This is a genomic window from Hyphomicrobiales bacterium (genome assembly GCA_016125495.1).
Taxonomy (GTDB): domain Bacteria; phylum Pseudomonadota; class Alphaproteobacteria; order Rhizobiales; family RI-29; genus RI-29.
In genome coordinates, this window is the sequence record WGLQ01000008.1 from 115,343 (window position 1) to 173,013 (window position 57,671).

51 protein-coding genes, 1 tRNA gene and 1 pseudogene (2 of these 53 running past the window's edge) are annotated in these 57,671 nt (G+C 67.6%); 24 read left to right on the forward strand and 29 right to left on the reverse strand.

Going from position 1 to position 57,671, the window contains the following annotated elements:
• Positions 1-1,509, reverse strand: partial view of an acyl-CoA dehydrogenase gene (locus tag GC150_08180; protein ID MBI1384871.1) — the 5' portion only. Its footprint begins 996 nt before the window's first position; the window shows 1,509 of its 2,505 coding nt (coding positions 1-1,509); its start codon is at positions 1,507-1,509; its stop codon lies off the left edge, out of view.
• Between the two features lie 390 nt (positions 1,510-1,899).
• Here GC150_08180 and GC150_08185 point away from each other — a divergent pair, with 390 nt between their 5' ends.
• From GC150_08185 to GC150_08215, 7 genes are all read left to right on the forward strand, one after another.
• Complete coding sequence (locus GC150_08185; GenBank protein ID MBI1384872.1) at positions 1,900-2,484, forward strand: thiosulfate oxidation carrier protein SoxY; 585 nt, start codon at positions 1,900-1,902, stop codon at positions 2,482-2,484.
• A 71-nt stretch (positions 2,485-2,555) separates the two neighbouring features.
• Complete coding sequence (gene soxZ, locus GC150_08190; protein MBI1384873.1) at positions 2,556-2,879, forward strand: thiosulfate oxidation carrier complex protein SoxZ; 324 nt, start codon at positions 2,556-2,558, stop codon at positions 2,877-2,879.
• Between the two features lie 85 nt (positions 2,880-2,964).
• A complete protein-coding gene (locus GC150_08195; protein MBI1384874.1) occupies positions 2,965-3,207 on the forward strand; it encodes a CDGSH iron-sulfur domain-containing protein in 243 nt (80 codons plus the stop codon).
• Between the two features lie 196 nt (positions 3,208-3,403).
• Positions 3,404-4,327: a branched-chain amino acid ABC transporter permease LivH gene (locus tag GC150_08200; GenBank protein ID MBI1384875.1), complete on the forward strand. Its 924-nt coding sequence runs from the start codon at positions 3,404-3,406 to the stop codon at positions 4,325-4,327.
• Positions 4,328-4,383: 56 nt separating this feature from the next.
• On the forward strand, positions 4,384-5,730 hold the full coding sequence (livM, locus tag GC150_08205) for a high-affinity branched-chain amino acid ABC transporter permease LivM (protein MBI1384876.1): 1,347 nt from the start codon (positions 4,384-4,386) through the stop codon (positions 5,728-5,730).
• 38 nt (positions 5,731-5,768) lie between these two features.
• Positions 5,769-6,566, forward strand: coding sequence for an ATP-binding cassette domain-containing protein (locus GC150_08210; GenBank protein MBI1384877.1), 798 nt, complete (start codon positions 5,769-5,771; stop codon positions 6,564-6,566).
• The gene (locus tag GC150_08215) at positions 6,560-7,294 is read left to right on the forward strand and encodes an ATP-binding cassette domain-containing protein (protein ID MBI1384878.1); all 735 of its coding nucleotides are present in this window, start codon (positions 6,560-6,562) and stop codon (positions 7,292-7,294) included. Before GC150_08210 ends, GC150_08215 begins: the two co-directional genes overlap by 7 nt.
• A 37-nt stretch (positions 7,295-7,331) precedes the next feature.
• Here GC150_08215 and GC150_08220 read toward each other — a convergent pair whose 3' ends face one another.
• Together GC150_08220 and GC150_08225 are read right to left on the reverse strand one after the other, a co-directional pair.
• Positions 7,332-7,742 carry a cupin domain-containing protein gene (locus tag GC150_08220; protein MBI1384879.1) on the reverse strand — a complete coding sequence of 137 codons (411 nt, stop codon included), beginning with the start codon at positions 7,740-7,742 and terminating at the stop codon, positions 7,332-7,334.
• Between the two features lie 49 nt (positions 7,743-7,791).
• Positions 7,792-9,363: a trimethylamine methyltransferase gene (locus GC150_08225; protein ID MBI1384880.1), complete on the reverse strand. Its 1,572-nt coding sequence runs from the start codon at positions 9,361-9,363 to the stop codon at positions 7,792-7,794.
• Positions 9,364-9,577: 214 nt separating this feature from the next.
• On the opposite strand from GC150_08225, the gene GC150_08230 reads away from it, so the two are divergent.
• Positions 9,578-9,928 carry a hypothetical protein gene (locus tag GC150_08230; protein MBI1384881.1) on the forward strand — a complete coding sequence of 117 codons (351 nt, stop codon included), beginning with the start codon at positions 9,578-9,580 and terminating at the stop codon, positions 9,926-9,928.
• 97 nt (positions 9,929-10,025) lie between these two features.
• Here GC150_08230 and purQ read toward each other — a convergent pair whose 3' ends face one another.
• The 3 genes from purQ to GC150_08245 all read right to left on the reverse strand — a co-directional run bounded on the left by purQ (position 10,026) and on the right by GC150_08245 (position 11,965).
• Positions 10,026-10,727: a phosphoribosylformylglycinamidine synthase subunit PurQ gene (gene purQ, locus GC150_08235; GenBank protein ID MBI1384882.1), complete on the reverse strand. Its 702-nt coding sequence runs from the start codon at positions 10,725-10,727 to the stop codon at positions 10,026-10,028.
• A gap of 184 nt (positions 10,728-10,911) precedes the next feature.
• Positions 10,912-11,154 carry a phosphoribosylformylglycinamidine synthase subunit PurS gene (gene purS, locus GC150_08240; GenBank protein MBI1384883.1) on the reverse strand — a complete coding sequence of 81 codons (243 nt, stop codon included), beginning with the start codon at positions 11,152-11,154 and terminating at the stop codon, positions 10,912-10,914.
• A gap of 31 nt (positions 11,155-11,185) precedes the next feature.
• Positions 11,186-11,965, reverse strand: a complete 780-nt coding sequence (locus GC150_08245; protein MBI1384884.1) for a phosphoribosylaminoimidazolesuccinocarboxamide synthase — start codon at positions 11,963-11,965, stop codon at positions 11,186-11,188.
• A gap of 489 nt (positions 11,966-12,454) precedes the next feature.
• Between GC150_08245 and GC150_08250 the strand changes: the two genes are divergently transcribed.
• From GC150_08250 to GC150_08275, 6 genes are all read left to right on the forward strand, one after another.
• Complete coding sequence (locus tag GC150_08250; GenBank protein MBI1384885.1) at positions 12,455-12,772, forward strand: DUF1476 family protein; 318 nt, start codon at positions 12,455-12,457, stop codon at positions 12,770-12,772.
• A gap of 66 nt (positions 12,773-12,838) precedes the next feature.
• Entirely contained in the window at positions 12,839-13,582 is a 744-nt protein-coding gene (locus GC150_08255; protein ID MBI1384886.1) for a 2,4-dihydroxyhept-2-ene-1,7-dioic acid aldolase, read from the forward strand.
• Positions 13,583-13,918: 336 nt separating this feature from the next.
• Positions 13,919-14,677: a 23S rRNA (guanosine(2251)-2'-O)-methyltransferase RlmB gene (gene rlmB / locus GC150_08260; GenBank protein MBI1384887.1), complete on the forward strand. Its 759-nt coding sequence runs from the start codon at positions 13,919-13,921 to the stop codon at positions 14,675-14,677.
• Between the two features lie 180 nt (positions 14,678-14,857).
• Positions 14,858-14,933 (forward strand) — tRNA-Thr (locus tag GC150_08265).
• A gap of 515 nt (positions 14,934-15,448) precedes the next feature.
• The gene (locus GC150_08270) at positions 15,449-16,666 is read left to right on the forward strand and encodes a hypothetical protein (protein ID MBI1384888.1); all 1,218 of its coding nucleotides are present in this window, start codon (positions 15,449-15,451) and stop codon (positions 16,664-16,666) included.
• A 297-nt stretch (positions 16,667-16,963) separates the two neighbouring features.
• Positions 16,964-17,407, forward strand: coding sequence for a LysR family transcriptional regulator (locus GC150_08275; GenBank protein MBI1384889.1), 444 nt, complete (start codon positions 16,964-16,966; stop codon positions 17,405-17,407).
• A gap of 119 nt (positions 17,408-17,526) precedes the next feature.
• Here GC150_08275 and GC150_08280 read toward each other — a convergent pair whose 3' ends face one another.
• Complete coding sequence (locus GC150_08280) at positions 17,527-18,450, reverse strand: autotransporter domain-containing protein (GenBank protein ID MBI1384890.1); 924 nt, start codon at positions 18,448-18,450, stop codon at positions 17,527-17,529.
• A gap of 1,150 nt (positions 18,451-19,600) precedes the next feature.
• Between GC150_08280 and GC150_08285 the strand changes: the two are divergent.
• From GC150_08285 to lexA, 8 genes and pseudogenes are all read left to right on the forward strand, one after another.
• Positions 19,601-19,849 (forward strand): annotated as a pseudogene (locus tag GC150_08285) (hypothetical protein).
• 1,273 nt (positions 19,850-21,122) lie between these two features.
• The gene (locus tag GC150_08290) at positions 21,123-21,659 is read left to right on the forward strand and encodes a histidine phosphatase family protein (GenBank protein ID MBI1384891.1); all 537 of its coding nucleotides are present in this window, start codon (positions 21,123-21,125) and stop codon (positions 21,657-21,659) included.
• 94 nt (positions 21,660-21,753) lie between these two features.
• Positions 21,754-22,383 (forward strand): aminodeoxychorismate/anthranilate synthase component II, encoded by a 630-nt coding sequence (locus tag GC150_08295; GenBank protein MBI1384892.1) that lies wholly within the window; start codon positions 21,754-21,756, stop codon positions 22,381-22,383.
• A 16-nt stretch (positions 22,384-22,399) separates the two neighbouring features.
• On the forward strand, positions 22,400-23,413 hold the full coding sequence (gene trpD, locus GC150_08300; protein ID MBI1384893.1) for an anthranilate phosphoribosyltransferase: 1,014 nt from the start codon (positions 22,400-22,402) through the stop codon (positions 23,411-23,413).
• Between the two features lie 42 nt (positions 23,414-23,455).
• A complete protein-coding gene (gene trpC / locus GC150_08305) occupies positions 23,456-24,283 on the forward strand; it encodes an indole-3-glycerol phosphate synthase TrpC (protein MBI1384894.1) in 828 nt (275 codons plus the stop codon).
• Positions 24,280-24,780: a cyclic pyranopterin monophosphate synthase MoaC gene (moaC, locus tag GC150_08310; protein MBI1384895.1), complete on the forward strand. Its 501-nt coding sequence runs from the start codon at positions 24,280-24,282 to the stop codon at positions 24,778-24,780. The genes trpC and moaC overlap by 4 nt, the downstream gene beginning before the upstream one ends.
• Positions 24,777-26,003 (forward strand): molybdopterin molybdenumtransferase MoeA, encoded by a 1,227-nt coding sequence (locus GC150_08315; GenBank protein MBI1384896.1) that lies wholly within the window; start codon positions 24,777-24,779, stop codon positions 26,001-26,003. Before moaC ends, GC150_08315 begins: the two co-directional genes overlap by 4 nt.
• Before the next feature lie 217 nt (positions 26,004-26,220).
• Complete coding sequence (lexA, locus tag GC150_08320) at positions 26,221-26,922, forward strand: transcriptional repressor LexA (GenBank protein MBI1384897.1); 702 nt, start codon at positions 26,221-26,223, stop codon at positions 26,920-26,922.
• A gap of 138 nt (positions 26,923-27,060) precedes the next feature.
• On the opposite strand, the gene GC150_08325 is transcribed toward lexA, so the two are convergent.
• On the reverse strand, positions 27,061-29,706 hold the full coding sequence (locus GC150_08325; protein ID MBI1384898.1) for a DUF4131 domain-containing protein: 2,646 nt from the start codon (positions 29,704-29,706) through the stop codon (positions 27,061-27,063).
• Positions 29,707-29,753: 47 nt separating this feature from the next.
• On the opposite strand from GC150_08325, the gene GC150_08330 reads away from it, so the two are divergent.
• Together GC150_08330 and gltA are read left to right on the forward strand one after the other, a co-directional pair.
• Entirely contained in the window at positions 29,754-31,196 is a 1,443-nt protein-coding gene (locus tag GC150_08330; GenBank protein MBI1384899.1) for a glutamate--tRNA ligase, read from the forward strand.
• Positions 31,197-31,331: 135 nt separating this feature from the next.
• Positions 31,332-32,645, forward strand: coding sequence for a citrate (Si)-synthase (gltA, locus tag GC150_08335; GenBank protein MBI1384900.1), 1,314 nt, complete (start codon positions 31,332-31,334; stop codon positions 32,643-32,645).
• A 27-nt stretch (positions 32,646-32,672) separates the two neighbouring features.
• On the opposite strand, the gene lpxB is transcribed toward gltA, so the two are convergent.
• The 21 genes from lpxB to GC150_08440 all read right to left on the reverse strand — a co-directional run.
• Complete coding sequence (gene lpxB / locus GC150_08340) at positions 32,673-33,872, reverse strand: lipid-A-disaccharide synthase (GenBank protein MBI1384901.1); 1,200 nt, start codon at positions 33,870-33,872, stop codon at positions 32,673-32,675.
• Positions 33,869-34,846, reverse strand: coding sequence for a DUF1009 domain-containing protein (locus tag GC150_08345; protein MBI1384902.1), 978 nt, complete (start codon positions 34,844-34,846; stop codon positions 33,869-33,871). Before GC150_08345 ends, lpxB begins: the two co-directional genes overlap by 4 nt.
• Positions 34,836-35,627, reverse strand: a complete 792-nt coding sequence (gene lpxA / locus GC150_08350; GenBank protein ID MBI1384903.1) for an acyl-ACP--UDP-N-acetylglucosamine O-acyltransferase — start codon at positions 35,625-35,627, stop codon at positions 34,836-34,838. The genes GC150_08345 and lpxA overlap by 11 nt, the downstream gene beginning before the upstream one ends.
• Positions 35,628-35,672: 45 nt before the next feature.
• Positions 35,673-36,188, reverse strand: coding sequence for a 3-hydroxyacyl-ACP dehydratase FabZ (gene fabZ, locus GC150_08355; protein ID MBI1384904.1), 516 nt, complete (start codon positions 36,186-36,188; stop codon positions 35,673-35,675).
• 109 nt (positions 36,189-36,297) lie between these two features.
• On the reverse strand, positions 36,298-37,341 hold the full coding sequence (gene lpxD, locus GC150_08360; protein ID MBI1384905.1) for a UDP-3-O-(3-hydroxymyristoyl)glucosamine N-acyltransferase: 1,044 nt from the start codon (positions 37,339-37,341) through the stop codon (positions 36,298-36,300).
• 293 nt (positions 37,342-37,634) lie between these two features.
• Entirely contained in the window at positions 37,635-39,938 is a 2,304-nt protein-coding gene (bamA, locus tag GC150_08365) for an outer membrane protein assembly factor BamA (GenBank protein ID MBI1384906.1), read from the reverse strand.
• Between the two features lie 179 nt (positions 39,939-40,117).
• On the reverse strand, positions 40,118-41,278 hold the full coding sequence (gene rseP, locus GC150_08370; protein ID MBI1384907.1) for an RIP metalloprotease RseP: 1,161 nt from the start codon (positions 41,276-41,278) through the stop codon (positions 40,118-40,120).
• A 66-nt stretch (positions 41,279-41,344) separates the two neighbouring features.
• A complete protein-coding gene (locus tag GC150_08375; protein ID MBI1384908.1) occupies positions 41,345-42,607 on the reverse strand; it encodes a 1-deoxy-D-xylulose-5-phosphate reductoisomerase in 1,263 nt (420 codons plus the stop codon).
• 23 nt (positions 42,608-42,630) lie between these two features.
• A complete protein-coding gene (locus GC150_08380; GenBank protein ID MBI1384909.1) occupies positions 42,631-43,533 on the reverse strand; it encodes a CDP-archaeol synthase in 903 nt (300 codons plus the stop codon).
• Positions 43,533-44,270 (reverse strand): isoprenyl transferase, encoded by a 738-nt coding sequence (locus GC150_08385; GenBank protein ID MBI1384910.1) that lies wholly within the window; start codon positions 44,268-44,270, stop codon positions 43,533-43,535. Before GC150_08385 ends, GC150_08380 begins: the two co-directional genes overlap by 1 nt.
• A gap of 250 nt (positions 44,271-44,520) precedes the next feature.
• Positions 44,521-45,084, reverse strand: a complete 564-nt coding sequence (locus GC150_08390; protein ID MBI1384911.1) for a ribosome recycling factor — start codon at positions 45,082-45,084, stop codon at positions 44,521-44,523.
• Between the two features lie 65 nt (positions 45,085-45,149).
• Positions 45,150-45,875: a UMP kinase gene (locus tag GC150_08395; protein MBI1384912.1), complete on the reverse strand. Its 726-nt coding sequence runs from the start codon at positions 45,873-45,875 to the stop codon at positions 45,150-45,152.
• A 210-nt stretch (positions 45,876-46,085) separates the two neighbouring features.
• The gene (locus tag GC150_08400; GenBank protein MBI1384913.1) at positions 46,086-47,015 is read right to left on the reverse strand and encodes an elongation factor Ts; all 930 of its coding nucleotides are present in this window, start codon (positions 47,013-47,015) and stop codon (positions 46,086-46,088) included.
• 201 nt (positions 47,016-47,216) lie between these two features.
• Positions 47,217-48,053, reverse strand: a complete 837-nt coding sequence (gene rpsB, locus GC150_08405) for a 30S ribosomal protein S2 (GenBank protein MBI1384914.1) — start codon at positions 48,051-48,053, stop codon at positions 47,217-47,219.
• Between the two features lie 195 nt (positions 48,054-48,248).
• Positions 48,249-49,400 (reverse strand): rod shape-determining protein RodA, encoded by a 1,152-nt coding sequence (gene rodA, locus GC150_08410; GenBank protein ID MBI1384915.1) that lies wholly within the window; start codon positions 49,398-49,400, stop codon positions 48,249-48,251.
• Positions 49,397-51,388, reverse strand: a complete 1,992-nt coding sequence (gene mrdA / locus GC150_08415) for a penicillin-binding protein 2 (GenBank protein MBI1384916.1) — start codon at positions 51,386-51,388, stop codon at positions 49,397-49,399. Before mrdA ends, rodA begins: the two co-directional genes overlap by 4 nt.
• Positions 51,389-51,774: 386 nt before the next feature.
• A complete protein-coding gene (locus GC150_08420) occupies positions 51,775-52,749 on the reverse strand; it encodes a hypothetical protein (GenBank protein ID MBI1384917.1) in 975 nt (324 codons plus the stop codon).
• Positions 52,750-52,821: 72 nt separating this feature from the next.
• Positions 52,822-53,862 (reverse strand): MreB/Mrl family cell shape determining protein, encoded by a 1,041-nt coding sequence (locus GC150_08425; protein ID MBI1384918.1) that lies wholly within the window; start codon positions 53,860-53,862, stop codon positions 52,822-52,824.
• Positions 53,863-54,105: 243 nt separating this feature from the next.
• Complete coding sequence (locus GC150_08430; protein MBI1384919.1) at positions 54,106-55,314, reverse strand: DUF3095 family protein; 1,209 nt, start codon at positions 55,312-55,314, stop codon at positions 54,106-54,108.
• A 129-nt stretch (positions 55,315-55,443) separates the two neighbouring features.
• A complete protein-coding gene (locus tag GC150_08435) occupies positions 55,444-57,024 on the reverse strand; it encodes a 2-isopropylmalate synthase (protein MBI1384920.1) in 1,581 nt (526 codons plus the stop codon).
• Between the two features lie 362 nt (positions 57,025-57,386).
• On the reverse strand, positions 57,387-57,671 hold the 3' end of the coding sequence (locus tag GC150_08440) for a PhzF family phenazine biosynthesis isomerase (protein ID MBI1384921.1). Its footprint extends 630 nt past the window's final position; only the last 285 of its 915 coding nucleotides appear in the window; its start codon lies off the right edge, out of view; its stop codon occupies positions 57,387-57,389.

Genomic DNA, 57,671 nt, shown 5'->3' on the forward strand with positions numbered 1-57,671 from the left:
GACCGGGATCATCTGGTAGGCGCCGAAGAGATAGTTGGTCGGTCCGTCACAGACGGCGCGTCCGGCATGCACGTCCATGGCGTCGGCGACCGCCTGGCGCATGCGCTCTGTCGCCTGATACTTCATGAGCGCGCTGATGACGGCGGGCTTTTCGCCGCGCGAGACCATCGCGGCCGTCGCCGCACGCGCCGCCTCGACGGTGTAGGCGTGCTCGACGAGGCGTGCGATGCGCTCGTCGATGCCTTCCATGCGGCCGATCGCGATGCCGAACTGCTTGCGGATACGGGCATAAGCGGACGTCGTGCGCAGCATCGTCTTGATGCCAGCGGTGGACGAGGAGGGCAGCGAGATCGCGCGCCCGGCCGAGAGACACTCCATCAGCATGCGCCAGCCCTGGCCGGCCATCGCCTTGCCGCCGATGATCCAGTCGATGGGAATGAAAATGCCGCTGCCCGAGATCGGACCGTTCGGCCAGCCGCCCTGGGCCGGCAGGTGGCGGTTGCCGATGACGAGGCCCGGATGACCGGCGGGAACGAGGGCGACCGTGATCCCGATCTCGTCGCGCTCGCCGATGAGGTGCTCGGGATCATGGAGACGGAAGGCGAGACCGACGAGTGTGGCGACCGGCGCGAGCGTGATGTAGCGCTTGTCGATGTCGAGGCGGATGCCGAGCACCTCCCGGCCGTCGTGCATGCCGCGCGTCACGACGCCGATGTCGCGCATGGTCGCGGCATCGGAGCCACTGTTGGGACCGGTGAGACCGAAGCACGGGATCTCGTCGCCCCTGGCGAGGCGCGGGAGATAATATTCCTTCTGGTGATCCGTTCCGTACTTCTCGATGAGCTCGCCGGGGCCGAGCGAGTTGGGCACCATGACGATGGTGGCGACATCCGGCGAACGCGAGGAGACCTTGCCGAGGATCAGGGACTGGGCCTGGGCGGAAAAGCCGAGGCCGCCGTGCGCCTTGGAGATCAGCATACCAAGGAAGCCGTGGCGCTTGACGAAGGACCAGATCTCGTCGGGGATCTCCCTCCGATGGTGACGGATCTGCCAGTCGTCCACCATCTTGCAGAGTTCCTCGGTCGGCCCCTCGAGGAAGGCGCGCTCCTCGTCGGTCAGCACGACGCCCGGCACGGCACGCAACTCGCGCCAGTCGGGCGTGCCGGAAAAGAGCTGGGCGTCCCAGCCGATCGTGCCGGCCTGAAGTGCTTCCTGCTCGGTCTCGGAGACCTTGGGCAGGATGCGCCGCACGGCGGAAAACGCCGGACGCACGATAAGCGCGCGGCGGATGGCGGGAACCGAAAGGAGGGCGAGGACAGCGGCCGGCAACCAGCCGAGCAGCGAGAGGCCCGTCAGGCTCGGCAACGTGAGCGCGCCTGCCGTGACGCCGGATTGCACAAGCAGCGTGACCAAGGCAGCGAACCCCGCCCAGACCACGAGGCGCGCGCGGTGGATGGCGAGAGCGAAGGCCAGTGCGGCGACCAAGAGCACGAAAAGAAAGGCTGCCATCACCATCTCCCTTGGTCGTTCGTTTCGGGCGCGCCGAAGGGCGCCTCGCAGAGCGCCGCATTGCAGCCCAACGCTGCGAAAGTAGCAACGGTTGACGTTTACGTCAAACCTCGCCCGGTGGCGCGCGCCGGTCAGATTGTCGTGATCTTCGTATAGGCCGCCAGCAGGCTCGGCTTTTCACGACCATGGCGACTCGCGTATCCTTCGAGTTGCATCTATCGTGCGCGGCAAACGTGCGCAAAGTGGGTCCAAGGCCACCGAACAGGCCGCCGACGAGCGCCGCCGGTGCCCTTCGAATGACGGGTTCGGACTTGAGCAGAGGCCATCTCTTGGCTAACAGCAGAGCCAAGAGATCGCGAGAAGCGATGCCATGACGGGGACAGGGCACCAATGACAGATGACCGCCGGAGCCGCGATCAACGAGGTGTTCGCCCCGACAGCCATCCGTGTCCCGAACAAGTCGCTCATGGCGATGGTCCACGCTTCGAGGCCCGTTCACCACTTCTCACCACCACGCGACGCACGTTCCTCGTCGCCGCCGGCGCGGCGGTGCTCGCGGCCCGCTGGCTACCGTTCGCCGCCATTCCGGCGCAAGCGGCCGAGCGCGTCACCTGGGAAGACGCCATGAAGGCGCTCATCGGGGAGGTGGTGCCGGCACCCGGGCGTATCGCCCTGCAGATGCCGGAGCAGGATGTCGGCGGTGAAATGGTGCCGTTCACCGTTTCCGTCGACAGTCGCATGCTCGAGTCGGACTACGTGAAATCCGTGCATGTCTTTGCGACGGACAACCCGCGACCCGAAGTCGCCAGTTTCTTCTTTTCACCGCTCGCCGGGCGGGCGGCCGCGAGCAGTCGAATGCGGCTGGTGACGACGCAAGAGGTGGTGGCGGTGGCCGAGATGAGCGACGGCTCGGTATTTCTCGGCCGGCGACGCGTGGTCATCCTGCCGGCGGTCGCGCAGGCAGGCTTCAACTGAGCGTCACGGCCGCGAGATCGCGCCGGCGTCCCGGGCGCGGCCGCGAGCGGGACGGCTGAACATGGAGGTGGATGGTGCGACCGCGGGTGGAGCTGCCGAGCCGGATACGCGTCGGCGACGTCGTCGAGGTCAAGACACTCATTCCGCATGAGATGGAGTCCGGCCTCAGGCGAGACAAGACGAGCGGAAAGCCCATTCCGCGCCTCATCGTGCACAGCATGGTCGCGCAATACAACGGCCGGGAGGTGTTCAGCACCCGTTTGCACGGCGCGATTGCGAGCAACCCCTACATCGCCTTCTACATGAAGATCACGGGGCAAGGCGATCTGGTGGTGACCTGGATCGACGATGCCCAGAAAACCTGGCGCGTGCGGCGCCGTATCGAGGTGGCTTGACGGGCCCAGCCATTGCCAAGGCCGGCCTAAGGCGCGGGATGGCGAGTAGTGGAGCCGGAAGGGCCTTGGCAAGAGGACAAGCGTGATGACCGACGAACCCCAATCGGCACAAATGGGCCCCTACATGGTCGAGCTGGAGGCCGGAAAGCGCTATTTCTTCTGCTCCTGCGGGCGCTCCGCGAGCCAGCCGTTCTGCGACGGCTCACACAAGGGGACCTCGTTGCAGCCCCTCGCGTTCACGCCCGAGCAGAGTGGCATGTTCAATCTCTGCGGCTGCAAGCAGTCCGATACGCCGCCGTTCTGCGACGGCTCGCACAATCTCTATTAGCCCTTCCGGCACCGGCCTGGCGAGCGCTTGCGGAACCGCACCAATGGGCGGCTGCCCTCGCCACCGTGACGTCACAATGATTGCTGGACGCCCGAAGGGTTGCTAAGAGCACATGAGTTGCGGTGGCACCACGGCGCCGCAACCGGGATGGAGGGGGACGCGACGCACGTCCGCCCATGGGGAGGAGCGCGCGGGCATGGAATATTTCACTCAGCAGCTCATCAATGGTGTGACGCTCGGGTCCATCTACGGCCTCATCGCAATCGGCTACACGATGGTCTACGGGATCATCGGAATGATCAATTTCGCGCATGGCGACATCTTCATGGTCGGCGCGTTCACGGCGCTGATCCTGATCATCGCACTCGGGCTCAGTGCCGCGAGCCCGGCGCTGGTGCTGATCCTCGCGCTCGTGCTGGTGATGGCGATCGCCATGGTGCTGACGGCGGCCTGGGGCTGGTCGGTGGAGCGGATCGCCTACCGGCCGCTACGCCAATCGTTCCGGCTCGCGCCGCTCATCACGGCGATCGGCGCTTCGATCGTGCTGCAGAACACGGTGCAGATCGTGCAGGGCGCCAAGGTCAAACCGCTGCAGCCGATCGTCACGGGCGGCTATACGATCATGGAGGGCGGCGGGCTCACGGTTTCGTTGTCCAACATCCAGATCCTCATCATCGTGACGACGGTCGTGCTGATGGCGGGCTTTTCCTACCTCATCGCCAAGACGCCGCTCGGTCGCTCGCAGCGTGCCTGCGAACAGGACCGCACGATGGCGGCCCTTTCGGGCGTCGACGTCGACCGTACCATCTCGCTCACCTTCGTGGTGGGGGCGGCGCTGGCCGCGGTCGCCGGCATGCTTTTCCTCCTCTATTACGGTGTGATCGACTTCTACATCGGCTTCCTCGCCGGGGTCAAAGCGTTCACGGCCGCAGTGCTCGGCGGCATCGGTTCGCTGCCGGGGGCCATGCTCGGGGGCCTCATCATCGGCCTCATCGAGACGTTCTGGTCGGGCTACTTCTCGGTCGAGTACAAGGACGTCGCCGCCTTCTCGATCCTCGCAATCGTGTTGATCTTCCTGCCGGAAGGTCTGCTCGGCAAGCCGGAAGTCGAGAAGGTCTGAGGGCCGGCAGTCGGGTGCTACGGGGCGAGCGCAGGCGTTAGAGGGGCAAGCGGAGCATGGCAGCGGTTGGCGAGCAGCGCTCGGGCGGGGGGCAGACCACGGCAGGCATCGGCGAGGGGGCCGTCGGGGCCCTGCGCAGTGCCTTCACGGCCGCGCTGGTGGCGGCGGTGGTCGGCATGCCGCTCTTTGCGTTCCTCACCATCCAGGAGCCTCAGGGCCTCGTCCTCAAACCGACGTGGACCACGTACCTCGGGCTGATCGGGGCGGTATTCGCGCTGACGCTGATGCGCAGCGGGGTGGTCGATACGGGGGCGCTGCGTGCCTCCGGCGACAACCGCGCATGGCGCGCGGTCACCCGGGCCTTCGCGCGGATCTCCCCCTTCCTTTCCGCCGCGCTCATTGCATTCGCGATCGCCTTTCCCTTCGTCTTTTCCGATGATCGCAGGCTGCTCGACCTCGGCATCCTGGTGCTGACGTACGTGATGCTCGGCTGGGGGCTCAACATCGTGGTCGGGCTCGCCGGGCTTCTCGATCTAGGCTATGTCGCGTTCTACGCTGTCGGCGCCTATTCGTTCGCGCTGCTCGCCAAGTATTTCGCCCTCGACTTCTGGATCTGCCTGCCGCTGGCCGGCATCCTGGCGGGCTTCTGGGGCATCATCCTCGGCTTTCCGGTGCTCCGGCTCAGGGGCGATTATCTCGCGATCGTCACGCTGGCGTTCGGGGAAATCATCCGGGTCGTACTCATCAACTGGTATCAGTTCACGAACGGACCCGACGGGATTTCTGGCATTCCGAAACCGAGCTTTTTCGGACTGGAGTTCACGCGCACCGGCGACAACGCGTTCCACACGTTCTTCGGCCTCGAGTTCGCGACGACCCACCGCTTCATCTACCTCTACTTCATCATCCTCGGCCTCGCGCTCCTAACCAACTTCGTGACCATGCGCCTTCGGCGACTGCCGATCGGGCGGGCGTGGGAGGCGTTGCGCGAGGACGAAATCGCCTGCCGCTCCCTCGGCATCAACGTCACCAACACCAAGCTCACGGCATTCGCCATCGGGGCGATGTTCGGCGGTTTCGCCGGCGCCTTCTTTGCGACGCGCCAGGGTTTCGTCTCGCCGGAAAGCTTCACGTTCCTCGAGAGCGCGACCATTCTCGCCATCGTCGTGCTCGGCGGACTCGGCAGCCAGCTCGGCGTCGCGATCGCTGCGGTCGTGATGATCGGGGGCGGGGAATATTTCTTCCGCGAGTTCGACGAGTACCGGATGCTCATCTTCGGCGCGGCGATGATCATCATCATGGTGCTGCGCCCGCGCGGCCTCGTCTCCTCGCGCACGCCGACGATCGCCCTCGGGACGCGCCGCGCGATTTCGAGCGATCTCGTCAAGGAGGGCCACGGGTGAGCCAGAGCGATCTGATCCTCGAGGTCCAGCACCTCACGATGCGGTTCGGCGGGCTGGTGGCGGTCGACGACGTCAGCTTCAATGCGCGAAAGAGCAAGATCACCGCGCTCATCGGGCCGAACGGGGCTGGCAAGACCACCGTCTTCAACTGCATCACCGGCTTTTACAAGCCAACCGTCGGCATGATCCGGCTCAACCATCCGGACGGCGAGCCGAGGCTGCTCGAGCGGCTTCCCGGACACCAGATCAACGCCGATGCTCGCGTGGCGCGGACGTTCCAGAACATCCGCCTCTTCACGGGAATGACGGCCCTCGAGAACCTGCTGGTCGCCCAGCACCAGCCGCTGATGGCCGCGTCGGGCTTCACGATCGGAGGAATCTTCGGCACCGCCGGCTATCGCCGCGCCGAGCACGAAGCCGTCGACTTCGCACGCTATTGGCTCGAGCGCGTCGGGCTCATCGACCGGGCGGACGATGCGGCGGGCGATCTGCCCTACGGCGGTCAGCGCAAGCTCGAGATCGCGCGGGCCATGTGCACGCGCCCGGTGCTGCTCTGCCTGGACGAGCCGGCGGCCGGACTCAACCCGCGCGAGAGCCAGGAACTCAACGATTTGCTCACATCAATTCGCGACGAGGACGCCCTTTCCATCCTCCTCATCGAGCACGACATGGGCGTGGTGATGGGCATCTCGGACCACATCGTGGTGCTCGATTACGGGGTCAAGATTGCCGATGCCGCGCCCGAGCAGGTGCGCCAGGATCCGCAAGTCATCGCCGCCTATCTCGGCGTCGACGAGCAGGAGGTGGAGCAGGTCGAGCAGGAGATCGCATCGTGACCGGTGTCGTCCTTCAGGTCCAACGGGTCGAGACGTTCTACGGTCGCGTGCAGGCCCTTCGGGGCGTCGACCTCCACGTCAATGCCGGGGAAATCGTAACGCTGATCGGCTCGAACGGCGCCGGCAAGACGACGTTGATGATGACGATCTGCGGCAACCCGCGCGCGCGCAAGGGCCAGATCATCTACGACGGCACCGACATCACCCGCATGCCGACGCATAAGATCATGCACTCGGGCATCGCCCAGTCGCCGGAGGGGCGGCGGATCTTCCCGCGCATGACGGTGCTCGAGAACCTGCAGATGGGATCGATCCTCAACAAGCGCGCCGCCGAGACGTTCGACGAGGACCTCGAGCGTGCCTTCGTGCTCTTTCCGATCCTCAAGAAGCGCCAGAGCCAGAGGGGTGGCACGCTCTCGGGTGGCGAGCAGCAGATGCTCGCCATCGCACGCGCGCTGATGGGCCGGCCCAAGCTGCTCTTGCTGGACGAACCCTCGCTCGGCCTCGCACCGCTCATCGTCAAGCAGATCTTCGAGGTGATCGGGGAACTCAACCGGCGCGAAGGGCTGACCGTCTTCCTCGTCGAGCAGAACGCCTACCACGCACTCCGGCTCGCGCATCGCGGCTACGTCATGGTGAACGGCGCCATCACCATCTCGGGGACGGGCGAAGAACTGCTGCATCGCCCCGAGATCAGGGCCGCTTACCTCGAAGGCGGCGCCCACTGAGGCCGGTTCGAACCCGCTCCGCGCGTGCGTGGCCCTCTCACCCCTTGCCGATCGGGGAAGAGAAATCCCGGTCGTCGACCGGTTCGAGCCAGGTCACGCTCACACCATCGAGCGCCTCCTGAATGGCGATATGGGCCATCTGCGTTTCGATGCCGGCGCCGTGCCAGTGCTTCTCGCCCGGCGGGATCCAGACCACATCTCCCTGGCATAGCTCGCGTACCGGCTCGCCCCAGGTCTGATAGCGCCCGCGCCCGGAGACGATCACCAGGCTCTGGCCGAGGGGATGGGTGTGCCAGTTGGTGCGGGCGCCGGGTGCGAAGGTGACGAGCAGCGCCCGCACGCGGGCCGGCGCCTCGGCTTCGACGAGCGGGTCCTGCCAGACGGTTCCGGTGAAATATTCGGCGTTTGCGCGCGTGCTCGGGCGGCTGCCGGCGGGGTACAGCTTCATTTCCTCTCCCTTTCTCGATCCGATGCCGGCCGGTGCCGCGCGCCCAACATCACGCAAAGCTCGCGGGCAGTTCGCGTTTGCGGCGGGCGATGAAATCGTCGAGCGCCTCGCCTACAGCCACATCCATCTCCGGTCGGCGATAGTCGGCAAGGAGGCGTTCGCGATGTGAGGCGGCGCGCGACACCGCATCGCATTCACCGCGTTCGCGCCATTGCTCGAAGGAGGCAGTGTCGAAGAGTGCGGAGGAATGGAAGGCGTCGCGGTAGCGCGCCAGGGTGTGGCTCGCTGCGAGAAAGTTTCCGCCCGGTCCGACCTCGCGCACTGCCTCGAGGGCAAGGGTCGCCTCGCAGACCTGCGGGCCGGCGGCAAAGCGGGCGGCGACCGCGAGCAATTCGGCATCGAGAACGAGCTTGTCGAGATCGAGACAGAGACCGGCCTCGAGGTTGCCGGTGGCATGAATGAGGAAATGCGCGCCCGACAGGACCGCCGCCTGGAGCGCCATCGCGCTTTCGAGGCCGGCTTGGTAATCGGGAAGCTTGGACGTGGACGTCGTGGCGCCGGTGCGGAAGGGAACACCGAGGCGGCGGGCGAGCTGACCGGCGGCGAGGTAGCACTGCCAGGTCTCCTCATAGCGAACCGGCGCGCCGGAACGCATGTCGAGGCCGGTGGAGAGATATCCGAAGATCACCGGCGCGCCGGGGCGAACCAACTGGGCAATCGCCATGCCAGCAAGCGCCTCGGCCAGGGCCTGGGCCAGCATGCCGGCGGCGGTGACGGGGCCGGCGGCGCCACCGATGACGAAGGGGGTGATTACAGTGCCCTGACCGGCGGCGGCATAGGTGCGCAGAGCCGCCAGCATGGTGCCGTCGAGCACGAGCGGGGAGTTGAGGTTGATCAATCCGAGGAGGCAGCAATTCTCGGCAACGACCTCCTTTCCGAGGACGATCTCCGCCATGTGGATGGAATCAGCCGCGCGTTCCCCCGAGGTGACGCTCCCCATGAAGGGCTTGTCGGAGAGCGTGAGGTGGGCGCGGACCATGTCGAGATGGCGCGTGGTGACGGGCTGGTCGGTCGGCTCACAGACCGTGCCGCCGGAGTGATGCAGGGCGGGCAGGCTGTAGACCAGCTTCACGATCGTCTCGAAGTCGGCAAGCGTCGAATAGCGCCGGACCATGTCCGACGCGCGCACGAACGGCGGGCCGTAAGCCGGCGAAAAGACCAGGCTGTCCTTGCCGAAGCGGACGCTGCGATCGGGGTTGCGCGCTCGCTGCTCGAAGCTCGCCGGGGCCGAACGTTTGACGATCCCGCGTGCGAGACCTTGCGGAAACCGAACCCGCTCGCTGGTAACCTCGGCCCCTGCCGCACGCAGCAGAGCAAGGCTCTCGGGATCTTGGCGCACGTCGACCCCGATCTCGGCGAGGATACGGTCGGCCGTCGTCTCGATGGCGACGAGGGCCTCCTCACCCAGGAGATCATAGGGCGGAATTCGGCGGGTCACATATGGCAGCGCGAGAGGTGCGGGTTGATCCGACTGTTCGTGCCGACGTCCGCGCCGACGGTGCGTTCGGGATGACGACGCCGCGAGGGACGCCGGGGGGACGGCGCTGGCTGGATCCACCATAGGTGCTGCTCCTGGCGCGAACGTGCCGACTTGGCGCTTGCTTGGACGTCAGCATAGACGGACGCACGCTGCGGTCCAGTGTCATGGCGAGCGGGCGACGTCCGATCAGGCAGAGCGAGAGCCGGACCGCTCGGGGCTTGCCAGTCGGGGGAGCGCATGGCATCCGAGGGAAGCATCGATTGCCGGCCGCGAGACCGACGACAAGGGGATGGCGATGGGAATCATCTGGGAGAAGTCGTTCATCATCTTCCTGTTCATCACCCTCATTCTCGGCGGCGGCGCCGCGTGGATGACCGGGCGGGCCCTGGCGCGCGGTTGGGCGCCGTTCTGGCAGGCCGCCCTCTACATGCTCTTGCTCGGCGCCGCGGTCCGCTTCTTCCACTACGGCCTCTTTGCGCCGCCGCGCGAGGGCACGTTGCTGTCGCTGCATTATTATGCGGTCGACACCGCGATCCTGATCGCGCTGGCCTGGCTCGGCTATCAGTCGACGCGGGCGACGCAAATGGCGACGCAGTACGGCTGGCTCTATCGCAAGACCAGTCCGCTCACCTGGACGGCGAAATAGCGCGCATCGCGCCGGGCTCGTGGTCGCAAGACCGGCGAATGGTTGCGTCTGCAGTCGAGCTCAGCTCTCTAAGAGGTCGGCGCGTCGGCGCACCCGCTCAGGCCGCCTCGGCGACGCAAGCAAGGACGCTCTCGAACATGGCTCTGCCATCGGTGCCGCCGAGTTCGACGTCGGCAAGGCGTTCGGGGTGCGGCATCAGGCCGAGGATGCGCCCGTCCGGTGAGCAGAGCCCTGCGATGTTGGCGAGCGATCCGTTGGGGTTCGCCTCAGCCGAGGCTTCGCCCGACGGCGTCACGTAGCGCAAGGCCACCTGACCCTCACCCTCGATGCGCGCGAGCATCTCGGGATCGGTGAAATAGTTGCCGTCGGCATGGGCGATCGGGATGCGCAGCACGGCGCCCGGAGAATAGCGGTTGGTGAAAGGCGTGGTCGTGCGCTCCACGCGGACGTGGACGTCACGGCAGATGAAATGGAGCGAGGCATTGCGCATCAGGACGCCGGGCAAGAGACCTGCCTCGCAAAGAATCTGAAAGCCGTTGCAGATGCCGAGTGTCGGCGTGCCGGCCCGCGCGCGGGCAACGACGTCGCGCATGATCGGGGAGCGCGCCGCGATGGCGCCGCAGCGCAAATAGTCACCGAATGAAAAACCGCCCGGCAGCACGATGAGATCGAGCCCCTCCGGCAATGCGGCATCGGCGTGCCAGACCATCGCCGGCCGGCTGCCGGTGATCTGCTCGATGGCAACGGCGACGTCCCGGTCGCAATTAGAGGCCGGAAAGACGACGACGGCGGATTTCATGGGGTTGCCCTCCAGCCGATAACTCAGCGCATCACATAGAGGACGGCGACGGCGGCGGCGATGAGCGGCACCAGTAGGAAGACCGCCACCTTGCCTGCCAGCGACAAGATGGCGGACCGCTCCGCCCGCCCATGAGCTTGCCCGCGAACCCGATCCGTCATGACCGCCGCCCGCGCAAGCGCCCTCAGGCCACCAGCTCGACACGGTAATTCTCGATCACCGTGTTCGCCAGGAGCCGCTCACACATCTGCCGCAGGCTCGCCTCAGCGGCTGCCGGGTCGGTCTCGGCCAACTCGATCTCGATCAGCTTGCCCTGGCGCACGTCGCCGACGCCGGCAAAGCCGAGCGCACCGAGCGCGCCAGCAATCGCGCGCCCCTGGGGATCGAGCACCCCGTTCTTCAGCGTGACAGTCACGCGTGCCTTCATTCCCGATCCCCCGCCTCGCCGGCCGCGGCCTTCAGTTGACGTTGTTGGACGATACCAAACGCGGCCCCTTTCCGGTGGCCGGCTTGGAGTCGTTGAGGATGCCCAGCCGCCGGGCAACCTCCTGATAGGCCTCCACGAGACCGCCGAGGTCGCGCCGGAAGCGGTCCTTGTCCAACTTCTCGTCGCTCTCGATGTCCCAGAGCCGGCAGGAATCCGGGCTGATCTCGTCGGCGAGCACGATACGCATGTTCTCGTTTTCGTAGAGGCGCCCGAACTCGACCTTGAAGTCGACCAACCGGATGCCGACCCCGAGGAAGAGACCGCTCAGGAAGTCGTTGATGCGCAGGGCGAGGGCCATGACCTCGTCGAGTTCCTGGGGCGTGGCCCAGCCGAAGGCGGTGATGTGTTCCTCGGTGACCATCGGGTCGTCGAGTTCGTCGGCCTTGTAGTAGAACTCGATGATCGAACGCGGCAGCGGCAAGCCTTCCTCGAGGCCGAGGCGCTTCGACAACGAGCCGGCCGCGACGTTGCGGACAACCACCTCCAGCGGGATGATCTCCACTTCGCGGATGAGTTGCTCGCGCATGTTGAGGCGGCGCATGAAGTGCGTCGGCACGCCGATCTCACCGAGCCTCTTGAACAGATACTCGGAGATCCGGTTGTTCAGGACGCCCTTGCCCTCGATCACCTCGTGCTTCTTGGCGTTGAAGGCGGTCGCATCGTCCTTGAAGTGCTGAATGAGCGTACCCGGCTCGGGGCCCTCGTAGAGGACCTTGGCCTTGCCCTCGTAAATCCGCCGACGTCGACTCATGGGTGTGTCCTTGTCACTGGTCGGCTCGTAACTTTCGAGCCTGGATCGGCCTGTCACCTCGAGGCCCGCCGGACCGCCCGGACCGTCGCCGATCCGGCCGCGAGTGGACCGTTCGCGGCGCCACGCCCGGTCGGACGGCGGCGATCACGCCGAGCGGGCCGCGGGCGAACCGCAGCCGAGCCGCGCCACCCTATCCGATCGGCGCGCGTCCCACAATGAAAGCCGCTCCGGCAGTGCGCTTTGTTACCTGGTAATTCGTTCGCCCGGTCCGCGCACCCAGGTTGATAACATGGGGTCGGCACGTTATCTCCAACAGTGGGATCGCGTTGGCAAGTCATCCTTCGACCGACGCGACCGGCGCTTGGCGCGGTGCCGGAAGATCGCAATCAGCACCGCTCGGGGAGCGTCGTGCTCGGTGGCAGCAGCAGGGGCCGACCGGTCCCGGGCGTTTGCCGGCCCGGGCCGCGCGGTGATCAGGAGAACGTCCCGATGAACACTTTCGACGATCGCAAGAAGTCCTATGAGGCCAAATTCGCGCACGATCAGGAAATCAAGTTCAAGGCCAGCGCACGCCGCAACAAGCTGCTGGGGCTGTGGGCCGCGGACCTGATGGGCATCTCCGGCGCCGAGGCGGACGACTATGCCAAGGCCGTCATCAAGGCAGACTTCGAGGAAGCGGGCGACGACGACGTCTTTCGCAAGATCCGTCGCGATTTCGATGCCAAGGGGGTCGCCCAGTCCGACCACCAGATCCGTCGCAAGATGGATGAATTGATGGTCACGGCCTTCGAACAGGTCACGCAGTAGTCGGATCCCGCTGCGGCCGGTCCACCACGACCGCCGGTTTCGGGTGTTTCAGGGAGGCTGCGGGCCATGATCCGGCAGGCGCTTGCGAAACGGGGTAGCCCGCTGCATGCCTCCTGGCACACGCTCGGCGTACCGCTCGGCATCGAACTGGCGGCGGCCGAGGGGTGGGATCTGGCGCTCATCGACCAGCAGCACGGCATGGGCGGCAACGACCAGCTCGTTGCCCAACTGACGGCGGCGCGGGCCGCCGGCGTGCCGGGGCTGGTGCGGGTTGCATGGAACGATGCGGCCCTCGTCTCGCGGGCCCTCGATGCGGGTGCGGCGGGAGTCGTCGTGCCCATGGTCAACAGCGCCGAGGAGGCCGCCGCCTTGGTGCGTGCGGCCAAGTATCCGCCCCTCGGGGCGCGCAGCTGGGGCCCCTACCGGGCCGCGCTCACCAGCTCCGGGGACTACCTCTCGGACGCCAACGAGGCCACGCTGGCGTTCGCCCAGATCGAGACGGCGGCGGCGGTCGAGGCGCTCGATGGGATCGTTGCGACAGCTGGCATCGACGGCCTGCTGGTCGGCCCGAACGACCTCGCCCTCTCGCTCACCGGTGCGCGCGACATTCGCGCGCCCGTCGTGCTCGACGCGATGGCGGCGGTGCTGGCGGCCTGTCGGGACAAGGGTCGGCTCGCCTGGATTTTCGCCAACGATCGCGCCTACGCCGACGATCGACGCATCGAGGGCTGGGATATCATATCGATCGGCAGTGATGCGGGCTGGCTGGCGGCCGGTTCGCGCGCCATGCTGAAGGGCACGGGCGCCTGAGGGCCCATCGGGTCGTGCCGCGGGCGGGCCCGTCCGGGCGGCGAGTATTCTTGGCAGTGACCGATCAAGGGAGACGCGCCGATGAAGCGGGCGGGAGCCAGCGGCCGGGCGGGCCGCGGACCAGGACGCGGCGGGGGGCGTGGACAGGGGCCGGTGCCGGGCGGCAAGACCCGCGCGCCCGACGGCGAACGCACGGTTGCCGATGCTCCTTCGCCCGGAACGGGGGCCGAGCCCGATCGATCGCGAGCCGACGCCCCGGGTCGCGGCCCGTCACGCGCGGCGCATTGGCACGCTCGGCGCCGGCCAACGCCCCCACGCCTCGAGACCACCGACGAGATGACCGTGCTCTACGGCCACCATGCCGTGGCGGCCGCCCTCGACAACCCGGCCCGGCGGCTCCGCTCGCTGCTGGTCAGTGAGGCCGGGGGTATGCACATCGAGGCCAGCATCCGGCGCCGTGGCATCGCGCCGACCGTCGTTGCGCCCGGGGAGCTCGATCGCATGCTCGGCGGCGAAAGCGTCCATCAGGGGGTCGTGATGACGGCCGATCCGCTGGACGGCCCGGATGTCGGCGAACTCGCTGCGCGGCTCGCACGCGCGCGCCAGCGAACCGACCCGAGGGATGGCGAACGCGGTGGCGCGCCCCGTCCGCTCGTCGTGCTGCTCGATCAGGTCACCGATCCGCACAACGTCGGCGCGATCCTGCGTTCGGCGGCCGTCTTCGGGCTCATTGGCCTCGTGATGACGCGGCACAACTCGCCGCCGCTCGGCGGTGCACTGGCCAAGGCGGCATCCGGCGGGCTCGAACTCGTGCCCGTGGCGCTGGTTGCCAATCTGGCACGGGCGCTGGACACGCTCGCCGACGGCGGGGTCACGGTGCTCGGGCTCGATGCGCAGGGCAACGGCCGGATCGAGGACGTGGCGACCGGCTCCGATCCGATCGCGCTCGTTCTCGGGGCGGAGGACAAGGGTTTGCGCCGGCTGACGCGAGAGCGCTGCGACGCCATCGTCTCGATCTCGACGGCGGCATCGATGACCAGTCTCAACGTCTCGAACGCCGCGGCCATCGCGTTCCACGCGCTTTCGCGTCGATGACGCTCCGCGGCGCACCGCTCTTTGGGGCGGATCGCGGGGCGAAGGGAGAAAGGCGAGCCATGGGGCCGTGGGGTCTCGCCCGCGCGACATCGCAGCCCGCTTGCCCGGGTCCGATCCAGGCCGCTCGGCAATCTTGTCGGCGACAACCGGGCACGATATAGCGCAAGGGGTTCAGCGCGCGCCGGCTTAGCTCAGTTGGTAGAGCACCTGATTTGTAATCAGGGGGTCGGGGGTTCGAGTCCCTCAGCCGGCACCAATGAAATCATGTCCATACCGGAGACATGGGTCACAGGTCGTACCGGTCACTTGGGTAACAACCTCGGGCCGAACCGGTGCCCGTTCATGACGAGAGCCCATCTTGGTCGTGGGCCAGGCGGTCCGCCGGCCCGAGATGCCACGGATCGAGTCTGCGTCCTCACCTCGGATCGGCATGGCTGGCGGGCGGCGATCAGCTTCATCCTCTTCCCGCTCCGCGAACGCGGCAACGATCTCCCGCGCATCCTCGATCAGCCGCCGTTTGGAGCCCCACTTGCGAGTACGGTTCGCCGAGCGCGCCGACCGACGCCGCGAACGCCGTCGTCCCGCCGTCGAGACCCGCACGGGCGGCGACGTCACACTTCATCTGGGATCGGATGACAGCCTCATGGAGCCCGTGAGGGTGCGAGGCCCCGGTCGCCCACGGAAGAAAATCTGGGCCGGACTGCACAAGCCGATGGCCAAGGGTGCCCCTGACGCCCCCCGGCAGGCTCCGACAAGACACGTCGAGCCCGCGTGAGCGCGAATCTCCAGCAAGCACTCGACATGGCGCCTGTTGGCGGCTTGGATGGTATTGCGACCCTGCCAGAACGTGGAGCAGGCATCGGTCCTCAACCGGAGAAGCTCATGCGCATCGCGAGTATCGAGACCTACGTGCATACGCCGCTGGACGATGCCGATCCCTGGTTCCCGCGAAAGCCTCTCGCCTTCGTGCGCCTCCTTACCGATCACGGGCTGGTCGGCTGGGGCGAAATTCACCCGGTGACCCACCGCATCGCGGCCCTTTGTTCTCTGGTTCGATCGCTTGGCGAGGGGCTGATCGGCTGGCCCGTGCACAACATCAAGGCGATGCAGGATCGTGCCTTCAACGCCTTTGGCGAGCAGCGCATCGGGATGGAAGGTTATTCAGCGGCCAGCGCCATCGAGATTGCTGCCTGGGATGCCCTCGCCCAGGAGGTCGAAAAACCGGTTCATGCGCTGATGGGCGGCTGCTGCCACGACGCCATCCCGCTTTACGCGAACATTTACAGCCGCTTGCCTCGGTCGCCGACAGCCATGGCGGCGCGGGCGGGCGAACTCGCAGAGCGCGGCTTCGGGGCAATCAAATTCTATCCCTTCGTCGGTGGCGTCTCCCTGGCGGACGGAGTGGAGAAGGTTCGTGCCGTACGCGAAGCCGTGGGCTCAGGTGTCGAACTCGGCGTGGACCTTTGGCGCCATACGTCGCCGGCAAGTGCACGAGCGATTTGCAGGGCACTCGAGCCGTTCGATATCGCCTTCGTCGAGGACCCGCTCGCCCCCATCGATGCGCGAAACTATGCCGACCTCAGGGCGCAGGCGACCCAACCCCTCGTCACCGGCGAAACACTCGTCGGCAAGTACGCGTTCCGTGAACTTCTCGAGCACCGCGCCGTCGACATTCTGAACCCGGATGTTTGCGCCGTCGGCGGCATCCTCGAGATGCGCGAGATCGCAGCCATGGCGGAGGTCTTCCAGGTCAGGATCGCGCCTCACGCGGCGAACAGCATGACGATCGGGCTCGCGGCAACGGCGCACGCGGCGGCCGGCATGCCCAACCTCTATCGATGCGAGTACTTTCCCGAATGGGAGGCCGATCTCGACGCGTTCTGCGACCTGCCGCTTCGTGCCGAGAACGGTGCACTGGCTCTGCCGACACGCGCAGGACTCGGCATACGGCTGAATGCGACCAGCTCGCGGTTGACCCGGATCGACTGACGAGACAGGCACCGACACCTGCGAACGAGAGCCGGGCGAAATCGCTGCAGCGGCCTCCGCCGCCGCGTGCCTCTCACGTCCACTTCGCCTCGAAGGGAGGCTTCGAAAGGTTCTCCGGTCCGGCATCGGTTATCAGGATCTATTCCTCGGGCTTGATTCCCGACCGACCGGGACCGTCGAACAGAGGCCCTTGCATGCGGGCGCGTCCCTCGCTCGTCCTAGGATCGCGCGGGGCCTGCTGAAGCGCGATTTTTCCAATGCCGACCCCGCGAGGAATGAAATGCGAACTGTCGCAACCTGCCGAAACTGGACGAACTCCTGGCCTTCGATGCAGCCGCCCGAGCGAGCAGTTTCACCCGGGCCGCGCGCGAATTGAACGTCCAGCAGCCTGCCGTGAGCCGCCGTATCGCGCAGCTCGAGGTCCGGGTCGGCACCGACGTCAACGTGCGGTACCGGCGGCCGGGTCGGCGCCGGACACAGCATTTCGATGACATGCAGTGCGATAGACTTGGTACTGGACAGTGTCGGACGTGCCTTGGACCAGCGTTTCCTGGCCGCGCGCGAGCTGGTGTCGGGCGAACTGTCATGCCATGCGGGGACACGCTCGCCAGGCCGCATGCCGACGCCCTCGTCGTGCCGTTAGCAAAGACCGATAAGCCCGCCGTGCGACGCTCCATCGACTGGGTGAGGTGGGATGCGGCGGAACGGCTCCACGCCCTCTCGACGAAATCGCAACGGTAGCGATCGGCCCCGCCGCCGACGGTTCGCGCGGCGAGCGAGGCCATAATGGAGGAGGAGAGTGAGGATCACCTCCTCACCGCGCACCCAGTCACCTCATCGGCAGGACCCGTGGCCCAAGCCTAGAACCGCCACCGGAAACCCGCCGAGACGGCCTGATCGGTCGCCTCGTCGGAGAGGTTGGCACCGTAATCGACGAAGCCGGTCAGCGCGTCATCGAAGGCGACGTTGACACCGACGCCGACGGCGAGCGCATCCTCGGCGCGCCGTGCTCCGGCGACCGTGAACGTCCCGCCGCCGCCCGCGAGCGTCAGCGGCACGAGGGGCGCGATATCGCCGCTGGTGTGCACCCAGCCGATGCGGGCCTGCGGCATCACCGTCATGCCCTCCGAGCGGTAGGTCCCCGCGATCCGCAGGCCGACGATGGTGTCGAGGGTGTCGTAGCTCTGGGCGGCGACCGTCAGGTTCGCGGCGCCCGCCCCCTGCTCGGTGAAGCCCTCGACATCGACATCGGCCCAGCGCACCGCGATCATCGGCATCAGCGCGAGGTGCCCCATGTCCATCAGATAGGCCGCCTCGCCATAGAGACTGATCTGGTCGGCATCGTAGCCGGCCGTCGCCGTGCGGGCGATGCCGGGAAAGACGATGTTGCGCGACGTCTCGATGTCGTGGGACGAATATCCGGCCAGCGCCTTGAGATGAATGTTGCCGATCACGATGCCGCCGTAGGCGGCGATGCTGGCCGTCTCGATGTCGTAGTTCGAGAGCCGCGCCTCGGCGTCGCCATCCGTCCGGCCCCAGTGGGCCATGAGGCCGATGCGCGTGCCCGGCGCCACCAAGGTATCGACGCCGCCCATGAGGCCGCCCGAGGTGGATTCCGCTTGCGCCGCGTTGCCGTCCGAATCCAGCCGGCTGACGTCACCATAGCCACGCGCCCATCCGGCAAGGCTCGAGCGCGGCCGCAGCGGTCCTTCGTCGTCCTTGGCTGAGCCGTGTCCGAGGGCCATCTGCCCGTGGAGCGCCTCGGAGGTGAGGCCGAGGCCCATGAAGGTGGACTGTGAGCCCCCGCTGCCGCCCTCGCCTCCCCCCGTCTCGAGTTGCCACAGCCGCTCGCCGGCGATCCCCGTCAGGTGGCGAACCGTGTTGAAGAACGCGTGCAGCGCCGAGGCATGGACTTCGCCCGAGAGCAGATCGAAGGCCGCCCGTGCCTCATCGGGATCGAGCAGGAGGAGGGCATTGAAGAGGGCGAGCGCGTCGCCCGTCTGCAGGAAGTTCTCGAGCGCCGCTGCGACCTGCTGCTGGTTGAAGGTCTGGGCGACCGCCGTGAAGGCCGCCACCTGGTCCAGGGTGAGGAAAATATTGTTGGCGTCGGACGAAAGGAGGAATTGGAGGAAGGCCGAGGCGTCCGTCACGCCGTCGAACTGGCCCGTGACGCCACCGGTCGAGGTGAGGATGGTGAAGACCGTGCCGTCGACGTAGCTGGTCGCGGGATCGAGGGTGATCACCTCCACCGTGCCGCCATTGATCGTCGTCGTGCCGGCAACGGCGAGAAGGTCGGAAGTCCCGTTGGCGGCAACCTCCACCCGGAAGATCGAACCGGGCGAAAAGAGCGCGTTTCCGGCGACGTTGAGCGTGCCGATGGAGTTGCCCGGGGCGACCGCGCCGCCGTTGTTGGCAAAGAGATCATCCACCGTGCCGGTGCCGCCCAGCGCGCCACCGTCGACCACGGCATCGGACAGGTTCGTGCCGTTGACGTTGAGGAGACCGCCGGTGACGGTCGTGTCGCCCGTGTAGGTGTTGTCGCCCGTCAGTGTCGTCGTGCCGTCGCCGGACTTGAGCAGGGCGCCGGAGTTGCCGCCGTTGCCGGTATCGTCGGCGATCACGTCGTTGATGGTCTGCGTCTCACCCGTCTGCGGATCGAAATTGATCGTCGCGTTCTGGAGGAAAATGCCGCCGGCCGCCATGCCGTCGCCGCCGTCGTTGCCGCCCGATCCACCGGTCACCGTGCTGGCGCCCATGGTGCCGGAGCCGCGGATGGTCAGCGTGCCGCCTTCGCGAACGAAGATCGCGCCACCGAATGCCGCGCCACCGCCGCCGCCATTCGTGCCGCCGTCACCGCCGCCGAAGCCCGCGAAACCGGCGCACGCCCCGCCGCCGCCGAAGCCGCCGTCGCCGCCTTCGAGAAAACCGCCACCATCGGCGCCGCCACCGCCGCCGCCGAAGCCGCCATTACCGCCACTGTCGAAGTCGCCGCCGCCGCCGCCGCCGAAGTCACCGCCGTTGCCGCCATCGAACTCTTCCGAGCCGCCGCCACCGCCGAAATAGCCGCCGTTGGCCGCCCGGGTCGAATTCTGGAAGCTGTCCTCGCCGTCGCCGCCGCCGCCACCGCCGAACGCGCCATCACCGCCACCGCCATCCTCACCGCCGCCACCGCCGCCGCCGCCGAAGGCCTGGCCGGGCTGCCCGACGCTGGCGGCACCCCCGACGTCATCGCCACCTCGGCCACCCTCGGCGCCACCGCCCGCCCCGCCGGTGTTGACGACCGCGTCACTGCCGTCGGCCGTCAAGCCGCCGCCGCCGCCGCCCGCATCGGACGAACTGCCATTACCGCCGTTGCCGAAGAAGCCGCCGCCGCCGCCGCCGCCATCGTCGTTCGCGTTGCCGCCGTTGCCGAGCGCGCCACCGCCACCGCCGCCGCCCTCGTCAGCGCCGCCCTGGCCGCCATTGCCGTAGAGGCCGCCACCGCCGGAGGGGTCATTAACGACATTGTTGAAGGCCCCACCGTCGCCGCCGAGGCCGCCGCCGCCGATCCCCTGGGTCCCGGCCAGACCGTTGCCGCCCGTGGCGCTGTTGCCGGAGAAATTGACGAGGTCGAGAATGACCGTCGTGTTCTGGTCGACGAAGAGGCCGCCACCGGCGCCCATGCCGCCGCCGCCGCCGTTGCCGCCGATGCCAGCGCCGTTGACGATGTTGAGGTTGTTGATGGTGACCGTCGGGCCGCCCGCGGTCGTCGGCGAGGTCGAGGAGACGAAGAACGGCCGGAACGAATCCACACCATCGATTGTGAAGCCGTTGCCGTTGACGGTCAGCGTGCGCCCGTCGTCGAGCACGATCGGCGCCACGTCCTGCGACAGCGCGAAGCTGCCCGTGATGTTGATGGTGTGGTCGTCGTTGCGGTCGAGCACCATCGCGCGGAGCGCGTTGGCGAAGGAGAGGTGGTCGTTGACGTTGAAGACGTCCGCCCGTGCCGCGGGGCCGGCGAGCACGAGGCCCGAAAGCGTGGTCGTGGCGAGCAATGCCGCCCGCAAGCCGCGCCCCCGGCGCAGCCGAAGCCCGGCAACCTGGCGGTTGGCCGACCCGATCCCGACAAACGTTCCTTGCAACTCGCGCATGCGCCCCAGCCCCCATGGTGCGATCGACATGACTACGATCAAGCAACCTCGCGGATGCCTGCCGACAGTTCATGACGATACCGATCGTCTCAGAGTCGAACGGAGTTGGCGACCACAGACGAAAGTGAGTTGCGTACAGTCGACGGAGTGTTGCTGCTTTGTGACAAAACGGTAGCGCCGTTCAGTAGGACGATCTTCGCCCTCCGGTGCACCCTCACCCGGTCACTCCCGCCGCTCGCGCCCCGCACGCCGGGCCTGCCGCAGAGCGGGCGTCATTCGCTCTCACACCCCCTCGCCTCGGAGAGCGGCTTGCGCTAGGGTTCGCCATGCTGAAGCTCCACCTCCTGCGCCACGCCAAGTCCGATTGGACCGACCGCACGCTCACCGACCACGACCGCCCGCTCGGGCCGCGTGGCGAACGGGCGGCGCCCGAGATGGCGCGCTTCATGGCGACCGCCGGCCTCGTGCCGGAACTCGTGATCTGCTCGTCGGCCGCGCGCACCCGCCAGACGCTCGCCCTGATGCTTCCGCACCTCGGCGATCCCGAGAGCGGCCACAGCCCGGCCGTCACCTATTCGCCTGCGATCTACGAGGCATCGGCCGCAACACTCCTCAACGTCCTCGCGAATGTCGCCGGCTCACCGAGCCCGCTCCTCCTCGTCGGCCACAACCCGGGCCTCCAGGAGCTGGCGCTGCTGCTGGCGGGTGGCGAGGAATGCCCGCCCGTCTGGGCCGTGCGCGAGAAATTCCCGACGGCCGGGCTCGCCGAGATCAACCTCGCGATCTCGAACTGGTCGGAGATCGCCCCGGGCTGCGGCTCTCTCGTTCGTTTCGAGACGCCCCGCTCGCTCGGCCTCGCCTGACGCTTGCCGATGGGCGGCCGCGCGCCGGCACGTCCTTGCCGACCTGATCGTGGGCGCGCTTGACCGGCCCGAACCTTGCCCGTACACCGCGCCCATGCTCTGGCTCATCGATAACTACGACAGCTTCACCTACAATCTCGTCCATTACCTGGGCGAGCTCGGCGCCCCCGCGCATGTCGTGCGCAACGACGCGGTGACGGTCGCCGAGGTGCGCGCCGCGCGCCCGAGCGCGATCGTCCTTTCGCCGGGTCCCTGCACGCCGAGCGAGGCGGGCATCTGCGTCGAACTGGTGCGCGAACTCGGCGCCACGGTGCCGATTCTCGGGGTCTGCCTCGGCCACCAGACGATCGGCGAGGTCTACGGCGGCCGGGTCGTGCGGGCCAACCGGCTGATGCACGGCAAGCTCTCGCGCGTCTCGCATGGCGGCAAGGGCCTGTTCGCCGGCCTGCCAGAGAGCTTCACGGCGACGCGCTATCACTCCCTCATCGTCGAGCGCGCCAGCCTGCCGGACTGCCTCGAGATCACCGCCACCACCGAAGACGGGACGATAATGGGGCTCGCCCACCGTGAGCATCGCGTGCACGGCGTGCAATTCCACCCCGAGAGCATCGCCACCGAGTGTGGCCACGCGCTGCTCGCCAATTTCCTCGACATCGCCGGCATCGCACACGGCGCCGCGCCCCGCCGGGTTCCCCCCGTGGCGCTGCCCGTCGCCGTCGCCTAGCTCGAAGGTGGCTGCCATGGACGCCTTGAAGCCCTTCATCGCCAAGGTCGCCGACGGCGCCGCGCTCGGCCGGACCGAGGCCGCCACCGCATTCGGCATCATCATGTCGGGCGAGGCTTCGCCGGCCCAGATCGCGGCCTTCCTCATCGCCCTTCGCATGCGCGGCGAAACGACGGACGAGATCACGGGCGCCGCCGAGGTGATGCGGGCAAAGGCGCTCCCGGTCACCGCGCCGCCCGGCGCCATCGACACCTGCGGAACCGGCGGGGATGCCTCCGGCACCTTCAACATCTCGACCTGCACCGCCTTCGTACTGGCGGGTGGGGGCATTCCGGTCGCCAAGCACGGCAACCGCTCGATCTCCTCGCGCTCCGGCTCGGCCGACGTCCTGGTCGCCCTCGGTGTCAAGCTGGATGTCGGGCCGGACGTCATCGCCCGCTCGATGCGCGAGGCGGGCGTCGGCTTCATGTTCGCGCCCGCCCACCATTCCGCCATGCGCCATGTCGGTCCGGTCCGTCAGGAACTCGGCCTGCGCACGATTTTCAATCTCCTCGGCCCGCTCTCCAACCCTGCCGGGGCCCGCCGCCAGGTCATCGGCGTCTTTTCCCGGCGCTGGCTCGTCGCGATGGCCGAGACGTTGCGCAACCTCGGCTCCGAACGCGTCTGGGTGGTGCATGGCTCGGACGGGCTCGACGAATTGACGACGACCGGGCCGACCCATGTCGCCGAGTTGCGGGACGGCCGGGTGACGGAGTTCGAGGTCAACCCGTCCGATGCCGGGCTGGCGATCACCGAACCCGCGGCGCTCAAGGGGGGAGATGCGGTGGCGAATGCCGCCGCGATCCGCGAGGTTCTCTCGGGCCGGCCCGGCGCCTTCCGCGACATCGTGCTGCTGAATGCCGCGGCCGGCTTCATCGTCGCCGACCGCGCGGGCTCCCTCGCCGAGGGGACCCGCCTTGCAGCACAATCGATCGACAGCGGCGCGGCGGGGCGGGCGCTCGAGCGGCTCGTTGCCGTCACCAACGGCTGACCGAACCAGCCCCAGCGAACCCGACCCGCAGAAAGCCGACCGATGGCCACCGTTCTCGACCGCATCATCGCCTACAAGCGCGAGGAAGTCGCCGCCGCAAAGGCGTTCATCGCCCCGCCAGCGCTCGCCCGTCTCGCCGCCGGCGCGCCGCCGCCGCGCGGCTTTCTCGCTGCCCTTGCCACACGCGCCGCCAGTGGCCGGCCGGCACTCATCGCCGAAGTCAAGAAGGCGAGCCCGTCGAAGGGCCTCATCCGCGCGGATTTCGATCCCGTCGCGATCGCGCGCGCCTACGAGGAGGGGGGCGCCGACTGCCTCTCGGTGCTGACCGATGCCCCCTCCTTCCAGGGGGCGCCGGAATTCCTCACCCGCGCGCGCGCCGCGACCAGCCTGCCCGCCCTGCGCAAGGACTTCATGGTCGACACATACCAGGTGCTCGAGGCGCGGGCCTGGGGCGCCGATTGCATCCTCGTCATCATGGCCTCGACCGAGGATGGCCTGGCACGCGACCTCATCGCCGAGGCCACGGCCCTCGGCATGGACAGCCTCGTGGAGGTCCACGACCGCGCGGAACTCGAGCGAGCGCTCGCCCTCGAGGCACGCCTCATCGGCATCAACAACCGCAACCTCAAGACCTTCGAAACGCGGCTCGAGACGACCGCCGAACTCGCCGCACACATTCCCGCCGATCGCCTCGTGGTGGCCGAGAGCGGCATCGCGGCGCCCGCCGACATCCGCACCCTCTGGGCCTCCGGCGCGCGTGCCTTCCTGGTCGGCGAGAGCCTCATGCGCCAGGCCGACGTTCGGGCAGCGACGGCGGCGTTGCTGGCGACGGGCCCGCTGCCGATCGAGACCAGGGAGAACAACGCATGAGCGAGCAGCCGCTCAGCCATCTGAACGCCAAGGGCGAGGCCCACATGGTCGATGTCGCCGGCAAGGCGGTGTCGACGCGCCGTGCGGTCGCCGAGGGCGTGGTGACCATGGCCGCCGCCACGGCTGCCCGCATCACCACCGGCACCGTCGCCAAGGGCGACGTGCTGGCCACCGCCCGGATCGCCGGGATCATGGCCGCCAAGCGCACCCACGAATTGATCCCGCTCTGTCATCCGCTCGCTCTGACACGGGTCACTGTCGACCTCGCGGTCGACCCGGCGCTGCCCGGCGTCGTCGTGCGTGCCGAGGTTGGATGCGAGGGCAAGACGGGCGTGGAGATGGAGGCACTGACCGCCGTATCCGTCGCCTGCCTCACCATCTACGACATGCTGAAGGCGGTCGATCGCGCCATGGTCCTCGGCCCGATTTCCCTCCTCGAGAAGGAAGGCGGGCGCAGCGGCCACTGGCAGGCCGGCGCCGGGGAGCGGAACACATGACCCTGCTCGCTGTCGAGGAGGCGAAGGCGCGGGTGCTCGAGGGCGTCCATCCGCTCGATGCGGTCAACCTCGAGATCGAGGCGGCGGCCGGCATGACTCTCGCCGACGGCGTCGAATCCCGCCTCGACCAGCCGCCCGCCGATGTCTCGTCGATGGACGGTTATGCCGTGCGCGCCGCCGATTGCAGCGAGGCCCCGCGCGAGGTCGTCGTCGTCGGCGAGGCGGCCGCCGGCCATCCGCTCGCGGCAAGCCTCGCATCCGGGCAGGCCGCCCGCATTTTCACCGGCGGCGTCCTGCCCGTCGGTGCCGATGCCGTGATCGCACAAGAAGATTGCACGCCCCTGCCAACCGCGGCGGGCGCCCCAATGCGTGTCCGGCTCGACGCCGTGGCGAAACCCGGCCAGTTCGTTCGGCGACGCGGTATGGATTTCAGCCGGACCGAGCGCCTCCTCGAGAGTGGCACCCGCCTCGATGCACGGGCCCTCTCCCTCGCCGCCGCGATGGGGCATGGCAAGCTCGCCGTCCGACGTCCACCGCGCGTCGCGATCCTGGCGACGGGCGATGAACTGGTCGCGCCCGGAGTACCGCCGCAGCAAGGGCAGATTCCCTCCTCGATCCCGGTCGGATTGGTCGCCATGGTCGCCGCCGCCGGTGGTGAGCCCATGCTTCTCGGGATCGCCCGCGACACCCGCGAGAGCCTGGCCGACGCGCTGGCCAAGAGCGCGGGCGCCGATATCCTCGTCACCATCGGTGGCGCCTCCGTCGGCGATCACGACCTCGTCGGCCCAACGCTCGCCGAGGCCGGGCTCGACCTCCACTTCTGGCGCATCGCCATGCGGCCTGGAAAGCCGCTGATGTTCGGCCGGCTCGGCGCGCGCCGGGTGCTCGGGTTGCCGGGCAACCCGGTCTCGGCGCTCATCTGTGCCCGGGTCTTCCTGCTGCCGCTGATCCACCGCCTCCTCGGCCGGCGCGGGGAGGATTTTCCCCTCCTGACCGGAGTCGCAGCCGGTGAGGTCGAGGCGAACGGCCCGCGCACCCACTACATGCGCGCCACGATCGAGGGACGGACACCGCAGGGCGCCGCGATCCTGGCTCCCTATCCCTCGCAGGACAGTTCCCTTCTGGCCGACCTCCTGCGCGCCAGCGCCCTCGTCGTGCGCCAGCCCCATGCCCCAGCCACACCCCGAGGTGGTGCGCTCGCGTACCACCTCATCGACTTCTGACCGACCGGGGCCCCCGGTGGTCACCGATATCGAGCAGGTGGCGGCACAAAAGAGTTGCAGAACACAGAACGAACATCTAAATTGTTCTCGATTTGTACGGACGGCAGTCCAACGTCACATCCGAGACCGCCAACCAGCGAACCCGGGGACGTTCACCGAGACGCACCGATCCGCTACGATCGAAACGAAAAGAAGCGAATGGGGAGCCGACCAAATCATGCTGACCAGCAAGCAACGTGACCTGCTCGAGTTCATCCACCTTCGCCTGGAGCAGTCGGGCGTGCCGCCGTCCTACGACGAGATGAAGGATGCGCTCGAGCTGAAGTCGAAGTCCGGCATTCACCGCCTCATCAAGGCCCTCGAGGAGCGTGGCTTCATCCGCCGTCTGCCCCATCGGGCCCGCGCGCTCGAAGTCGTCAAATTGCCCCAGAGCATGGAGCGCGCCGGCGCTGGTCAAACCCCTGTCGCGGGCTCCCGAATGACCGTCATCGAAGGCGGGCGGAAGTCGACGGTCGGCCCGGCCACGATGCCGGAGGGCCTCGTCACCGTGCCCATGATGGGGCGCATCGCCGCCGGCGTGCCGATTTCCGCCATACAGGAGCACAGCCACGACCTCCAGGTGCCACCGGACCTGCTGACCCGCGGCGAGCACTATGCGCTCGAGGTCAAGGGCGACTCCATGATCGACGCGGGCATCCATGACGGCGACCTCGTCATCATCCGCGAATCCAACACCGCCGAGAATGGGGACATCGTCGTGGCGCTGGTGGACCGTGAGGAGGCGACCTTGAAGCGCCTGCGCCGGCATGGCTCCTCGATTGCCCTCGAAGCTGCCAATTCGGCATACGAGACGCAGATCTATGGGCCGGGCCGGGTCGATATCCAGGGCCGGCTCGTCGGGCTGATCCGCCGCTATTGACCCGCCGCCAGTGCGAGCCGCTCCCAGGCATGGCGAGTCCCGCCTGACGCGGCTCGGTTGTTGGGGCGGCGGAGGCGGGTGTTCGCTCGCTCACAATCCACAGTCGGGAGCGGCCGGGCGCGCGTCGAGCGGCCCCGTTCAGAGCGGATCGCGTGCCGTGGCGGCTTGGCTGCCGTCGGTGTCATGCCCGTTGTCATCCGTCTCGTCAGCCGCCTCGTCGCCGGCCGTCGCCGCACCCGCCGCTTCGTCGTCACCTCCTTCGTCTTGGCGGCCCGATCCGCCGGACCGCGGTGCCGAAGCCCCCTCCTGAGCCTGCTGGCGGCCTTCCAGCGCACCGCCGGACGAACCGGTCGCATCAGGCGGTGCCCCGGCCGCCCCTTGGTCTGGCGTCGCGGCGTCGCTCCCTTCCGGATCGCGTGGTGCTGCCGGCCGTGCTCCGGCCCGGGGCACCGGAGCATTCCAGGGCCGCAGGCCGGCAGTCTCCCTTGCCGTTTCAATCCGCAATTCTCCGTCCTGCCCGATGCGAATTGCATGCACCCCGCCGCGTCGCAGTTGTGACGCCCCGATCGCCAGCCTCCCGTCATCGCATCCTGCCGGGAGCACCGTCCTGGCGATGACGATGTCCGCCAGCCGGCAGTCCTCGACCAGCGCCGAGGCATCCAGTGGAGCAGCGATCCGGAGCCCCTGGACCATGGCCGTGCAGCCCCGCTGGTCGCATTGAAAGCCCTTGCCCGTCGCCGCCGAGACCGGATCGCGTGTGTCCCCGTCGCTCTTCAGCCAGCTCTGCCAGGAAAAGCTGCGCGCCTGTCGCGGTTCCACCGAAAGCTGGCCGTCCTTCAGGCGGATCGCAATCGGCCGTCCCGCTTGGCCGATGAGGACGTCGGGCCGCTCGCGCATGGGCGCGGTGACGACCGCTCCCATGACGGCGAGCACGCCGAGCAGGCGCCACCGACCGCGCCAGATGACCACCCAGAGCGCTCCGACCGTAAACAGCCCGATCGTTGCGACCGGCATTTCGGCGACGGCTCGCACGGCTCCCGGCTGCGCCTGCACCCAGAGCGCGATCTCCGCCACCAGGGCGATCGCGGGCGCCACCAGCGCCAGAACCGGCCCCTCGAGCCCGAACGGCATCGCCAGCAACGCGACGAGCGCGAGCGGCATGATGACCAGGGTCACGACGGGAACGGCAAGGAGATTGGCGACCAGCGAGAGCTGCGCGAACGTGTGGAAATGGAAGGCGGCGATCGGTGCCACGGCCAGCGAGGCGATCAGCGTCGTTGCTCCGACCCCGGCAAACAGGCCGAGCGCCCAGTCGAGTGGGCGGCGCCAGAGCGGCCTCGAGCGCCGTGCACGCGGATCCGTCGCATGGCCACGAGACGCCTGCCAGTCACGCCACGCCTCATAGAATGCAACCAGCCCCACGACCGCGGCGAAGGACATCTGAAAGCCAACGTCGAGCAATGCATGGGGCGTGAAGGCGAGGATCGCCAGCGCCGCGAGCGCAACGTTGCGCAGCGAGATGGCCGGACGTCCGAGCATGCTGGCAAGGAACATGAGGGCGAGCATGATGAAGGCGCGCTGCGTTGCCAGCGAGGCTCCGGAGACCATCAGATAAAGGGTCGCGGCAACGAGCGCCAGGAGCGCCGCGATCGTCTTGATCGGCCAGCGCAGCGCGAGTGCGGGGATGCCGGCAAGAGCCAGCCGCAGGGCCCAGAAGACCGTGCCAGCCACCACCGCCATGTGCAGGCCCGAGATCGCGAGGACGTGCGAGAGCCCGGCATCGCGCAGTGCCTCGACGGTCGCCTCGGGAATGGCGCTGCGATCGCCGGTGACGAGTGCCACCAGCAGCGCGCCCTCGCGCCCGCCGAGCCCGGCGCGGATGCGTTCCGCGATCACCTCTCGGGTCTGCTCGATGAACACGGCCATCCGTGTCGGCACGCCGATTGGCCGACTGCTCTCGACAACCACCGGAGGGCCGACGGCAAAGCCGACACCGCCGATGCCTCGGAACCACGCCGCCCTCGCAAAGTCGTACCCTCCGGGCTCGGCCGGGAGCGGCGGCGGCTGCAACCGTGCGGCGATGCGCACCGTCTGGCCGGGCGCCGGTGGCTGGAAGGTCTCCTTGAGCCGCACCACGATCCGCACGCGCGCCGGCAACGCCTCGCTCGCCAACCCCTCGATCGCCTCCGGAGCGAGTGTGAGGCGAAGGCCTGCCTCCGCCCGTTGCTCGACCCGCACGAGGCGTCCGGTGACCTGCCGCATCCCGAGGCCCTCCGGCACTCTTGGCGCGGCGAGCCGCAGCGTCTCGAGCTTGCCCGCCAAGACGCCGAGCGCCGCAAAGAGGAGGAAGCCAGTGAGCGCCGGGCCGATCGTGCCATGCGTCGCCAACGCCCGCAGGGCCCCTGCCATCGCAACCAGGGCCAGCAGCACCAGGAGGCTCGGCTCGGAGGCGAACGCGAAATAGCTCGCAATGCCCGTTCCAAAGGCAAGTGGTGTCGCGAGCGGCCAACGCGCCCCGTCACGCTCGCGTTCGAGTTGCAGCGACAGCCAGGTGAGGGGACCCGCCGCACCCGGTGTCGGACGCGGTCCGGCTGGCGCTGGCAGCGGCCACCATGGTCGGCGAAGCAGGGCGTGCACGGCAAACCGCGAACCGGTCAGACGGCCCCTCGCCCCGACCGAGCCCGTGTCGCCGGTCGTCGAGGCGGGCCCGAGCGTGGTTGCGGTCGGCCGCGAGCCGTCGTCCCCCACCATCACGCCCTCCCCTATCGTCGATCCGCCCGGCATGTTAGAGGACGGCGCAAATCCGCACCAACACCGAGCAGGACCTTCACGTGACCGAACAGGTTGTGACGCGATTTGCGCCGTCCCCGACGGGATTTCTCCATATCGGCGGGGCACGGACCGCGCTCTTCAACTGGCTCTATGCGCGCGCGAGGGGCGGCCAGTTCCTGCTGCGGATCGAGGACACCGATCGCGCCCGCTCGAGCGAGGCCGCCGTCGGGGCGATCATCGAAGGCCTCGGTTGGCTCGGACTCGAGTGGGACGGCGAGCCGATCCACCAGTTCGCCCGCGCCGCGCGCCACCGCGAGGTCGCCGAGGCGATGCTCGCCTCGGGCACGGCTTACAGGTGCTACGCAACGCCCGAGGAACTCGCCGAAATGCGCGAAAAGGCCCGCGCCGAGGGCCGCGCGCCGGGCTACGATGGACGTTGGCGCGACCGCGATCCGAGCGAAGCTCCCGCCGGCGGCGCCTATGCGGTGCGACTCAAGGCCCCGCGCGATGGGGAAACGGTGATCGAGGACCGCGTGCAGGGCCCCGTCGTCTTTGCGAACGAGAACCTCGATGACCTCGTGCTGCTGCGCAGCGACGGCACCCCGACCTACATGCTCTCGGTCGTCGTCGACGACCACGACATGGGCGTCACGCACGTCATTCGCGGTGACGATCACCTCACCAACGCCGCCCGTCAGACACAGATCTTCAGGGCGATGGGCTGGACCGTGCCGGTGTTCGCGCACGTGCCGCTGATCCACGGGCCGGATGGCGCAAAGTTCTCCAAGCGCCACGGCGCGCCCGGCATCGAGGACTACCGCGCCATGGGCTATCTGCCGGCGGCGCTGCGCAACTATCTGGTGCGCCTCGGTTGGAGCCACGGCGACGACGAGATCATGTCGAGCGCCGAGATGCTGGCCTGGTTCGATATCGACGACGTCGGGCGCTCGGCCGCACGCTTCGACTTCGCCAAGCTCGGCAACCTCAATGGCCACTACCTGCGCCAGACGCCGGACGCCGAGATCGTCGCGCAGATGCGCCGCGATATCGTCCACTACCGAAAGCCGAGCGAGGCGATGGCGGACCTGCCCGAGGCCCTCTCGGAGGCGCATTGGTCCCAGCTCGAGCGCGCCATGGCCGGCCTCAAGGAGCGCGCCCGCACGCTCGTCGAAATCCTCGACAACGCCCGCTATCTCTACGTGGAGCGCCCCCTCGCCCTCGACGAAGCGGCCAGCCGGCTGCTCGACGGGCCGGCCCGCGAGATGCTCGGCGAACTCGCCGCGAACCTCGAAGAGGTCGCGGACTGGCGTCCCGAGACCATCGAGGCGGCTGTCAAAGCCTTTGCCGAGGCTTCGAGCCTCAAGCTCGGCAAAGTCGCCCAGCCCTTGCGCGCCGCGCTCACGGGCCGCGCCCAATCGCCGGGCATCTTCGACGTCCTCCACGTGCTCGGTCGTCAGGAGTCCATTGCACGTGTCCGCGATAAGGCAGGCACGCGATCGTGACCTTGCAGTCGCGACCTGCTGATCGAAGGTCGTCTTGTGCAGTGCGTCATAGATGTCTAACGATTGACCAGCCGCAGGCGCCTGCCACTTCGTTGAGCGCGCGGCCGATGCCGTCCACAGCCGATGGAGCCCCCGATGAACGATCCACGCCAAGTCGCCTCAGGCGCCGCCGATGCCGAGCTTCGCATCGGCCAGTCGAGCCTTCAGCTTCCGGTTCGACACGGCACGATCGGCCCCTCGGTCGTCGACATCACCAAGCTCTATGCGAGCCGCAAGGTCTTCACATACGATCCGGGCTTCACCTCGACGGCCAGCTGCGAGTCGAAGATCACCTACATCGACGGCGACGAGGGCAAGCTCCTCTACCGTGGCTATCCGATCGACGAGATCGCCGAGCGCGGCAACTTTCTCGAGACCTGCTACCTCCTGCTGTACGGTGAACTCCCCAATGCCAGCCAGTTCCGCGACTTCGGGGACCGCATCACCAAGCATACGATGATCCACGAGCAGATGAGCCGCTTCTACACCGGCTTTCGTCGCGACGCGCACCCGATGGCGGTGATGTGCGGCGTGGTCGGCGCGCTCTCGGCGTTCTATCACGACAGCACCGATATCCACGACCCGCACCAGCGCCTGATCGCAAGCTACCGCATGATCGCCAAGATGCCGACGATCGCCGCGATGGCCTACAAATACTCGATCGGCCAGCCTTTCATGTATCCGCGCAACGATCTCGATTACGCCGCCAATTTCCTCTACATGTGCTTCGCGGTGCCCTGCGAGCCGTACAATCCCGATCCGATCCTGGCGCGCGCGATGGATCGTATTTTCATCCTTCACGCGGACCACGAGCAGAACGCATCGACCTCCACCGTCCGTCTCGCCGGCTCCTCGGGCGCCAACCCGTTCGCCTGCATCGCGGCCGGCATCGCCTGCCTCTGGGGCCCGGCCCACGGCGGCGCCAACGAGGCGGCCCTCAACATGCTGGAGGAGATCGGCACGGTCGATCGCATCCCCGAGTACGTCAGGCGCGCCAAGGACAAAAACGATCCCTTCCGCCTCATGGGCTTCGGCCACCGCGTCTACAAGAATTACGATCCGCGCGCCAAGGTGATGCAGCAGAGCTGCCACGAAGTTCTCGACGCTGTCGGCGCCCGCAACGAGCCGCTTCTGAAGGTCGCCCTCGAACTCGAGCGGATCGCTCTCGAGGACGAGTATTTCATCGAAAAGAAGCTCTATCCGAACATCGATTTCTATTCCGGAATCACGTTGCGCGCCATGGGCTTCCCGAGGTCCATGTTCACCGTCCTTTTCGCGCTCGCGCGCACCGTCGGCTGGATCGCCCAGTGGCAGGAGATGATGAACGATCCCGAACAGAAGATCGGCCGCCCGCGCCAGCTCTATACCGGCCCCGTCGAGCGGTCCTACGTGGCGATGGACAAGCGCTGAGCGGTCACGATCCACGCCCGGGCAAAGCTAGGCACGCCCGGGCGTGCCTTCGCGCGCGATGTGCGCGAGAACCACGTCGGCGGCGGCAGCGCTCGGGCTCTCCCCGCTCGCCTGCATGATTTGATCGAGTCGCCCGAGCGCTGCGATCTGGTCGCGGCGCTCCGGCGTTTCAGCGAGCAGTGGCACGACGGCCGCCGCGAGCCGCTCCGGCGTGCAGGCTTCCTGGACGAACTCCGGAAAGGCGTTCTCGGCCAGAACCAGGTTGGCAAGCACGATCGAAGGCACCTTCACCAGGAAACGCAGCCGTGCGGCGAGCGGGTCCAATCGATAGGCAACGACCATCGGCACGCCGGCGAGCCCGAGTTCGAGCGTCACCGTTCCCGAGGCCGCGAGTGCCGCGTCGGCGAGCACGAAGGCCGCGAATTTGTCGTCGCTGCCCGTCAGCACATGCACGTGAACCGGCCAGCCGGCCGTGCCGGCCCTGACGGCCTCCTCGACCCCTTGCACGGTCGGCAGCAGGATTTGGAGACCCGGGAAACGCTCCGCGATCCGCCCGACGGCCTCGCCGAACACCGCCAACAGCCGCCCGACCTCGCTCATACGACTTCCGGGCAGAACCACCAGAACCGGCCGTGCGCGGTCGAGCCCGAGCCGGACCGCGAGCGCACCCGCTTTTTCCTCTCCAGGCCGCATCTCGGCGAGCCGCTCGATCATCGGATGGCCGACGTAGGTGCAGGCCGGTCCGCCAAGACGCCGGTGCGCCTCCGGCTCGAAAGGAAGGAGGGCGAGCACGTGGTCGACGTAGGGCCGCATCTTGCGCGCCCGTCCCGGCCGCCAGGCCCAGACGCTCGGGGAGACATAATCGATGATCGGCACGGCCGGCAGCTTGCGGCGCACGCGCTTTGCGATCGGATGCGTGAACTCGGGACTGTCGACGATGAGGAGCAGATCGGGGCGCGCCGCAACGACCGCATCGACCGTGCGATAGACACGCCTGATCAGCATCGGCAGACGGCCAGCAATCGCGAGCGGCCCCATGACGGCGACGTCCGAAAGCGGAAAGAGCGATTGGAGCCCCTCGGCTTGCATGCTTTCGCCGCCGACCCCGACATAGCGAGGCCGATGATCGAGACGGCGGTTGATCTCAGCCATCACCTTACCGGCCAGAAGGTCGCCAGAGTGCTCGCCGGCTACGATCGCGAGCGTGAGCCGGGTGCCATCCGTCATGCCCCAGCGTCCCCTGCGCCTTCATCGTCAACGTGCGCCATGGTGGCGGCCTGCGTCTCGTGCGCGAGACCGACGAGGAAGAGCCCGGCCTCGTCGGCCGCCCGGATCGTCGCCTCTCGATCGGCGACGAGCACGCTTTCGCCCATGATCGCGATACCGGCGAGCCCGGCCTTGCTCGCCAGAATCACGGTGTTCGGCCCGACGGCCGGCATATCGACGCGCAAGTCCTGACCTGCCTTGGGACCCTTGAAGAGGACCCCGACGCGCACGCCGCTCCGACCGCGTCCCCATTGCTGGAGGCCGACGCAGCGCTCCAGCATCCGGTCGGTGCCCTCCGCGGCCTCGACCGCGAGAACATGCCCGCGCGCCACCACGGCGGCTTGACCGATGTCGTGGCGCGCGAGCGAGGCAACGACGTCCCGTGCCTTGGCGATATCGGCGAGGTCACCTCTTGTGGGGCGATGGCGGCCGAGAACGCCGAGCCCCGCCAGGAGTTCTGGCGCCACCTCGTGCGCTCCGACGACGCGCAGACCCCGGCTCTCGAAAAAGCGGATGATGCGCCCGAGCAATTTGTCATCCCCTCCGCGCGTCAGACCGAGGATCAGCGGAAGCGCCATGAGCCCTCCGAGATCGAACCGGACGCTCGCCAGGTCCGGCCGGCGGGCCCCGCCGATGATCACGAGGTCGCGCGCGCCAGCGCCGCGCATCGCCCGCATCACCCGCCCGAACTCGCCGAGGCCGGCCCAGGTATGCGGATAGGCTTCGATGCCGGGATCGGCAAGGCCGCGCAAACCGACGATGTGCAGCGCCCTGCCCCGTTCGCGCACCAGCGCCGCCACCATCAGCGGCAATTCGCCGCTGCCCGCGATGATGGCGAGGGGATGGGCCTTGCCGCCGACGTGTCCGGGCGCCCCGGATCGGGCAATGACCGCAGCGGGCGCCCCCGCGCCCTCGCCCGCCGCCTCAGCGCCCATCCGGCAGGCAGAGCGCGCGATGGGACGAGGCGCGAATGAATTCGAGAATGCGCTGGACGCACACGTCGGCGCCGAATTCCTCCTCGACGTCGTGCATCCGCTCCTGCAGCGTTCCCTCGGTCGCAAAGAGCATCCGATAGGCCTTGCGCACGCCATGGATCTGCTCGCGATCGAAGCCACGCCGCTTCAACCCGACGAGATTGAGCCCCTGCAGCGAAGCGCGGTCGCCGACCGCCGTGCCGAAGGGAATGAGATCGTTCTCGAGGCCGGACATGCCACCGAGGAAGGCATGGGCGCCGATGCGCACGAACTGGTGCACGGCCGACAGGCCACCGAGGATCGCGAACTCCTCGATCACGCAATGGCCCGCGACGGTCGCGTTGTTGGCGAGGATGACGTTGTCGCCGATGAGGCAATCGTGCCCGACGTGCGAGCCGACCATGAGGAGGCAATTGGAGCCGACCTTCGTCAGCATACCGCCGCCCTCCGTGCCCGGATTGATGGTGACGTGCTCGCGGATCCGGTTGTTGTCGCCGATTTCGAGGCGGCTCGGCTCGCCGTGGTACTTGAGGTCCTGCGGCACGTGCCCGATCGAGGCGAAGGGAAAGATCGTGTTGCCCCGACCGATCGTCGTCCTGCCCGCTATGACGACGTGGGACTTGAGCTCACAGCCCGGCCCGATGACGATGTCGCCTTCGAGGACGCAATATGCCCCCACGATCACGTCATCGGCGATCTGGACCCCGTCGCCGATGATCGCTGTGGGATGGATGCGGGTCATTCTGTCCGTGCCCTTTCTGCGGGCGCTCCCGCTGCCGGTCGAGGCTCAGTCGTTGTTGGCGCCGGACGATGCGGCAAGGCGAGCCATATGCTGCTCCTTGTCGACGATCATCGCGCTGATCTCGGCCTCGGCGACGAGCGCTCCTTCGACACGCGCCTCGGCATTGAAACGCCAGACCGGGCCGCGGTTTCGGATCTTCTCGACGTGGTAGCGGACCTGATCGCCGGGTTTGACCGGACGACGAAAGCGCGCCCGGTCGATCGACATGAAATAGACGAGCTGCGGCTTGTAGTCCGCCTCCAGGCTCGAGACGCAGAGCGCCCCGGCCGTCTGCGCCATGCCCTCGATCAGCAACACGCCGGGCATCACCGGGAACTCCGGAAAATGACCCTGGAAGAACGGTTCGTTGATCGAAACGTTCTTGATGCCGACGCAGGACTGGTCGCCCTTCATCTCCACGATGCGATCGATGAGCAGGAACGGATAGCGGTGCGGCAGCAGCTTGAGGATACGAGCGATATCGGCACTTCCCAATGCCGCGCCGCGCTCTTGTTCGTTCATTCTGTCCCTCCTCGCAACCCACGGCGGAGCGGTCCTGCCGCCCCTTCTGCCTCGCACCGGCCACTCCCGTGCCCGCCACCCTTCGAGGCGATGCCGTCCGTTCGTCCCCTCAGCTCTCCTGCTCCCGCCGCTTGGACAGCCGATGCAGTGCTGCCACCTCACGCGCCCATTCCGCCTTGGGACGAGCCGGAAAGCCTCCATAGACAGCATGGGCCGGCACGTCGCGGGTCACTCCCGAGCGCCCGGCGATCTGCGCCGCCGTGCCAATGGTCAGGTGACCCGCGATCGCCGATTGGCCACCGATGACCACGTAGTCCCCGAGCACCGTGCTGCCAGAGACCCCGGATTGGGCAACGATGACGCAGTGTCTTCCAATGCGCACGTTGTGCGCAATCTGCACGAGATTATCAATCTTGGAACCTTCGCCGATCACCGTGTCCTTGAGTGCGCCGCGATCGACGGTGCTGTTGGCTCCGATCTCGACATCGTCCTGAATGATGACACGCCCGATCTGCGGCACCTTCATGTGTCCCTGGCGCCCCATGGCGAAGCCGAACCCGTCCTGGCCGATCTGCACCCCGCCGTGAACGATCACCCGGTTGCCGACCAGCGCATGGGTGATGCTCGCGTTCGGGCCGACGTAGCACTCGCGACCGATGGTCACGCGGTAGCCAATGACGGCGCCCGGCGAGATCACACAGCCGCGCCCGATCATCGCTTCCGGCCCGACCCAAGCTGCCGGCGAAATCGACGCCCCCTCCTCGATGCGGGCGCTCGGATGGATCGAGGGCGTTCCTGGAGAAAAGTCGGTGGAGACGGCTGGACGCAGCGCGGCCGGGTAGTACAGCGCCAGCGTTCGCGCGAACGCGCGATAGGGATCGCTGGTGACCAGCGCGAGCGTGCCTCCGGGCACGCGCTCGGTGAGTTCACCACGCACGATGCAGGCACCTGCCCGGGCGCCCGTCAGATGGCGGACGTACTTGGCATTGTCGATGAACGAAACATCGTGCTCGCTGGCCTCGTCGATCGCGCGCACGTCGTGGATGAGCCGCTCGCGATCAGCGTCACTCGCGACCAGTTGCGCACCGATGGCGTCCGCCACGGCATGTGCCGGGAACGGACCGTGCCGCTCGTAAAAGCCTGGATGGTCCATGCCACCGTCCCGCCCGCTGCCTTGGCTGTGCGGCCTCGTGGTTGCGCCGCTGGCGCAATGCACCGACGGCAAGTCCAGGCTCGCGCGCCAGCCTATAGCGGGAAAGCGAGCCATGCACACCAGTGCCGGCGAGCTTGCTGCGCAATTGTGTGGATCAGTTGGCGGATGGTACGCAAGCAGCACCATCCGGTCCGGCTCCCGGACCTTAGTGAGCTGGCTCCCATCGTCCCAAAACGCAGATGGCCGGCCCCGAGCGGGAACCGGCCATCGTACGAGTGCAGCCGACCAGGGCGTCAGAAGCGTGTGGTCGCCCCGAACCGGAATTCCTGCTCCTTGTCGTGGTCCTCGGAGGTCAGGATGTATGCGAAGTCCGCACGGAGTGGGCCGAGCGGCGAATCCCACAGGAGGCTCGCACCGACGGAGGCCCTCAGAGCGTGATCCTCGCCGACGACCGTCGTCGTGTTCAGATCGACCGCCGGAATGTCCCAGAGGCTACCCGCGTCGGCAAAGAGGGCGCCACTGATGCCAAGTTCCTCGGGAATCAGCGGGAACGGGAACCGCAGTTCGGCAGTGACGGCATAAAACATCGTCCCGCCGAGGCCATCGTCCGTGATCGCGTCGCGCGGACCGTAACCGGCGCGCTCAAAGCCGCGAACCGTCTCACCGCCTTTGTAGAAGGCATCGATCAGGCGGACGTCCTCACCGTTCCAGCCGGCGATGTGGCCGCCGACCGCCCGACCGACAAGTGTCCAGCCCTTGGCGAAAGAGTAATAGGCACGTCCCTCGATCTGGCTGCGGATATAGAAGACGTCACCACCGACACCGGCGAGGTCCTGCTCGAACGCGAGATAGAAGCCCTCGGTCGGCTTGGATGCATGGTTGCGGCCATCGTAGGTGATCGAATAGCCGACCGACGACACGTTGCTGACGCCGGCCGCGTCCTTGACCGCCTGCGAAGCGTTGGCGTCCACGTCGTAAACCTCGTCACGCACGAACGTGTAGCGCGTGTTCATCCACACGCTCTCGGCGAGCGGGAACCCCAGCCGAAGGCCACCGCCCGACTTGCGGCTGCGGAACGAGGACTCCGTCGTCAGGTCCACCTCCTTGTGGAAGACGTCGAAGCCCGCCGACATGTTGCGGTCGAGGAAGCGGGGTTCGGTGAAAGCAAGGTCGATCTGGAGACGCTCGGCGCTCCCGGCCAGCTTGAGGCGGATGAACTGCCCGCGACCCATGAGGTTGCGCTCGCTCAGCGCGATGTCACCGATGACGCCCTCGCTCGAGGAGAAGCCACCACCGAACGAGATCTCGCCCGTCGACTGCTCCTGAAGATTGACGTTGAGAATGACCCGATCCGGCGCCCCGCCGGGCTCGCGTGTGATCTCGACCTTGCTGAAGAAGCCGAGGCCTTGAAGGCGCTTACGGGCACGGTCGACCAGGAGCCGATTGTAGGCATCGCCCTCCGCGAGGCGGAATTCCCTGCGGATCACGTAATCGCGCGTGCGCACGTTACCGATGATGTTGATGCGCTCGATGTATACGCGCGGGCCCTGTTCGATGTGGTAGGCGATGGCGATCGTGCGCGAGATCGGATCACGGTCGGCGCGGGGCCGCACCTGGGCGAATGCATAGCCCTGCTCGGCGACCATCAGCGTCAGTTTCTCGACGGTCTTCTCGACAGCCGAGGCATCGTATTTGTCGCCGATGTCGGACGTCACCGCCGCCTGGAGCGCCACGGTGTCGATCTCGGTCAACGACGTCGCGATGGACACGTCGCCGAAGGTATAGATCTCGCCCTCGTCGATGGTGAACGTGATGAAGAAGCCGTTGCCCGAGCGGTCGAGATCGGCGGTGGCCGCGATGACGCGCGCGTCGGCATAGCCGTTGGTCAGGTAGAACTGGCGCAGCAGTTCGCGGTCCAGCCTCAAACGATCCGGGTCGTAGATGTTGGTCGGCTTGAGGAAGCTCAGCAAGCCGGTCTCGGACGTCGTTATGACGTCGCGCAGCTGGCCATCCGTGAATGCGCGGTTTCCGACGAAGGCGATGTTCTGCACCTTCGTCTCCGGGCCTTCCGAAATCTCGAACACCAAGTCGACCCGGTTCTGGTCGAGTTCGATGATCACCGGATTGACCTGCGCGGTGAACATGCCCTGGCGACTGTAGACATCCAGAATTCGCTGGACGTCCGCCTGCACGCGGGCCCGCGTCAGCACCGAGCGGGATTTCAGCTGAACCTCGGTCTCGAGCGTCTTGTCGTCGATCTCCGAATTGCCTTCGAAGACGACCCTGTTGATGATCGGATTCTCCACGACGAACACGACGACCGTCGTCGAGCTGCGTCGGATCGACACGTCGGCAAACAGACCCGTGGCGAACAGCGCCTTGAGCGACTGATCGACCTCGAATTCGTCGTAGCGATCGCCGATGGTGAAGCGGAGATACGAGCGCACGGTCTCAGGTTCGACCCGCCGGTTGCCCTCGACGCGGATATCCCTGATCACCGTCTGCGCCCAGGCTGGCTGCGTCGTCACGCTGCTCGCCCCGGCGAAAGCGCCGAGAAACACGAGCGTGAGGCACAGCGCAGCGAGCGCGCGACCCATCATCGTTTCCTTTGAAGGCATTCTCTCGGTGCCCCTTGACGCCATGTCCCCCAACCAGTCCCACCCCTGGCGGAGGTGCGACTGGCATTTCTGACCGATTCTCGCGTTCCCAGTATGGCGCGCCATACCCGCTGTCGGTCAATTCTGATCGTGCGCGGCCCCCCAGCCACACCGAGCACCTAGGACGCGACCAAACTTCGCACCCAGGAATCGATCTCGGCGTAGATCTCCGGCCCGTTCACCGCGATCATTATCATCAGGATCACCGCCAGGCCAATCTTGAAACCGATCTCCTGGGTGCGTTCCCCGAGCGGCTGTCCCCGAAAAGCCTCAACGGCATAGAACATCAGGTGACCGCCATCGAGCACGGGGATCGGCAGCAGGTTGATGACTCCGAGACTGATCGAGATGAGCGCAATGAAGGTCATGTACTCCGTGAGGCCCAGCGATGCCGCCTCGCCGGCCGCCTTGCTGATGGTCACGAGACCGCCGACGGCACCGCCGCCCGACGAGAAGGTCACCAGCCGGGCGAGGAACCCGAAGGTATCGGAGACCAGTTCCCAGGTCTTCGTGACGCCCAACCAGACGGCCTCGGGTACGCCGACCGGGCGATAGGTGCGCTCCTCGTCGGTTGCCCTGTACTGGATGCCGAGACGCCCCTCCTGGACCTCCTTGTTGAACCGTGTGCTGACCACCGTATCGGGGGTCGCCTTCAATTCCAGGACCTGGTCACCACGCTTGATCACGAAGGCCAGTTCGTGGCCCGGATTGAGCGAGACGACCTTGCGGAAATCCTGAAAGCGTCGAACCTCGCTGCCGTCGATCGCCAGAACCACGTCGCCCGGCTGGAAACCCGCCACGGCCGCCGCGCTGCCCGGTGTCACAACGTCGATGCGAGGCTTCGTCTGAGCCTCGCCGATCGCCCCGTAGAGCGCCGCGAAAATGACGATCGACAACAGGAAGTTGGCGAGCGGTCCGGCCGCCACGACCGCCGCGCGCTGCCAAACGGGCTTGCTTCGGAACATGCTGGCGCGCAGCTCCGGCGGCACCTCGCTCTCGGACCGCCCGGTCGCGCTCGCGGCATCGGCGTCGTCGATGAACTTGACGTAGCCACCGAGCGGGATCCACGCGAACCGCCAGCGCGTGCCAGAGCGCGCCGTCCATCCGAAGATCTCCGGCCCGAAGCCGATAGAGAACGTTTCAACCCCGACCCCGCACCAGCGCGCCACCAGATAGTGTCCGAGTTCGTGGATGAAGACCACAGCGCTGAACAGGAAGATGACCGCGAATATGACGTTCACGGTGCCGAGATTCTCGACGAATTGGCCCAGGATATCCATTCCGGGTTGCACTCCTGACGCCGCGCCCCGCCGCACGGCATGGTTACAGAAGAGTTGCCGACGGGCTCAACGCATCCGGCTCAGCAACCCGTATGCCAGATCGCGTGCTTCGCCGTCGATTGCAAGGGCACCGGCGACATCGGCGGGGGCGCCAGATAGGCGTTCGTGCGCGAATTCCCCGAGCGTGCGTTCGACCAGTTCGGCAATTCCAGGAAAACTCAGCCGTCCGGCGAGGAAAGCCTCGACGGCCACCTCGTTGGCGGCGTTGAGTACCGTGCAGGCCGTGCCCCCGGTCGCCATGGCCCGACGTGCCAGCTCGAGCGCCGGAAACCGCCTGGGATCCGGTGCCTCGAAGGTCAAGCGGCCGACCGCGACCAGATCGAGCCGCGCCACGGGCGTGTCGACGCGCAATGGCCAGCTGAGACTGTAGGCGATCGGTGTGCGCATGTCGGGCGTGCCCATCTGGGCCAGCACCGAGCCGTCGCGATAATAGACGAGGCTGTGGATGATCGACTGTGGATGGACCACCACGTCGAGTTGTTCCGGGCGAACGGCGAAGAGATGCATCGCTTCGATCAGCTCGAGTCCCTTGTTCATCAATGTCGCGCTGTCGATCGTCACCTTGGCGCCCATCGACCAATTCGGATGCTTGAGTGCCTCGGCGGGGGTCGCCACCGCCAACGCTTCGCGCGAGTGCTGCCGGAACGGGCCGCCCGAGGCCGTCAGCACGATCTTCTCGATGCTTTCCGGACCCGACGCATCGAGCGCCTGGAACGCCGCCGAGTGCTCGGAATCGACCGGCAGCACCGTGGCGCGGCATGCGGCGGCGTGTTGCATGAACGCCTGTCCGGCCGCCACGAGGCATTCCTTGTTGGCGATTGCGATCGTCTTGCCCTGGCGGATCGCCTCCCAGGTCGGCGCCAGCCCGGCCGCCCCCGAGATGGCGGCCATGGTCCAATCCGCCGACCGCGCGGCGGCCTCGATCAAACCATCCGGACCGGCGGCCGCGATGATGCCGCTGCCGGAAAGCGCCTCCTTGAGCACGCGGTACTGGCTGGCATCGCCAACGGCGGCAACCTCTACCTTGCCGTCGCGCGCCACGGCGGCGAGTTCCTCGGCATTCCGGTTGGCCGTGACCGCCACGAGCCGGTAGGCATCGCCGCCACGCCGCACCACGTCGAGCGTGCTCTTTCCGATCGACCCCGTCGCGCCGAGAATGGTCAGTCGCCTCGGTTCGCCCGAGCCGCGGCCGGCCAATCGAGAGCCGTGCTCGCCCAAATCGTTCCCCTCTGCTTGTCGAGCCGAGGGCCCACGGCAGTGCCGCCCCATCGCGCTCGCGATAACCCCGCGCCTCAGAGCACCGCCGGCCAGACGAACAGGGCCCGCCCCGGCAGCAAACCGTTGACCAGGGAAGCGACGACCGCCGCCGTCAATGCCGCGATCATCAACCCGTCGACCCTGTCGAGCAACCCACCGTGCCCTGGAATGAGACCGCTGATGTCCTTGCGGTTGAAGTTCCGCTTGATGGCGGATTCGAGGAGATCGCCCATCAGCGTCGACAGCGACAATAGCGCCCCGATCGCCGTGGCGACCCAGATCGAGGTGGGCCCACCCATGCCGAAAAGGAAGAGATTGCTGGTCAACACGCCGCTCGCCAGCCCGCCGATGAAACCGGCCCAGGTCTTGTGCGGCGAGATGCGCGGGGCGAGGCGCGGTCCTCCGATCAGCCGACCGCAGACGAGCGCGGCACTGTCCGTCGCCCAGACCACGGCGAGGATGAGCAGCACCGCCGCGAGGCCATAACCAGGATCGGAGCGCAGCCAGACGAGGGCGATTGCGGGCAGTGCCACGTAGAGCACACCGAGGGCCGAAAGGCCCGGCCGCCGGCCGATGCTGAGCCCAGCCACCAGTGCCGCGGTCGCCACCACCACCACGAGCCCCTCGACCGGTAGCCCACCAGCCACCAGCCCGGCCGCGATCGCCGTCAGAACCGCCTGAGCCTGGAACGCCCGATCCCGCAGGTCGTTCGCACCGCGCACCAGTTCGCCCCATTCCCAGGCCAGTACCGCTGCCCCGCCCGCCACCAGCACGGCGAACGGCTCCACACCGAGCACCGTGATCAAGAGGACGATCGGCATCAGCGCCGCGGCCGAAAGAACGCGCAACGTTAGCTCGCGCGACCAGCCGAGCCCTGGGCCCCGTGCCTGGCTCGTCTCGAGCTGACTGCCCACCTTGTTGTCGATCGACTTGCTCATCACTCCTCGGCCCCCGTGGCCAGGCCGCCGAAACGGCGCTCACGCTGAGCATACTGCCGGATAGCCACTTCGAGCCACTCCTTGTCGAAATCCGGCCAGAGCACGTCGACGAAGACGAGTTCGGCATAGGCGACCTGCCAGAGCAGGAAGTTCGATATGCGCACCTCCCCGCTGGTGCGGATCATGAGGTCGAGCGGGGCCAGTTCCCGCGTCGCCAGTTCTCCCTCGAAACACGCCGCATCGATCTCACCGGGCGTGAGTTCACCGGCGGCAACGCGCTCGGCGAGCCTGCGCGCCGTCTCGACGATTTCGTCGCGCGCGCCATAATTGAAGGCAACGGTGAGATGCAGAACGCTATTCCCGGCGGTCGTTCTCTCGGCCTCCTCGATGAGTGCGAGGATGTCCGCATCGAGGTTGTGGCGCGCGCCAATGACACGAATACGGACGCCGTTCTCGTGCAGCGAGGCGAGGTCCCGGCGGATGAAGTGCCTCAGCAGATCCATGAGATCGACGATCTCGGACTGCGGCCGGTTCCAGTTCTCGGACGAAAAACTAAAAATAGTCAGATACTTGATGCCGAGTTCCATGGATGCGCGGACAGTTCGCCGGACGCTCTCGACGCCGCGGCGATGGCCCTCGGTTCGCGGCAGGCCTCGCGCCCTCGCCCAGCGCCCGTTGCCATCCATGATGATCGCGACATGGCGCGGCAACGCACCCACGGCCCGATGAAGGGTCATGGCCTCGCTGTCGCTGACTGCCACGGGATTTGGCTTCATGGCTTGGCCTGCGGTTCTGCGCCGGGCGACGTCGCGGCGCTGACGGCCGTGCTCGGCACCACCTTATACGGTTCCGCCAATCTACGCACGGTTCCTGTGCGCCCGGTAAAGCGGCGCCGTTGTCGGCCACCCGCGCGCCCCGCCGACGGCACCCGCCGAGCGGCCCTCGCAAGAGCAGGACGACACACGCGCCGGCATCACCACTTCTCCATCAGACCTGCATGATCTCGACTTCCTTGGCGGCCAGCATCTCGTCGATCGCCTTAATATGCTTGTCCGTCAATTCCTGCACTTTCGCCGACAGCGAGCGATGCTCGTCCTGACTGATGTCGCCGTCCTTCTCGAGTTTCTTGAGATTGTCCATCCCATCACGCCGCACGTTGCGCACGGCGACGCGGGCCGTCTCGGAATATTTGTGGGCAATCTTCGTCAGATCGCGGCGGCGCTCCTCGTTGAGCTCCGGGATGGGCAGGCGCAGGGTCGTTCCGTCGACCACCGGATTGAGGCCGAGCTGGGCATCGCGTATGGCGCGTTCCACCGCGCCGACCTGCCCGCGATCCCAAACCTGCACGGTGATCATGCGCGGTTCGGGCACGTTGACGGTCGCGACCTGATTGATTGGCATGCGCGCGCCGTAAACCTCGACGGTGACCGGATCGAGCAGATTGGCGCTCGCCCGGCCCGTTCTGAGGCCGGAGAGTTCCTGCTTGAGGCTGCCGACGGCGCCATCCATGCGCTTGCCGATCGATTTGATGTCGAATGCGTCGCTGCTCATGTGTCCACTCCCTTGCGCCGGGACCGCAGCCCCTTCGGCGGGGCCAGGATACCTCGGGGTCCATGTCACTCGTCGGCCGGCCCGACCACGGTGCAGAGTGCCTGGCCGCGAACCAACCGGACGAGGTTGCCCGGTTCGCGAATGGAGAAAACGATTATCGGAAGTCGGTTGTCGCGGGCAAGGGCAATCGCAGCCCCATCCATGACCTTGAGGTTGCGCGCGAGGACCTCCTCGTAACTCAGGCGCTCGAAACGCTGGGCCCCCGGAACCACCTTGGGGTCGGCGGAATAGATTCCATCGACGCTGGTCGCCTTGGCCATGGCGTCGCACCCCATCTCGATTGCCCGCAGCGCCCCGGCCGTATCCGTCGTGAAGAACGGGTTGCCGGTGCCGGCCGCAAAGATCACGACGCGATCGTTGTCGAGGTGGTGCAGGGCGCGCGAGCGGGTGAACGGCTCGCAAACCGTATGCATCGGGATCGCCGAGAGCACGCGCGCCTCGACGCCGGTGCGGCTCAGCGCGTTCTGGAAGGCGAGCGCATTCATGACCGTGGCCAGCATGCCCATGTAGTCGGCGGCCCCGCGGTCCATGCCGCGCGCCGCCCCTTGCAGGCCGCGAAAGATGTTGCCGCCGCCGATCACGAGCGAAATCCGTGTCCCGGTATCGACCGCCGCATGCACCTCCTCGGCGAGGCGCTCCACCGTCGGAACGTCGATGCCGTAGGAGCCAGCTCCCATCAGCGCCTCGCCCGACAGCTTGACCAGCAGGCGCTTGTATTTCAGCTCAGCCATCGCCCGTCCTCTCGTTGAGCCCCGTCACCACAGTCGGCACCGTCGATTGCCCGGCTCACGGCCGGCCGCCGTCGTAGTCTTGCCCTCGACCGCGACCACGCACGAAAAAGGGCGCGGCCAGCGGGCAGCGCCCTTCATAGCTTCGATGCCGCGGCAGGTCACGCGACAGCAGCCGACCAGGTCCTGGCGTCAGTTGCAGTCCCGGACCATTCAGCGCTGACCGGCCGCCGCCGCGACCTCGGCCGCGAAATCCGATTCCTCCTTGGCAATGCCTTCGCCAAGCTGGAAGCGGCAGAACGCCTTGAGCACGATCGGGTGACCGGCCTCCTTGGCCGCCTTCTCGACGACCTTGGAGACCTTGCTCTCGCCGTCGATCACGAACACCTGCTCGAGCAGCACCACCTCTTCGTAGTACTTGCGCACCCGTCCTTCGACCATTTTGGCGATGATGTTCTCGGGCTTGCCGCTTTCGCGCGCCTGCTCGATCAGGACATTGCGCTCGCGCTCGACCGCATCGGCGGGCATCTCGGCGACCGAGAGCGCGAGCGGATTGGCAGCCGCGACGTGCATGGCGATCTGGCGGCCGAGTTCGGCCAGCTTGCCCGCATCGGCCTTGGACTCGAGAGCGACGAGCACACCGAGCTTGCCGAGGCCGGGCGCAACCGCGTTGTGCACGTAGCTGGCGACGTGCCCGTTTTCGACCTCGAGCGCGGCCGTGCGCCGCAGCGCCATGTTTTCACCGATCGAGCCGACCAGCTCCTTGATCTGCTCTTCGACGGTGCGCGACGTACCCGGGAAACTCGCCGCCTTGGTTCGATCGAAATCGCCCGACTGCGCGAGGGCAATCGCCGCGACATCCCGGGCGAGGGCCTGGAACTGGTCATTCCGCGCAACGAAATCGGTCTCCGAGTTCAACTCGACGACGGCGACCTTGCGGCCTTCGCCGGCAATCGCAACGAGGCCCTCGGCCGCGACGCGTCCCGCCTTCTTGGCCGCCTTGGCAAGGCCCTTGGTGCGCAGCCAGTCGACCGCCGCCTCCATGTCGCCACCGGTTTCCGTGAGCGCCGCCTTGCAGTCCATCATGCCGGCCCCGGTCTTCTCGCGAAGCTCCTTGACCAGACCCGCCGTGATCGTCGCCATAGCTGGTTCCTCTAAGGTGTTGTGTTCGCCTGTCGCCGGCCCACGCGGCCTCGTGCGTGACCGCTGCGGGCACCTGCGGACCGAACCGGTCCGTCACGCCGCCGGCCGGCGCGCGACCGCCGGCCTTGACCAATGCATGCACGGCCGCGACCGCTGCTTCGTCGGTCGCGGGCCGCGTTCCCCTTGCCGCCGCCGGATGCGTCAGCTGGCGGCCGCGCCCGAGCCGGTCGTGCCGTCCGCCCCATTGGCGAGCGCCGCGAGGCTCTCGCTCGCCGAAAGCTCGGCGTCCTCGGGCAGCGCCTCCATGGTCGGGTCCTCGGCCGCGCCGAGATCGGCCCCGGACGCGCCCTGCGCCCGGCCGATGCCATCGATGGCCGCGCGCGCCACCAGATCGCAGTAGAGCGTGATCGCCCGGCCGGCGTCGTCGTTTCCAGGCACCGGGATGTTGATGCCGTCCGGATCCGAGTTGGAGTCGACGATGGCGACGACCGGTATCCCGAGCTTCTTTGCCTCGGCGATCGCGATCGCCTCCTTGTTCGTGTCGATCACGAAGAGGAGGTCCGGCGTGCCACGCATGTTCTTGATGCCGCCGAGCGTGATCTCGAGCTTGTCGCGCTCGCGCGTCAGGTTCAGCAGTTCCTTCTTGGTCAGCCCCTTGCCGCCTTCGGCGATGACGACGTCGAGTTCCTGGAGCCGCCGGATGCTGTCGGACACCGTCTTCCAGTTGGTCAGCGTGCCACCCAGCCAGCGATGGTTCATGTAATACTGGGCACAGCTCCTGGCCGCCTCCGCGATCGCTTCGGACGCCTGGCGCTTGGTGCCGACGAAGAGCACGCGCCCGCCCCGCGCGACCACGTCGCTGACCATCACCAGCGCCTGGTGCATGAGCGGCACCGTCTGCGCGAGGTCGAGGATGTGGATGTTGTTGCGCGTGCCGAAGATGTAGGACTTCATCTTCGGGTTCCAGCGATGGGTCTGATGGCCGAAGTGGACGCCTGCCTCGAGCAGCTGGCGCATGTCGTAATGCGGCAAAGCCATATGGGTTGGTTCCTTGTGATTCCGGTTGATCCGCCGCAGGCCGTCGAGCGGGGGCTAGCCCCGCCACCGGCTGATCAACGAACGCATCGAAGCGCTCGCCACCCAGAGCCTGCGTGTGAGATGGTTGGGCTTATATGCCGGGGAGCGCGCGAGCGCAACCGCCGTTTCGCCGCTGCCGCCGCAAGACGCGCCCGTTCACCATAGGGCTCCGAGAGTGCCGCGATCAATGCGCTCGCGGCGGTTGACGTGGCCGTTCGCCGCAAGCCCGAGCAGCACCATGGTGGCCAGCAGCGAGGTCCCGCCATAGGAGACGAGCGGCAGCGGCGCCCCGACCACCGGTAGAAGCCCGGTCACCATGCCGATATTGACGAACATGTGCAGGAACACGTGCAACGCCGCACCGGCCGCGAGCAAGCGGGCAAAATGCGCCCGGCACCGCATCGCGGACAGAAACAGCAACGCCACCAGCGCGGCGAATGCCGCCAGAACGCCGAGTGTTCCAACGATGCCGAGTTCCTCGCCGAGCATCGTGAAGATGAAGTCGGTGTGCTTTTCCGGGAGGAAATCGAGCTGGCTCTGCGTGCCGTTGACCAACCCCTGACCGGAGACTCCGCCAGCCCCGAGCGCGATCTTCGACTGCATGATGTGATAGCCCTTGCCGAGCGGGTCGCGATCGGGATCGAGGAACACCAGCAGCCGCTCGCGCTGGTAGGCATGAAGGTGTTGCCAAACGAACGGCAGTCCGGCCAGGAGCGCACCCCCCGCCGCCAGGAAGTAGCCCCACCCGACGCCAGCCAGAAAAATGAGACCAAAACCGATCGCCGCGAGAAGGAGGCCAGTGCCGAGGTCCGGCTGCTTCATGATGAGGACGAAGGGCAGCACGACCATGGCGACCGGCACCGCAACCCAAAGGGGATGGGAGACGCGCCCTAGCGGCACCCACTGGAAATAGCGTGCCAGCGCCAGGACGATCGCGACTTTCATGAACTCGGAAGGCTGGAACGGCCCGAGCCCGAGATCGAGCCAGCGTTTCGCCCCGCCCATCTCGATCCCGATCTGCGCCACCAACACGATCAGAGCGAGCGCCACCACATAGATCGGATAGGCGAGCGCCAGCCAGAGGCGGAGCGGAACGAGGGCGATCACCAGGACGCACGCGAGCCCCGCCAGTGCGCGAACGACGTGCCGCTCGGCCCAAGGCGAGACCTGCCCGCCGGCGACCGAATAGAGCATCGTCGCGCCGATCGCCGTCAGCCCGATGACGATGGCCAGCGTCAGCCACGGCAGCGCGGCGCTGCGCTGAACGAGGCCACGCTCGCTCTCCATCGCCTTCCCGTACGCGCTCATCGCACCACCCCGGCAACCGACCCCGGCGCCGCCGCCGCCTCGCCCGCCCCCTCGACCTCCGCCTCGTGCGCAAAGAGTTGCAGCATCACGTCGCGAGCCATGGGCGCGGCGCGGGCGGAGCCGCCGCCGCCATGCTCGACGATGGCGGCCACGGCATAGCGGGGCGCGGCCGCGGGCGCATAGCCGACGAAGACCGAATGCGGTGCCCGCTCCACGACCTTGCCGTGCCTGCGGATGGATTTGACCTGCGCAGTGCCCGTCTTGCCGGCCATCGCGACGCCGGCGAGCCCGAGGCCGGCGACCAAAGCTGTGCCTCCGCCTTCGTTGACGACCGCCCACATGCCCCTCTGCACGGCCGCGAGATTGGCCGGATCGATGCCGAGAGCGCCGGGGGCATGGGCCGTCCCCTCTCCATCAACCAGCCGTGGGTTCACCGCTCGCCCGCTCGCGATGCGCGCCGTCATCACCGCGAGCTGCAGGGGCGTTGCGAGCACGTAGCCCTGACCGATTCCAGCGAGCAGCGTCTCCCCGCCCAGCCACGGCCGCCCGAGGTTGGCGATCTTCCATCCTGGTGTCGGGACCACGCCTTCCTTTTGCTGGCGCAATTCGAAGTCGATGGTGTGGCCTAGTCCGAGACGCACCGCCATCTCCGCCAGCCGCTCGATCCCGAGGCGCTCGGCGAGCTGATAGAAATAGACATTGCAGCTTTCCCGCAGCGCCCGGTGGAGGTCGACAGGACCGTGACCGCCGCTGTTCCAGCACCGGAATGTGTGATCGGCCAGCGTATGGGAGCCCCGGCAGGCGATGCGCTCGCTACGCGCGACGACGCCCGCCTCGAGCGCCGCCAGAGCGGTGACCATCTTGAAGGTCGAACCCGGCGGGTACTGGCCGCGGATGGTCTTGTCGATGAGCGGCTTGCCCGGCGCCTCCTCAAGCTGCTCCCATTGCGTTCGCCCGATGCCGCCGTTCATGACGCCGTTGTCGAAGCTCGGCGCCGAGGCCATCGCGACGAGCCGGCCACTTGTGATCTCCAATGCAACGAGCGAGGCCACCCCCTCGCGTGCCACGCGCGCCAGCACCTTGCGCTGCAGCGCGCTGTCGACGGTGAGGCGTACATCGCCGCCCGCCTCCGGCTGCTTGCGTTCCATCTCGCGCACGATCCGCCCGCGCGCGTCCACCTCCCGCCGCACGATGCCCCCTCGCCCGCGCAAGCGCTCGTCGCAGCCGTGCTCGACGCCCTGCTTGCCGACGCGCATCGCCGCCAGTTCCATGGCGCGGTCGCCATCGATCTCGAAGCGCTCGACCGCCCCGATGAAGCCGACGAGGTGCCCCATCGCATCTCCCTCGCGATAGGTCCGGGCATGGCGCACCTCCGTCTCGATGCCGGGCAATTGCGGTGCCAGCACGTTGACGCGCGCGAGCTGCTCCCAGGCAAGCGTGATCTCGAGGGAGATCGGGAGAATTCGGCTTTGACGCGCCGCCAGCGCGAGAACCCGCTTGCGCTCGCCCGGCGGCACCTCGACGATCTCGCCGAGCCGGTCCAGAACCTGCGCGACGTCGCCGGCCGTGTCGGGGACGATGGCAAGGCCGAAGGTCTCCTCGTTGTAGGCGAGAATTCTTCCCTTTGCGTCGAGTATTCGACCGCGCGTCGGCAGCAGGGGACGCAAGTTTATTCGATTGTTCTCCGCCAAGAGCGCAAGCCGGCGCGACTGTGCGACCTGCAGGTCGTAGAGCCGGTTCGCGAGCAGACCGAACAGCCCGACCTGCATCGCGCCGACAAGGAGCGCGCGCCGCGAAAAGCGCGGCCCGAGGCTTTGGTCCTCACTCGGCGGTCGGAACATCTCAGGCCCCCTCGTCGACGACGGCACCGAGCCGCGGCGCCTTCGCTCGCCCGGCGATTTCGCAAAATGCGGTCGTGCTGCTCGCGAACGCCATTGCCGCGAGCGTCCCGGTCGCCGTCGACCACGGCGCCAGCAGCGCGCCGACATAAACCATCGCCAGCAACCAGCTCGCGAGGCCCGCGGCCGCCGCGCCGAGCGCCGCCGCAACGACCGCCCGCACAGGTGCCCGGCGCGGCGGGTTCCCGGCAGAGAGCCGCCCGGCGCCGTGCAGGGCAACCATGATGAGCGCCCAATAGCCGAGCGGTCCGCCTGCCAACGTGTCGATGAGGAGCCCCGCCAGGAAAGCGACGAGGAGCGGGGGAGAATTCTCCTCGTGCATCGCCCAACTGAAGAGCACTCCCGAAAGCGCCGTCGCCAGAACCGACATCGCCCCGACCTGCTCTCCCCAGGGCAGTACCGCCAGCAGCGCCATCGCGAACACCGCCAGAGATCGTACCGCCATGCCGACGAACGCCACGGTCCTCACTCCCATCTCATTTGCCCGCTTCTCCCGCGGGCGTTCCGCGCCGACCCCGCACGAGTGCCGTCTCGTTCCGGCCAACCAGGGGGCTGGCGCGTCCGCCTTCGCCTGCTCGCGCCAGATCGTCGCTCAGAACGCGCGGTGGCGAATAAAGGAGGACGCTCGCGAACTCCGAAGTCATGGGCCGGCCGAACGGGCGAATGCGCGGTTGCCCGTTCACCATCTCGATTTTTCCGACCCTGAGACCGGCGGGAAAGACGCCACCGGCACCCGAGGTCGCCACCAGATCGCCCGCCCTGAATTCTTCTCCCTGACGAGTGTAGAGCAGGGCGAGCGTATCGACATTCTCGCCGGCCGCGATCGCCCTCGTGCGCTCCTCGCCGACGATCACAGGCACGCGGCTGTTGAGGTCGTCGAGCAGCAGGATGCGGGACGCACCCTCGTCGGCCTCCACGATGCGGCCGATCACGCCGTGGGCATCGAGGACGGCAAGGCCCGGCTCGACGCGGTGGACGCGCCCGACATTGATGAGCAGGGACTTGAGGAACGGGCCGCGGCCGTCGGCAACCAGCCGCCCGGTGACGAAGCTGCCCGGCAGGTCCGCTGCCGCCTGGAGCTGCCGGCGCAATGCCCGGTTCTCGTGCTCGAGCTGGCGGGCGCGCCATTCCCATTGCGCCAGCTCCTGGGCGAGGGCCGCACCATCGCCGGGCGCGGTGCCGGCTGTTCCACCTGCGTGATCGCCCGCATCGAACAGCCGGCGAAGTCCGTGCACCGGCACCGCGAGCGCCTCGACCACGGGTGTCGCCACCGTTCGTATCCACTCCTTGACCCCGGTGATCCAGACGTGTTCGAGGCGGCTCAACACCAGCAGCGATACGGCCAGAAAGATGAGGATGAGAAAGCCGGCACCGGGGCGCCGGACGAATTGCCGCGCGGCCACCTCGGGTGTCCGGCGACGCGCGAACGGTTCGTGATCGAGCAGCGTCATGATAGGCCCCTTGCCTCGGCGAAAACGTCGCTGCCCCCCGCTTGCCCCGGCGGCAGCCCCGTTCGATGGTCCTCAGCGAGCCTGGATGAGGAAGTCGCGATAGCGATCGAGATCGGACATGACGAGCGCGCAACCGTCGATGACGCTCATTCGCGGCTGCTCGGGCCGCGTCATCACCACACCGACGCGACGGCTGAGCTCGATGTCGATCTTGTCGAGGAGCGAGCCGCCGCCGGTCAGGCAGATGCCCCGCTCGCAGATGTCCGAGGACAGCTCCGGCGGCATGCGCTCGAGCGTGCTCTGGATGCCGTAGGCGATTTCCTCCAGCGGCTCGACGAGGGCCTCGGCGATATCGGCGGGCCCGAGCACGATCTCCGTCGGGGTGCCCCGCCGCATGTCGCGCCCCTTGATGTGGACGTCGACACGCCGGCCGTTGGCCTGCACGATCGCCGCCCCGACCTCGATCTTGATCCGCTCGGCGTTGGGCTCGCCGACGAGGAGATTATGCTTGCGGCGGATGTATTTTATGATGGCCTGGTCCATGGCGTTGCCGGCGACGCGAATGGAGCGTGCATCGAGGACGCCGCCGAGCGACATCACCGCGATGTCGGTCGTGCCACCGCCGATGTCGACGACCATGGAGCCCTTTGGCTCATGGATCGGAAGTCCCGCACCAAGGGCCGCCGCCACCGGCTCCTCGATGAGGAGAACCTTGCGCGCACCGGCCGAAAGCGTCGATTCATAGACCGCGCGGCGCTCGACCGGGGTCGAACTCGCCGGCACGCAGACCAGAACGCGCGGCCGGCGGAACTGCATCTTCTTGGCCGTCCGCTTGATGAACTGGCGCAGCATCTCCTCGGCGGCGATGAAATCGGCGATGACGCCGTCGCGCAATGGCCGGATCGTTTCGATATTCTCAGGCGTGCGTCCGAGCATGGACTTGGCCTTGTCGCCGACCTCCAGCACCTCGCGCACGCCGGCCTTGTTGCGCACGGCAACCACCGACGGCTCGTCCAGCACCACGCCCCTGCCCGGCACCCAGACGAGCGTGGACGCCGTGCCGAGATCGACGGCGATGTCGTCCACGAGGACATTTTTCCACTTGGAGAACATGGTTCCAGCCCCTCGAGCCCCAACACCCCCCTCGAGGGGGCGTCATGCTCCCTGGCTATGCAAGAGCATTGCCAAACACTTAAGCGGGTGAACTTCGCTCATCCGCAAGGCCGCACCATTCCTTTACGTTAACTAGGCGAGGCGGGGGTCCGTGACAATCCTCTCTCTCCAACCGCCAGCGGTTGTCCGAGGTGTGTGACATTGCGGGCCACGGATCGCGACGCGTCCGGCGGACAGGCTGGATCAGCCGGCGGCGCCATTGTCGGCGGCGACAGTGCCAGCCCGGCCCGCAGCCGCGAGCTTGGCCTTCAGATTGCGCGCCGCCATCGCGTATCCGCCGCCGGCCCCGTCGAGGAAGTGGATGTGATCGTCCGTCATGAACGAGGGCACGATGCACGTCATCATCGCTTCGTCTTGCGCATGGAGGCCGGCGACCACCACGCCCTCGGCCTCCGCGTCCTCGAGCAGCCGCTCGAGCCGTGCAGCGAGGGCCGCTGAACAATCGAGCGTCATGCGCAAGCCATCGTCGAACTTGCGGTAGTCGGTGTTGCGCGCCAGCACGCGCCTGTAGTGCCGCATGCTGAAGCCGCCGAACCGCAGCCCCGTGCGGTCCAGCAGCCAGGCGATGGCGACGATGCGCTTCAATCGGCGCAGGCTGGCCGCGAGCTTGGCACCGCCCCCCATGGCGCGGGCTTCGAGGTCCAGCCCGCGCCCGGGCCAGGAAAAACCGGGGCCTTCAGGTGGCACGGGATTGCGGTCCGCCCCGTCTCGCGCAACGAGGTCCAGCACCCTGGCGACCACGTCCGTAAAGCGCGTGGCGCCATGGGGTCCGGCATGCGGCGCCGGCACGACGATCAGCGACAGCATCGTACCATTGCGCGCCGCGACCGGGTTCCAACGGCACGAGAGCCCTTCGAGATCGGGGCGCGACCCGGCCTCGGCCGCAGCGATGGCGTAAGCCCCGGTCTTCATCGCCTTGTCCGCAAAGGCAATGCCGCCGCCCGCGAACATCGCCGTCGCCACGTCGCCGGAGAGGGCGTGCCGGGCGACGCGCACGTCACTGCCGCCAGCGCGGATTTCCTCCACGGCGACCAGCGCGACCCGCATTTCGAGGGCCAGTTCGTCGCGCGCGAAGGCCGCCGTCTCGGCAAGCACGCGGGTCACTCTGTCATGGTCGCTCCCATCGACGAGCGCGACCGCGCCGTCGCCGCCGAAGACGAACGGAAAATGCAGTCCGCCCAGAGCGTTGGCGAGCGCGCTGATCATCGCGGCCCCGGCGAAGTTGACGGCCTTGTAGCGGCCCTCCGCGATCGCGGCCGTCGAGGCGACGACATCGCTGATGGCAACCAGGGCATGGTCCGGGGCGGGCGAGAAAACAGCTGGATCCGCCACCCGCCCGAAGTCGGAGAAGGCGGGGAGCCCGGCAAAGAATTCGGCGACCGTTTGCTTCAAAGGAGCCTCCGCGCGAGGGCGACATGCCAGCGCCACCGGTTCGGATACGCTGCGAACCACTTGCCGGCTCAGTCACGCCCGTGCGTCGCGACCGGCCGAGCCCGCGAGGGCTGAGCCGGCCACATCGGCTCAACTGGCCAGCATCACGCCCGGATCGACCCGCCCGCGCTTCAGGAGCAGCTTGTTGAGCGCCCCGACGTAGGCGCGCGCCGAGGCCACCATGGTGTCGGTATCCGAACCGCGCCCTGTATAGGTCCGCCCATCGGCCTCGAGGCGCACAAGCACCTCGGCCTGCGCATCCGTTCCCTCGGTCACCGCGTGGACCTGATAGAGCGCCAGCTTTGCCTCGTGTGGCACGAGCGCCTTGATGGCGTTGAAGGTGGCATCGACGGGTCCGTTGCCGGTCGACTGGAAGGTCAGGTGGTTGCCATCGATCGCCAGGGTCAGGGTCGCCGACTGGTGACCGAACGTGCCCGCGATCACGGTGAGGGCGAGCACCTGGATGCGATCGGCCTCGGTCGCGATCCGGTCGTCGACGAGCGCCTCGATGTCCTCGTCGTAGACGTGCTTCTTGCGGTCGGCCAGCGCCTTGAAGCGCACGAACGCGTCCTCGAACTGGTTGTCGGCGAGTTCGTAGCCGAGGTCCTTCAGCTTGGAGCGAAAGGCGTTGCGACCCGAATGCTTGCCCATCACCAACGAGGTCTTGGAGATGCCGACGGATTCGGGTGTCATGATCTCGTAGGTCTGGGCGTTCTTGAGCATGCCGTCCTGATGGATGCCGCTCTCGTGCGCAAAGGCGTTCCGCCCGACGATCGCCTTGTTGTACTGGACGGGGAACGAGGTCGCCGTCGAAACCAGCCGGGAGGCGCGGGTCAGCATCGTCGCTTCCACACCCGTCCGGTAAGCGAGCACGTCCGAACGCGTGCGGATCGCCATCACGATCTCCTCGAGCGCCGCATTGCCCGCCCGCTCGCCGAGCCCGTTGATGGTGCATTCGATCTGGCGGGCCCCGCCCTCCACGCCGGCGAGCGAATTGGCGACCGCCAGCCCCAGATCGTCGTGGCAATGTACCGAGAAAACCGCCTTGTCGCTGTCGGTGACCCGCTCGCGGACCGCACGGAACATCGCCCGGTATTCGTCGGGCACGGCATAGCCGACCGTGTCGGGCAGGTTGATCGTGGTGGCGCCAGCCCGGATCGCGGCGTCGACGCACTGGCAGAGATAGTCGATGGGCGTGCGCGTCGCATCCATCGCCGACCACTCGACGTCGTCGACCAGATTGCGCGCCCGCTTGACGGTGGCCGTGATGATGTCCAGCACCTCGGCCTCCGACTTGCGCATTTGATGGGCGAGATGGATCGGCGACGTCGAAACGAAGGTGTGGATGCGCGGCCTCTGTGCGTGGCGTACGGCCTCGCCCGCCCGGTCGATATCCCCGTTGATGGCGCGCGCGAGCCCGGCGACAACAGCCTTGCGTGCGCGTTTTGCGATGGCGGCGACGGCCTCAAAATCCCCGTCCGAGGCGATCGGGAAGCCGGCTTCGATGATGTCGACACCCATCTCGTCGAGCAATTCGGCGATCGAGAGCTTTTCCTCGAAGGTCATCGTGGCGCCGGGGCACTGCTCTCCGTCGCGCAGTGTCGTGTCGAAAATCAACACATGCTCTGGTTCAGAGGCGGAGGCATTGGCCGGGTTGGTCGTTCTGGTCATGGTGGTGTCCTGGGTGACGGCCCGTGCGGGCTCGGCGGATCATTTGCGCAAATCGCGCGAGCGAAGAATTGCCGCAGTGCCTCGAGGCCCTCGGCAAGTTTTGATCCCCTGACCGCCCGCCCCGCTCCAAGCGGGACCAGCGCGATCAGGGGCAAATAAGGAGGAGGAGACGAGCCATGTGCCCGCCGGGGACGCCCAGGCATCCCTTGCGCTCGCTTGTTGACCAATGATCGCAATTCGACATCGGATCGCTCGCTGACCGGCACTGCGCCATCGTCCTGGCGCGCACCGACGCAGAATGCCCGCAGGCAGGCCGGACTGCAAGCGTCAATTCCTATCGCGACATGATCCGGCTCGAGCGCTCAGGCCTCGATCATCCCCTCGCTGACGGCCACCACGTGCCCTCCGATGCGTACCCGGGAGAGCGCGCCGCCTCGCATGTCGAGTTCCACGAGAATGCGGCTCGGCCTCCCCATGTCCTCGCCCTGACGGATCAGCACCCGATGCAACCCGTCGATCGGTCGATCGGCGGCGGCCACGAGTCCCGCGAAAGCCGCTGCCGCGCCACCTGTCGCCGGATCCTCGGGCACGCCCTTGTCCGGCGCCAGCATGCGGACATCGAATTCCGCTCCACCACCGCCCTCGCC

Bases quoted from the DNA above. Each gene is read 5' to 3' on its own strand.
- lpxB (MBI1384901.1), bottom strand. From the start codon at position 33,872: ATGACGGATGGCACCCGGCTCACGCTCGCGATCGTAGCCGGCGAGCAC.
- GC150_08380 (MBI1384909.1), bottom strand. From the start codon at position 43,533: ATGAGCAAGTCGATCGACAACAAGGTGGGCAGTCAGCTCGAGACGAGC.
- GC150_08390 (MBI1384911.1), bottom strand. From the start codon at position 45,084: ATGAGCAGCGACGCATTCGACATCAAATCGATCGGCAAGCGCATGGAT.
- bamA (MBI1384906.1), bottom strand. From the start codon at position 39,938: ATGGGTCGCGCGCTCGCTGCGCTGTGCCTCACGCTCGTGTTTCTCGGC.
- purS (MBI1384883.1), bottom strand. From the start codon at position 11,154: ATGAAGGCACGCGTGACTGTCACGCTGAAGAACGGGGTGCTCGATCCC.
- GC150_08290 (MBI1384891.1), top strand. From the start codon at position 21,123: ATGCTGAAGCTCCACCTCCTGCGCCACGCCAAGTCCGATTGGACCGAC.
- rseP (MBI1384907.1), bottom strand. From the start codon at position 41,278: ATGGATATCCTGGGCCAATTCGTCGAGAATCTCGGCACCGTGAACGTC.
- GC150_08210 (MBI1384877.1), top strand. From the start codon at position 5,769: ATGCGGTTCGGCGGGCTGGTGGCGGTCGACGACGTCAGCTTCAATGCG.
- GC150_08325 (MBI1384898.1), bottom strand. From the start codon at position 29,706: ATGCCGGGCGGATCGACGATAGGGGAGGGCGTGATGGTGGGGGACGAC.
- GC150_08230 (MBI1384881.1), top strand. From the start codon at position 9,578: ATGGGAATCATCTGGGAGAAGTCGTTCATCATCTTCCTGTTCATCACC.
- GC150_08255 (MBI1384886.1), top strand. From the start codon at position 12,839: ATGATCCGGCAGGCGCTTGCGAAACGGGGTAGCCCGCTGCATGCCTCC.
- GC150_08375 (MBI1384908.1), bottom strand. From the start codon at position 42,607: ATGGGGCGGCACTGCCGTGGGCCCTCGGCTCGACAAGCAGAGGGGAAC.
- moaC (MBI1384895.1), top strand. From the start codon at position 24,280: ATGAGCGAGCAGCCGCTCAGCCATCTGAACGCCAAGGGCGAGGCCCAC.
- GC150_08435 (MBI1384920.1), bottom strand. From the start codon at position 57,024: ATGACCAGAACGACCAACCCGGCCAATGCCTCCGCCTCTGAACCAGAG.
- GC150_08195 (MBI1384874.1), top strand. From the start codon at position 2,965: ATGACCGACGAACCCCAATCGGCACAAATGGGCCCCTACATGGTCGAG.
- GC150_08425 (MBI1384918.1), bottom strand. From the start codon at position 53,862: ATGTTCTCCAAGTGGAAAAATGTCCTCGTGGACGACATCGCCGTCGAT.
- GC150_08250 (MBI1384885.1), top strand. From the start codon at position 12,455: ATGAACACTTTCGACGATCGCAAGAAGTCCTATGAGGCCAAATTCGCG.
- soxZ (MBI1384873.1), top strand. From the start codon at position 2,556: ATGGTGCGACCGCGGGTGGAGCTGCCGAGCCGGATACGCGTCGGCGAC.
- GC150_08295 (MBI1384892.1), top strand. From the start codon at position 21,754: ATGCTCTGGCTCATCGATAACTACGACAGCTTCACCTACAATCTCGTC.
- livM (MBI1384876.1), top strand. From the start codon at position 4,384: ATGGCAGCGGTTGGCGAGCAGCGCTCGGGCGGGGGGCAGACCACGGCA.
- gltA (MBI1384900.1), top strand. From the start codon at position 31,332: ATGAACGATCCACGCCAAGTCGCCTCAGGCGCCGCCGATGCCGAGCTT.
- GC150_08395 (MBI1384912.1), bottom strand. From the start codon at position 45,875: ATGGCTGAGCTGAAATACAAGCGCCTGCTGGTCAAGCTGTCGGGCGAG.
- GC150_08400 (MBI1384913.1), bottom strand. From the start codon at position 47,015: ATGGCGACGATCACGGCGGGTCTGGTCAAGGAGCTTCGCGAGAAGACC.
- trpD (MBI1384893.1), top strand. From the start codon at position 22,400: ATGGACGCCTTGAAGCCCTTCATCGCCAAGGTCGCCGACGGCGCCGCG.
- GC150_08420 (MBI1384917.1), bottom strand. From the start codon at position 52,749: ATGACGCTGCTCGATCACGAACCGTTCGCGCGTCGCCGGACACCCGAG.
- trpC (MBI1384894.1), top strand. From the start codon at position 23,456: ATGGCCACCGTTCTCGACCGCATCATCGCCTACAAGCGCGAGGAAGTC.
- GC150_08345 (MBI1384902.1), bottom strand. From the start codon at position 34,846: ATGGGCGCTGAGGCGGCGGGCGAGGGCGCGGGGGCGCCCGCTGCGGTC.
- fabZ (MBI1384904.1), bottom strand. From the start codon at position 36,188: ATGAACGAACAAGAGCGCGGCGCGGCATTGGGAAGTGCCGATATCGCT.
- lexA (MBI1384897.1), top strand. From the start codon at position 26,221: ATGCTGACCAGCAAGCAACGTGACCTGCTCGAGTTCATCCACCTTCGC.
- rpsB (MBI1384914.1), bottom strand. From the start codon at position 48,053: ATGGCTTTGCCGCATTACGACATGCGCCAGCTGCTCGAGGCAGGCGTC.
- purQ (MBI1384882.1), bottom strand. From the start codon at position 10,727: ATGAAATCCGCCGTCGTCGTCTTTCCGGCCTCTAATTGCGACCGGGAC.
- GC150_08225 (MBI1384880.1), bottom strand. From the start codon at position 9,363: ATGGTGGATCCAGCCAGCGCCGTCCCCCCGGCGTCCCTCGCGGCGTCG.
- lpxD (MBI1384905.1), bottom strand. From the start codon at position 37,341: ATGGACCATCCAGGCTTTTACGAGCGGCACGGTCCGTTCCCGGCACAT.
- GC150_08280 (MBI1384890.1), bottom strand. From the start codon at position 18,450: ATGGGCCTCGGCCTCACCTCCGAGGCGCTCCACGGGCAGATGGCCCTC.
- rlmB (MBI1384887.1), top strand. From the start codon at position 13,919: ATGACCGTGCTCTACGGCCACCATGCCGTGGCGGCCGCCCTCGACAAC.
- lpxA (MBI1384903.1), bottom strand. From the start codon at position 35,627: ATGACCCGCATCCATCCCACAGCGATCATCGGCGACGGGGTCCAGATC.
- mrdA (MBI1384916.1), bottom strand. From the start codon at position 51,388: ATGTCGGCGCGCTGCTGGCGCCGTGGTCGACGGCGACCGGGACGCTCG.
- GC150_08385 (MBI1384910.1), bottom strand. From the start codon at position 44,270: ATGACCCTTCATCGGGCCGTGGGTGCGTTGCCGCGCCATGTCGCGATC.
- GC150_08245 (MBI1384884.1), bottom strand. From the start codon at position 11,965: ATGAGTCGACGTCGGCGGATTTACGAGGGCAAGGCCAAGGTCCTCTAC.
- GC150_08315 (MBI1384896.1), top strand. From the start codon at position 24,777: ATGACCCTGCTCGCTGTCGAGGAGGCGAAGGCGCGGGTGCTCGAGGGC.
- GC150_08185 (MBI1384872.1), top strand. From the start codon at position 1,900: ATGACAGATGACCGCCGGAGCCGCGATCAACGAGGTGTTCGCCCCGAC.
- rodA (MBI1384915.1), bottom strand. From the start codon at position 49,400: ATGAGCGCGTACGGGAAGGCGATGGAGAGCGAGCGTGGCCTCGTTCAG.
- GC150_08200 (MBI1384875.1), top strand. From the start codon at position 3,404: ATGGAATATTTCACTCAGCAGCTCATCAATGGTGTGACGCTCGGGTCC.
- GC150_08220 (MBI1384879.1), bottom strand. From the start codon at position 7,742: ATGAAGCTGTACCCCGCCGGCAGCCGCCCGAGCACGCGCGCAAACGCC.